Source organism: Pseudomonas sp. GW822-FHT04C11, assembly GCF_058800905.1.
Genome location: NZ_JBXAMS010000019.1, coordinates 54349 through 110889, shown reverse-complemented (window position 1 = coordinate 110889; position 56541 = coordinate 54349). Strand labels below are relative to the sequence as shown.

At 56.7% G+C, this 56541-nt stretch carries 51 protein-coding genes and 3 pseudogenes (2 of these 54 cut by a window edge); 25 read left to right on the top strand and 29 right to left on the bottom strand.

What is annotated here, in order from left to right:
* Window positions 1-194: the 5' portion of an alpha/beta fold hydrolase gene (locus AC1RJ3_RS25480; RefSeq protein ID WP_493081197.1), read on the bottom strand. It extends 61 nt beyond the left edge of the window; the window shows 194 of its 255 coding nt (coding positions 1-194); its start codon is at window positions 192-194; the stop codon falls past the left edge of the window.
* A gap of 127 nt (window positions 195-321) precedes the next feature.
* Between AC1RJ3_RS25480 and AC1RJ3_RS25475 the strand changes: the two are divergent.
* From AC1RJ3_RS25475 to AC1RJ3_RS25460, 4 genes and pseudogenes are all read left to right on the top strand, one after another.
* A pseudogene (locus AC1RJ3_RS25475) lies at window positions 322-785 on the top strand (GNAT family N-acetyltransferase).
* A gap of 190 nt (window positions 786-975) precedes the next feature.
* Window positions 976-5745: a DUF3320 domain-containing protein gene (locus tag AC1RJ3_RS25470; protein WP_493081195.1), complete on the top strand. Its 4770-nt coding sequence runs from the start codon at window positions 976-978 to the stop codon at window positions 5743-5745.
* 130 nt (window positions 5746-5875) lie between these two features.
* Window positions 5876-6274, top strand: coding sequence for a GIY-YIG nuclease family protein (locus tag AC1RJ3_RS25465; RefSeq protein ID WP_102667228.1), 399 nt, complete (start codon window positions 5876-5878; stop codon window positions 6272-6274).
* 449 nt (window positions 6275-6723) lie between these two features.
* Window positions 6724-7185 (top strand): hypothetical protein, encoded by a 462-nt coding sequence (locus AC1RJ3_RS25460; RefSeq protein WP_493081193.1) that lies wholly within the window; start codon window positions 6724-6726, stop codon window positions 7183-7185.
* An 84-nt stretch (window positions 7186-7269) separates the two neighbouring features.
* On the opposite strand, the pseudogene AC1RJ3_RS25455 reads toward AC1RJ3_RS25460, so the two are convergent.
* Window positions 7270-7443, bottom strand: a pseudogene (locus AC1RJ3_RS25455) (transposase domain-containing protein); the annotation flags it as partial.
* A gap of 185 nt (window positions 7444-7628) precedes the next feature.
* Window positions 7629-8837, bottom strand: a complete 1209-nt coding sequence (locus AC1RJ3_RS25450; RefSeq protein ID WP_103316057.1) for an MFS transporter — start codon at window positions 8835-8837, stop codon at window positions 7629-7631.
* Between the two features lie 134 nt (window positions 8838-8971).
* On the opposite strand from AC1RJ3_RS25450, the gene AC1RJ3_RS25445 reads away from it, so the two are divergent.
* A complete protein-coding gene (locus AC1RJ3_RS25445) occupies window positions 8972-9553 on the top strand; it encodes a TetR/AcrR family transcriptional regulator (RefSeq protein ID WP_103316056.1) in 582 nt (193 codons plus the stop codon).
* Window positions 9554-9719: 166 nt separating this feature from the next.
* Here AC1RJ3_RS25445 and AC1RJ3_RS25440 read toward each other — a convergent pair whose 3' ends face one another.
* On the bottom strand, window positions 9720-10628 hold the full coding sequence (locus tag AC1RJ3_RS25440) for an alpha/beta fold hydrolase (protein WP_493081190.1): 909 nt from the start codon (window positions 10626-10628) through the stop codon (window positions 9720-9722).
* A gap of 194 nt (window positions 10629-10822) precedes the next feature.
* On the opposite strand from AC1RJ3_RS25440, the pseudogene AC1RJ3_RS25435 reads away from it, so the two are divergent.
* The 3 genes and pseudogenes from AC1RJ3_RS25435 (at window position 10823) to AC1RJ3_RS25425 (ending at window position 13940) form a co-directional block, all read left to right on the top strand.
* A pseudogene (locus AC1RJ3_RS25435) lies at window positions 10823-11313 on the top strand (cupin domain-containing protein).
* Window positions 11314-11529: 216 nt separating this feature from the next.
* Window positions 11530-12303 carry a hypothetical protein gene (locus AC1RJ3_RS25430; protein ID WP_493081188.1) on the top strand — a complete coding sequence of 258 codons (774 nt, stop codon included), beginning with the start codon at window positions 11530-11532 and terminating at the stop codon, window positions 12301-12303.
* A gap of 422 nt (window positions 12304-12725) precedes the next feature.
* Window positions 12726-13940 (top strand): hypothetical protein, encoded by a 1215-nt coding sequence (locus tag AC1RJ3_RS25425; RefSeq protein WP_493081186.1) that lies wholly within the window; start codon window positions 12726-12728, stop codon window positions 13938-13940.
* 275 nt (window positions 13941-14215) lie between these two features.
* On the opposite strand, the gene AC1RJ3_RS25420 is transcribed toward AC1RJ3_RS25425, so the two are convergent.
* Together AC1RJ3_RS25420 and AC1RJ3_RS25415 are read right to left on the bottom strand one after the other, a co-directional pair.
* Window positions 14216-16030, bottom strand: a complete 1815-nt coding sequence (locus tag AC1RJ3_RS25420) for an ATP-dependent nuclease (protein WP_493081184.1) — start codon at window positions 16028-16030, stop codon at window positions 14216-14218.
* 329 nt (window positions 16031-16359) lie between these two features.
* A complete protein-coding gene (locus tag AC1RJ3_RS25415; RefSeq protein WP_493081182.1) occupies window positions 16360-16653 on the bottom strand; it encodes a fructose-bisphosphate aldolase in 294 nt (97 codons plus the stop codon).
* Window positions 16654-17251: 598 nt separating this feature from the next.
* On the opposite strand from AC1RJ3_RS25415, the gene AC1RJ3_RS25410 reads away from it, so the two are divergent.
* Window positions 17252-17674: an HD domain-containing protein gene (locus AC1RJ3_RS25410; protein WP_493081180.1), complete on the top strand. Its 423-nt coding sequence runs from the start codon at window positions 17252-17254 to the stop codon at window positions 17672-17674.
* Window positions 17675-17708: 34 nt separating this feature from the next.
* On the opposite strand, the gene AC1RJ3_RS25405 is transcribed toward AC1RJ3_RS25410, so the two are convergent.
* From AC1RJ3_RS25405 to AC1RJ3_RS25395, 3 genes are all read right to left on the bottom strand, one after another.
* Window positions 17709-18101 (bottom strand): VOC family protein, encoded by a 393-nt coding sequence (locus tag AC1RJ3_RS25405; RefSeq protein WP_493081178.1) that lies wholly within the window; start codon window positions 18099-18101, stop codon window positions 17709-17711.
* A 93-nt stretch (window positions 18102-18194) separates the two neighbouring features.
* Window positions 18195-19901: an amidase gene (locus AC1RJ3_RS25400; RefSeq protein WP_493081176.1), complete on the bottom strand. Its 1707-nt coding sequence runs from the start codon at window positions 19899-19901 to the stop codon at window positions 18195-18197.
* Window positions 19902-20083: 182 nt separating this feature from the next.
* The gene (locus tag AC1RJ3_RS25395; protein WP_054598387.1) at window positions 20084-20542 is read right to left on the bottom strand and encodes a winged helix-turn-helix transcriptional regulator; all 459 of its coding nucleotides are present in this window, start codon (window positions 20540-20542) and stop codon (window positions 20084-20086) included.
* A 137-nt stretch (window positions 20543-20679) separates the two neighbouring features.
* On the opposite strand from AC1RJ3_RS25395, the gene AC1RJ3_RS25390 reads away from it, so the two are divergent.
* The 3 genes from AC1RJ3_RS25390 to AC1RJ3_RS25380 all read left to right on the top strand — a co-directional run bounded on the left by AC1RJ3_RS25390 (window position 20680) and on the right by AC1RJ3_RS25380 (window position 24302).
* Window positions 20680-21963, top strand: a complete 1284-nt coding sequence (locus AC1RJ3_RS25390; RefSeq protein WP_493081230.1) for an MFS transporter — start codon at window positions 20680-20682, stop codon at window positions 21961-21963.
* The gene (locus AC1RJ3_RS25385; RefSeq protein ID WP_427543702.1) at window positions 21960-22856 is read left to right on the top strand and encodes an EamA family transporter; all 897 of its coding nucleotides are present in this window, start codon (window positions 21960-21962) and stop codon (window positions 22854-22856) included. Before AC1RJ3_RS25390 ends, AC1RJ3_RS25385 begins: the two co-directional genes overlap by 4 nt.
* 534 nt (window positions 22857-23390) lie before the next feature.
* The gene (locus tag AC1RJ3_RS25380) at window positions 23391-24302 is read left to right on the top strand and encodes a LysR family transcriptional regulator (RefSeq protein ID WP_493081173.1); all 912 of its coding nucleotides are present in this window, start codon (window positions 23391-23393) and stop codon (window positions 24300-24302) included.
* Window positions 24303-24324: 22 nt separating this feature from the next.
* Here AC1RJ3_RS25380 and argE read toward each other — a convergent pair whose 3' ends face one another.
* The 4 genes from argE to AC1RJ3_RS25360 all read right to left on the bottom strand — a co-directional run bounded on the left by argE (window position 24325) and on the right by AC1RJ3_RS25360 (window position 28095).
* Window positions 24325-25473 carry an acetylornithine deacetylase gene (gene argE / locus AC1RJ3_RS25375; protein WP_103316041.1) on the bottom strand — a complete coding sequence of 383 codons (1149 nt, stop codon included), beginning with the start codon at window positions 25471-25473 and terminating at the stop codon, window positions 24325-24327.
* Window positions 25470-26147, bottom strand: a complete 678-nt coding sequence (locus AC1RJ3_RS25370) for a DUF1028 domain-containing protein (RefSeq protein WP_493081170.1) — start codon at window positions 26145-26147, stop codon at window positions 25470-25472. Before AC1RJ3_RS25370 ends, argE begins: the two co-directional genes overlap by 4 nt.
* 165 nt (window positions 26148-26312) lie before the next feature.
* On the bottom strand, window positions 26313-26729 hold the full coding sequence (locus AC1RJ3_RS25365; protein ID WP_046027689.1) for a RidA family protein: 417 nt from the start codon (window positions 26727-26729) through the stop codon (window positions 26313-26315).
* A 55-nt stretch (window positions 26730-26784) separates the two neighbouring features.
* Entirely contained in the window at window positions 26785-28095 is a 1311-nt protein-coding gene (locus AC1RJ3_RS25360) for a flavin-containing monooxygenase (RefSeq protein ID WP_493081168.1), read from the bottom strand.
* A 515-nt stretch (window positions 28096-28610) separates the two neighbouring features.
* Between AC1RJ3_RS25360 and AC1RJ3_RS25355 the strand changes: the two genes are divergently transcribed.
* Window positions 28611-29138 (top strand): DUF3087 family protein, encoded by a 528-nt coding sequence (locus tag AC1RJ3_RS25355; RefSeq protein ID WP_493081166.1) that lies wholly within the window; start codon window positions 28611-28613, stop codon window positions 29136-29138.
* A gap of 5 nt (window positions 29139-29143) precedes the next feature.
* Complete coding sequence (locus tag AC1RJ3_RS25350; RefSeq protein WP_493081164.1) at window positions 29144-29824, top strand: GNAT family N-acetyltransferase; 681 nt, start codon at window positions 29144-29146, stop codon at window positions 29822-29824.
* A gap of 92 nt (window positions 29825-29916) precedes the next feature.
* Here AC1RJ3_RS25350 and AC1RJ3_RS25345 read toward each other — a convergent pair whose 3' ends face one another.
* The 3 genes from AC1RJ3_RS25345 to AC1RJ3_RS25335 all read right to left on the bottom strand — a co-directional run bounded on the left by AC1RJ3_RS25345 (window position 29917) and on the right by AC1RJ3_RS25335 (window position 31746).
* Complete coding sequence (locus AC1RJ3_RS25345; RefSeq protein ID WP_427543680.1) at window positions 29917-30231, bottom strand: type II toxin-antitoxin system YafQ family toxin; 315 nt, start codon at window positions 30229-30231, stop codon at window positions 29917-29919.
* Complete coding sequence (locus AC1RJ3_RS25340) at window positions 30197-30487, bottom strand: type II toxin-antitoxin system RelB/DinJ family antitoxin (protein WP_054598088.1); 291 nt, start codon at window positions 30485-30487, stop codon at window positions 30197-30199. The genes AC1RJ3_RS25345 and AC1RJ3_RS25340 overlap by 35 nt, the downstream gene beginning before the upstream one ends.
* A 320-nt stretch (window positions 30488-30807) precedes the next feature.
* Window positions 30808-31746 (bottom strand): class I SAM-dependent methyltransferase, encoded by a 939-nt coding sequence (locus tag AC1RJ3_RS25335; protein ID WP_493081161.1) that lies wholly within the window; start codon window positions 31744-31746, stop codon window positions 30808-30810.
* Between the two features lie 198 nt (window positions 31747-31944).
* Here AC1RJ3_RS25335 and AC1RJ3_RS25330 point away from each other — a divergent pair, with 198 nt between their 5' ends.
* The 4 genes from AC1RJ3_RS25330 (at window position 31945) to AC1RJ3_RS25315 (ending at window position 35356) form a co-directional block, all read left to right on the top strand.
* Window positions 31945-32505: a cytochrome b gene (locus AC1RJ3_RS25330; RefSeq protein ID WP_347927289.1), complete on the top strand. Its 561-nt coding sequence runs from the start codon at window positions 31945-31947 to the stop codon at window positions 32503-32505.
* A 25-nt stretch (window positions 32506-32530) separates the two neighbouring features.
* Complete coding sequence (locus tag AC1RJ3_RS25325) at window positions 32531-33103, top strand: YceI family protein (protein ID WP_054598085.1); 573 nt, start codon at window positions 32531-32533, stop codon at window positions 33101-33103.
* 110 nt (window positions 33104-33213) lie between these two features.
* Window positions 33214-34827, top strand: a complete 1614-nt coding sequence (locus AC1RJ3_RS25320; protein WP_493081159.1) for a sensor domain-containing diguanylate cyclase — start codon at window positions 33214-33216, stop codon at window positions 34825-34827.
* A 148-nt stretch (window positions 34828-34975) separates the two neighbouring features.
* Window positions 34976-35356 carry a RidA family protein gene (locus tag AC1RJ3_RS25315; protein ID WP_054598083.1) on the top strand — a complete coding sequence of 127 codons (381 nt, stop codon included), beginning with the start codon at window positions 34976-34978 and terminating at the stop codon, window positions 35354-35356.
* 41 nt (window positions 35357-35397) lie between these two features.
* Here AC1RJ3_RS25315 and AC1RJ3_RS25310 read toward each other — a convergent pair whose 3' ends face one another.
* The 7 genes from AC1RJ3_RS25310 to AC1RJ3_RS25280 form a co-directional block, all read right to left on the bottom strand.
* Entirely contained in the window at window positions 35398-36111 is a 714-nt protein-coding gene (locus AC1RJ3_RS25310) for a phosphocholine cytidylyltransferase family protein (RefSeq protein ID WP_493081156.1), read from the bottom strand.
* An 85-nt stretch (window positions 36112-36196) separates the two neighbouring features.
* Complete coding sequence (locus tag AC1RJ3_RS25305; RefSeq protein ID WP_347927285.1) at window positions 36197-36814, bottom strand: gamma-glutamyl-gamma-aminobutyrate hydrolase family protein; 618 nt, start codon at window positions 36812-36814, stop codon at window positions 36197-36199.
* A complete protein-coding gene (locus tag AC1RJ3_RS25300; protein WP_493081154.1) occupies window positions 36811-39126 on the bottom strand; it encodes a PEP-utilizing enzyme in 2316 nt (771 codons plus the stop codon). The genes AC1RJ3_RS25305 and AC1RJ3_RS25300 overlap by 4 nt, the downstream gene beginning before the upstream one ends.
* A 5-nt stretch (window positions 39127-39131) precedes the next feature.
* Entirely contained in the window at window positions 39132-39881 is a 750-nt protein-coding gene (locus AC1RJ3_RS25295; protein WP_347927283.1) for a class I SAM-dependent methyltransferase, read from the bottom strand.
* The gene (locus tag AC1RJ3_RS25290) at window positions 39878-40567 is read right to left on the bottom strand and encodes an adenylyl-sulfate kinase (RefSeq protein WP_493081152.1); all 690 of its coding nucleotides are present in this window, start codon (window positions 40565-40567) and stop codon (window positions 39878-39880) included. Before AC1RJ3_RS25290 ends, AC1RJ3_RS25295 begins: the two co-directional genes overlap by 4 nt.
* A complete protein-coding gene (locus AC1RJ3_RS25285; RefSeq protein ID WP_493081150.1) occupies window positions 40473-41669 on the bottom strand; it encodes a hypothetical protein in 1197 nt (398 codons plus the stop codon). The genes AC1RJ3_RS25290 and AC1RJ3_RS25285 overlap by 95 nt, the downstream gene beginning before the upstream one ends.
* Before the next feature lie 368 nt (window positions 41670-42037).
* Window positions 42038-42751, bottom strand: coding sequence for a murein L,D-transpeptidase catalytic domain family protein (locus tag AC1RJ3_RS25280; RefSeq protein WP_493081148.1), 714 nt, complete (start codon window positions 42749-42751; stop codon window positions 42038-42040).
* 144 nt (window positions 42752-42895) lie between these two features.
* Between AC1RJ3_RS25280 and AC1RJ3_RS25275 the strand changes: the two genes are divergently transcribed.
* Both AC1RJ3_RS25275 and thpR read left to right on the top strand, forming a co-directional pair.
* Window positions 42896-44467 (top strand): L,D-transpeptidase family protein, encoded by a 1572-nt coding sequence (locus tag AC1RJ3_RS25275; RefSeq protein WP_493081228.1) that lies wholly within the window; start codon window positions 42896-42898, stop codon window positions 44465-44467.
* A gap of 34 nt (window positions 44468-44501) precedes the next feature.
* Entirely contained in the window at window positions 44502-45047 is a 546-nt protein-coding gene (gene thpR, locus AC1RJ3_RS25270; RefSeq protein ID WP_493081146.1) for an RNA 2',3'-cyclic phosphodiesterase, read from the top strand.
* Window positions 45048-45668: 621 nt separating this feature from the next.
* Here the strand turns inward: thpR and AC1RJ3_RS25265 are convergent.
* From AC1RJ3_RS25265 to AC1RJ3_RS25255, 3 genes are all read right to left on the bottom strand, one after another.
* Window positions 45669-46523, bottom strand: coding sequence for a glycosyltransferase (locus AC1RJ3_RS25265; RefSeq protein ID WP_493081144.1), 855 nt, complete (start codon window positions 46521-46523; stop codon window positions 45669-45671).
* Between the two features lie 231 nt (window positions 46524-46754).
* Window positions 46755-48104 carry a glucarate dehydratase gene (gene gudD, locus AC1RJ3_RS25260; protein ID WP_493081142.1) on the bottom strand — a complete coding sequence of 450 codons (1350 nt, stop codon included), beginning with the start codon at window positions 48102-48104 and terminating at the stop codon, window positions 46755-46757.
* A 44-nt stretch (window positions 48105-48148) separates the two neighbouring features.
* The gene (locus AC1RJ3_RS25255) at window positions 48149-49501 is read right to left on the bottom strand and encodes an MFS transporter (protein WP_054598078.1); all 1353 of its coding nucleotides are present in this window, start codon (window positions 49499-49501) and stop codon (window positions 48149-48151) included.
* Window positions 49502-50052: 551 nt separating this feature from the next.
* On the opposite strand from AC1RJ3_RS25255, the gene AC1RJ3_RS25250 reads away from it, so the two are divergent.
* Complete coding sequence (locus AC1RJ3_RS25250; protein WP_347927275.1) at window positions 50053-50763, top strand: FadR/GntR family transcriptional regulator; 711 nt, start codon at window positions 50053-50055, stop codon at window positions 50761-50763.
* A gap of 17 nt (window positions 50764-50780) precedes the next feature.
* On the opposite strand, the gene AC1RJ3_RS25245 is transcribed toward AC1RJ3_RS25250, so the two are convergent.
* Window positions 50781-51770 (bottom strand): LysR substrate-binding domain-containing protein, encoded by a 990-nt coding sequence (locus AC1RJ3_RS25245; protein WP_493081139.1) that lies wholly within the window; start codon window positions 51768-51770, stop codon window positions 50781-50783.
* Window positions 51771-51875: 105 nt separating this feature from the next.
* Here AC1RJ3_RS25245 and AC1RJ3_RS25240 point away from each other — a divergent pair, with 105 nt between their 5' ends.
* Together AC1RJ3_RS25240 and AC1RJ3_RS25235 are read left to right on the top strand one after the other, a co-directional pair.
* A complete protein-coding gene (locus AC1RJ3_RS25240; RefSeq protein ID WP_493081137.1) occupies window positions 51876-53045 on the top strand; it encodes a M20 aminoacylase family protein in 1170 nt (389 codons plus the stop codon).
* A gap of 81 nt (window positions 53046-53126) precedes the next feature.
* Window positions 53127-53915 (top strand): ABC transporter substrate-binding protein, encoded by a 789-nt coding sequence (locus tag AC1RJ3_RS25235; RefSeq protein WP_347927272.1) that lies wholly within the window; start codon window positions 53127-53129, stop codon window positions 53913-53915.
* A gap of 308 nt (window positions 53916-54223) precedes the next feature.
* Here the strand turns inward: AC1RJ3_RS25235 and AC1RJ3_RS25230 are convergent, their stop codons facing one another.
* A complete protein-coding gene (locus AC1RJ3_RS25230) occupies window positions 54224-54502 on the bottom strand; it encodes a DUF3303 domain-containing protein (protein WP_493081135.1) in 279 nt (92 codons plus the stop codon).
* A 262-nt stretch (window positions 54503-54764) separates the two neighbouring features.
* On the opposite strand from AC1RJ3_RS25230, the gene AC1RJ3_RS25225 reads away from it, so the two are divergent.
* Complete coding sequence (locus tag AC1RJ3_RS25225) at window positions 54765-55106, top strand: DUF190 domain-containing protein (protein ID WP_054598074.1); 342 nt, start codon at window positions 54765-54767, stop codon at window positions 55104-55106.
* A gap of 138 nt (window positions 55107-55244) precedes the next feature.
* Window positions 55245-56156, top strand: a complete 912-nt coding sequence (locus AC1RJ3_RS25220) for a pyridoxal-phosphate dependent enzyme (RefSeq protein WP_347927271.1) — start codon at window positions 55245-55247, stop codon at window positions 56154-56156.
* A 10-nt stretch (window positions 56157-56166) separates the two neighbouring features.
* Here the strand turns inward: AC1RJ3_RS25220 and AC1RJ3_RS25215 are convergent, their stop codons facing one another.
* Window positions 56167-56541, bottom strand: partial view of a histidine phosphatase family protein gene (locus tag AC1RJ3_RS25215; RefSeq protein ID WP_493081133.1) — the 3' portion only. The gene runs 186 nt beyond the window's last position; only the last 375 of its 561 coding nucleotides appear in the window; the start codon falls outside the window, past its right edge; it ends in the stop codon at window positions 56167-56169.

Sequence of the window (56541 nt, the reverse complement as noted above, 5' to 3'; positions counted from 1 at the left end):
CAATGTCCTGCCCCCGGCACCACCACTTCCGTGACCTTGTCCGCTGCGTTGCGCATCACGATCGCCTCATTACTTCCAAAAGATTTTTCACCACCAATGGCCAGCACCGGCATCGTCAGTCGCGTCGCCATCGACGCTTTGTTGTCCACCTCATCCTGACGAATGCTGCGGAACTGGGCGAAGGCTGCGTGCATGGCGCCGGGGCGGGCGTAGAGTTTGGCGTAATGCTGACGGGTTGCTTCATCCTCCTTGGTGGGGTTGCCCGCGAACTCGGACGGGGCTTTTTAGTTCTCCGTCCATCTATGGCTAAAGGAGAATGAAATGTTCGAAATCAGACGCGCCAAGCCAAGCGATTCCCAAGCAGCATTCTATATTCGCCTTCAAGCGATACGGCATCAATGCATCGGCGCCTTCACCGCGGAGTAAGTGTTGGCCTGGACGGCAGGATCAGCCACGGACGGTACAGCAACCTGATGGAAAAACACTTTTATCTGGGGTGTATTTAAGGAGAACCGGTGGCGACGGGAATGCTTGATTTGGAGAACAGCGAAATCGGCGCGATCTCTGTGCTCCTGGGTTTTATGCAACAAGGCATCGGCTTGAGAGTCCTGAGCCACCTGGAATGCTTGGCACGGGATCTGGGGCTGAAAGAAGTCAATCTGGACGCTACGTTGAACGCTGCCTAATTTTACCGGCGATGCGGTTTGGGGGATGAACCTGCTATTTACCATTCGCCCTCTGGGCTTCAGTTGGCTTGTGTTCCTATGGTGACGGGGGTTTTGTGAAGTTGGCATGGGTTGATTGCGTCAAGGCTTACTTTTCAGTACCTGCGGACCTAACGAAAAATAATTCTACAGGCGACGTTAGTTCGTTGTGATAGCGATGATCGTCGTCCATGATCATGCATCTGCCGTTAACCGACGGTAATCTGTTTCCCATCGTTTCCAGCCTCGGCCACGTTTCAAGAGAGTCTTCATGAGTTCAGGGATTAGTCAAAAGCTGCAGGGTAGCCGCAAGGAACTACTCGATATCGGCCTTCGCAACACCATGCTGAACTTCCGCGCGTCAGCGAAGACGTTGGCGGTGGTGGATGAACTGTCTGAGTCGGTGTTCCACCTGCTTTATCGGCAGGAGAAAACCATGAGTTTTTCTCCGATGGCCCGCCAGAAGTCGGCTGCGTTGGCGAAGATCGCGCTGCCCGAAGGAGAGGACGCTCAGGACATAGCGACTGATGAGTTGCTGTTGCTTGAACTCGACGGCTTGGGCGAATTGAGTGCTGTCGACGATGAGGTGGATGAGTCGGGTCGAGCGCGGCGGCATACGGATACGCGCTTGCAGACGGCACTGGATGAGGAGCGCCTTTTCCTGCAGCTGTTGAGGATTCACAGTGAGGCGCGAGCCTTTGTCGAGGAGCAAGGGGTAAACACGCTGTTTCTGGCGCTGGGCTTCCTTCATTGGTACGAAGCGGACAGCTCAGAGACCCTTCGCAAGGCTCCTTTGATGTTGTTGCCGGTAACCCTTGAACGCAGCGGCGCAAAGGACGCCTTCAAACTGAAGTATTCCGGCGACGAGTTGATGCCTAACTTGTCGTTGATCGCCAAGCTCAAGACCGATTTTGGTCTCGACCTCGCGGCTTGTGAGTTCAGTGAGGATCGCTTCGATGCTGCAGAGGGTAGCCTCGACAGCTTTTATGCTGAAGTGACGGACCTGGTAAGCAAACAACCCCGCTGGAAGGTTTCAACAAACGAGGCTGCGCTCGGGTTCTTCTCTTTTGGCAAGTTCCTGATGTTCAAGGATCTGGACCCGAAAAGTTGGCCGCAAGACCATCAACCCGATGCCCACCCGGTAATCAACCGGCTTCTGGGGGCTGGCTTCGGTGACCAGCGGCCGTCTTATGCCGAGGATGTGAACATCGACTCGGTGCTCAAGCCTGGGGAAGTCCGATTCGTCAAAGATGCGGACAGCAGCCAGACCGAAGCTATCCTCGAAGTGCGCGAGGGCGCCAACCTGGTTATCCAGGGGCCTCCGGGCACTGGTAAGTCGCAGACCATCACTAACATCATCGCGGAATTGATTGCCCAGAAAAAAACCGTGTTATTCGTGGCCGAAAAAATGGCTGCTCTCGAAGTGGTTAAACGTCGGCTCGACGAGTGTCACTTGGGTGATGCGGTGCTGGAGCTGCACAGCCACAAGTCGACCAAACAATCGGTGATCAAAGAGCTGGGTCGCACGCTTGAACAGGGTCGCCCACTGACCAAGGTGGGTGAAGATGATTTGGCCAACCTGGCGGAATTGCAAGGCAACTTAAACCGTTACTGCGAAGCGGTGAGTGCGCCTGTAGGTGCCAGCGGCATGGATTTTGTCGAGGTGTTGGGCCGTTACCTCAAGCTCAAGCGCAGTTACGGCGTGTTGCCGACAATTGCTTTCGCGCCAATGGTGTCATGGACCCAGACCGACCAGCTAAAACGCCGCCAGTTGATTGAAGAATTGACACTTCATATTAAGGAAATGGGCCGTCCAGACCAAAACCCGTTCTGGGGAAGTAAGCGAACTTATTTCTCTCCCATTGAACAGAACAATGCGAACGATGCGTTGCAACAAGCAAGTGCGCATTTAGCCGCTCTGGACGCTGCAGCCAAGGCGCTATCGATTCGACTAATGCTGACCCAGCCCGCCACACTCGCGGACGTTGCTGTCATATGCCGCGCTGCAAGGCGGGCGGCCGAAGCGCCTCGTTTGCAAGGTGTAGAGCTAAGTACAGGGGACTGGCAGCTGCGCCGCGATGCAATTCATGAGTTGCTCGATGCCGGTCAGCGCATGAGCACATGTAAGGCCAACCACGGGACCCAGCTGATCGAGGCCGCATGGGAGCAGGACCTGTTGGAAGTTCGGCAGAATCTGCTGGCTTACGGAGACAAGTGGTGGAAAGTATTTTCGGGGCGCTATCGTGCGGCCAAGGCTCGCTTGCAAGGGCTTGTGCAGGGCACTCTGCCTGGCAGCAACACCGAGCAACTCACTCTGGTCGATTCGGTCCTTGCCTATCAACAAAGTCTGAAGGTTTACCACCAACATGAGGGGCTGGGCAGCGCTCTCTTCGGTGCTCAATGGCAACGTCAGAAGTCTGATTGGGCGGTGCTTGAGCGCGTAAGCGCCTGGGTTGTGCAACTCTACGAAGACCTCGGCAACGGCAATGTGCCGCAGGGGATCATTGCGTTCCTCGCCGGGCACACGGACGCCAGCGGGCTTGGGGAGACGGTCAGTGACATCGAGGAGCATCTTGCGGGCCTCGATCAGGCATTGCTAGCTGGTCTGGAAGTCATCGGCATGCAGGATGACACCGCACAAACGCTGCGTAGTCTAGATCTACCGGCTTTGGGCGCGCGCTTGCAACTGTGGCAGGCCAGCCTGGGCGCGCTCTACCAAATGGCCCGCTTCAACGTACTGTCGGGCGAAGTTCATCAGGCCCAACTGGACGAGTTGTTGAACATTGCCCTGCGCAGCGACGCGCCTGATCAGCTACCGGCCATCCTCGATTTTTCCTGGTATTCAGGGCTGGTGCAGAAGGCGTACGCTGAAAAACCAGCACTACAGCAATTTGACCGCATCAAACACGAGCATCAGATCGCCAAGTTCAAAACCCTCGATGCCGCATCGTTGAACCATGCGCAAACGTTTCTAGCGCGGCAGGTTTGGGAACATATGCCTAATGTGAACCAGCCGGGTGAAATGGCAATTTTGCGCGCAGAACTGAACAAGAAGCGCCGGCACATTCCGATCCGTCAACTGATCGACAAGGCCGGGCGGGCGATTCAGCAAATCAAGCCGGTGTTCATGATGAGCCCCATGTCCATCGCCAACTTCCTGCCCCCAGGCAAGTTAGCGTTCGACGTGGTGGTGTTCGACGAAGCTTCTCAGGTCAAGGCCGTTGATGCGTTTGGCGCGATTTTACGTGGCAAGCAAGTGGTGGTGGTTGGTGACACCCGGCAGATGCCGCCTAGCGATTTGTTCAGCCGCGACATTGCAGCTGATGACGACAACGAAGCCACCGCCGACATCGAAAGCATCCTCAGTCTATTCAAGGCGGCGGGCAGCCAGGAACGCTACCTGCGCTGGCACTACCGCAGCCGACACGAATCACTCATCGCCGTCTCCAACGTGGAGTTCTATGACAGCAAGCTGGTGGTATTCCCTTCCGCAGGCCAGCATCCGCACGCGAAGGGCGTGAGCTTCGATTACCTACCGCAGGCACTGTATGACCGTGGCCGCACACGGACCAACAAGGATGAGGCCAAAGCAGTCGCCCAAGCGGTGATGAAACACGCGCTGGAGACGCCGGAACTGTCCTTGGCGGTTGCCGCATTCAGCGTTCCGCAGCGTGATCTGATCAACATTGAGGTTGAGCTGCTACGGCGCAAGACACCTCAGGCCGAAGCGTTTTTCACCGCACAGGGCAGCGAGCGGTTCTTCGTCAAAAACCTTGAAAACATTCAGGGTGATGAGCGCGACGTGATCTTCATCAGCATTGGATATGGCCGCAATGAGTCCGGTCGAATCGCCCGTGAATTTGGCCCTCTCAATAAAGATGGCGGGCATCGCCGACTCAACGTTTTGATCACACGGGCCAAATTGGCTATGCGCGTGTTCTGTAACTTCCGTGGCGATGAACTGGATATCGATGCCACTGCCAAGCATGGCGTACGGGCTTTGAAAAACTTCCTCAAGTACGCGGAAACGGGGGAACTGGAAGTCGCCAAGGAAACCGGCAAGGCTACAGATTCGCCCTTTGAGGATGAGGTTATCCGGGCCTTGCGTGATCTTGACTACCAGGTAGAGCCGCAAGTCGGTACTGCCGGTTACTTCATTGACCTCGCCGTGAGAGACCCCGAGTTTCCAGGCCGATACGTGCTGGCTGTTGAATGCGATGGCGCGGCCTATCACAGCTCGCGCTCTGCACGTGATCGCGATCGCTTGCGCCAAGGTGTGCTTGAGGGCTTGGGCTGGAACTTCCATCGTATCTGGAGTACCGATTGGTTCCGCAATCCTAAGCAAGAAATCACACGCACAGTAGCGGCAATCGAGGCTGCCCGCGAACATATAGCCAACCGTCGTAGCGTCTCGGTCACAGAAACTCTGATCGAGCCCCAGCATGAAATTATCCGTGACGAAACCATTGCCGAAGTCGAACCGATCGCCAGCCAACCTTATGAAAAGGCGCGGCTCTCTGCAGTCAGCACCCAAGTGGAACTACATCAACACCAGCCGGAACACCTGCTGCGCCTGATCCGTTCAGTGGTCGATGTCGAATCACCGGTGCATTCAGTAGAGGTCACTCGGCGGCTAATGGAGGCTTTCGGGGTGACACGGCAAGGCTCAAGAATCACTGCCGCCGTGGAGAACGCCATTGGCATGGGCATTAAGCAGCGGCACTTCTTGCGCCGTGGCGAATTTCTTCACCACGTCGAGAATCGTCCCGTTGTCATTCGCAGCCGAGCGCATTGGGAGTCTGCCGAGCGCAAACTGGAGTGGGTCGCGCCGGAAGAACTCGACCAGGCCCTGATAGAAATCATCATTTCGGGGTTTTCCATGAGTCATGACGACGCGATCTCTGGCGCCTTGAGACTGCTCGGTTTTGGCCGCGCCACGGCCAAGGTGACAGCGCCATTGAAGGAAAGAATCGAGCAGTTGACGCGTGATAGACGGTTGGAGCTGAGAGAGGGCCGGTTGGTGGTGTCTACTTCTGGCTGATGGGGGAGGCCGTTGTACCGGTAATTAAAAGGTGGTGGATTTATTTGAAAAATAGATCCGTCATCTCTTATCCGTCTTCTAATAATATACGTACTGATTTTCCGCTTCCAACACCAGTCAGGTCGATTTCATGCCAATGTTCGCTAGTTTACGCCAGTCGATTGAGAGGGCATCAACTGATGCTAAAGATCTCTTCTTATCAGCCACGGCCCCGAACAATCGCGAAACCTATTTCGCAAAGGGAAAGCTAGGTGATAACGGAACAGGTGCGGTCTACGCTTATTTTGATAAAGAAGGGCAAGCGCTGTACGTTGGAGTGACAGGTCGCACAATTAAGATGCGACAGCACGATCAGACTTCGCCTCACAAAAAAACCACATGGTGGGATCGCTGGGAGACTGTCCGCTTCATTCAGATCAGCAGTGAAACTGATAGGCTGACGCTAGAACTACTTTTGATCCTTGCATTAAAACCCCCACACAACTCTAAGCCTGGTCCTCGCGACTTCGCAGCAATGTTCTCCTCATAAGATAAAGGGTGGCAGATATATTTTAATAAATAGATCTGTCACCTTTTATTGTAGATGCATACCTTAGACGACGGCATCAAAGGGTGAGTTGCCCGGACGGTTAGAGCGCCCGTTAAAGCTGGCGCACTAAGCGTCCGGCCAATTCACCTTTCGAACTCCAGCATTAAGAGCGATAGTGGGCCAGTGACCACCCTGAGCGCTGAACTGCAACATACTGGGCAACTGAAGGTTGGCTAGAGATTTTTCCCGGCTTCTCGATTTGGAGCCGCGGCGCGTCGAAGTCAGTTCAGGCCTGGGCAGTCAGCTCACGCAGTGCTCGCCCTGATAACAACCCCGGATTGGCCGAGTGCTCCCCCGGGGGTATTGTGTCAGGCTATGCCGTTTTCACCCGTAGCTCCTAGTTTCGCTAGGGGCTTTTTCATGCTCAGGACGAGTCATTCAAGATGTTGATGAAGCTGGCGCCGAAGAAGCGGCGCAACCCGCGTAATTTCTATCTAGGTATCGCTGCGGTGTTACTGATTGTCGGGATTGGACGCTATTTCGCGCTCAAGGCCGAGCAGGAGAAGGTGGCCCAACAGGCGCTGCTGGTCGAGCGCCTCGCCCAGTTGGACGCGACCCTGCCAAAGCAACTGGATGCAATTACCACCCTTGAGTACGTCGGTTTGACGTACGGTGACACGATCTTCTACCGCTACAGGATCGACTTAGCAGCGAGCAGCCTCTCCGAGGAACACAAGGTCAGCATGGAGGCGAGAATACGCCGTGATCTGGAGCAACTGGCCTGCAAGGAACCGCAGTTGCTGGCGATGATGCGCAGGTTCAAGTTTCACCAGGAGCATTACTACCTGGCCAGGAACAGCACACTCTTTTCCATTGAGCTTCACCCTGAACAGTTGAGCTGCCCAGGATGATGCCGATAAGGTGGGCGCCGTCGCTCGTTCATCGCCTCAGGCCATTCCCTAGACCGCAGCGTCCAGTCAATCCGTCTTGCATGACTAGGCCGGCATCCACTTATGCGGCAGCAGTTGATCAATCTCACTTGCCTGCTGTGTCGGCAGACGAGTCAAGACGTCCTTGAGGTAAGCATACGGATCATGCCCATTCATACGCGCCGACTGGATCAAGCTCATGATCGCTGCGGCCCGTTTGCCACTGCGCAGCTCTCCAGCAAGTCGAGTCAGCCGAAGGGAGTTTCACCCCTCGGCTGCTCACAGAACCGTACGTGACAGTCTCCCGTCAGGTCGCGGTAGGGATGGCAGACGCGCTTGAGTGGTCTCTTTTGGTCGGTAGCAGCTGGCGCTATTGACCTTCAGCTTTTAGCCGTCTAGCAAAGCTTTAGCACCAGCTCTTCCTCTTACACTGAGTACGCTGCCGCCAGCGCGTGTTCTCGCATACGTCGGTATCCCCAAATGGCTACGAGGAGCACCGCTGCCCCTGCCGCTAACGCTACGTTGAATCCATAGCGTGCACCTTCCATATCCACCAACTGGCCGGACGCTGCAGCCCCCAGAGCTACTCCAACATTCAAGCCGGCCAGCAACCAGGTCATCCCTTCAGTCAATTGTCTTTCCGGCACGATTCTCTCTACCAGTGACATCGCCACAATCATTGTTGGCGCAAAGAACAGGCCTGCTACCAGGACCGCGCCGGCGAGCCCGGCAATGTTGCCAGCCATTAACAAGGGTAGTGTCGTCGCTGCGGTGGCCAGACCACCCATCAGCAAGAGTTTGTGTAACGGCGTTTTCAGTTTGAGCGCACCAAACAGCAGGCCGGCTGCGCACGAAGCGATGGCGTAACACGACAGCACGATACTGGCCGCCGCAGGACTGCCCATTTGTTCGGCGAACGCGACGCTCACGATATCGACCGTCCCGACGATGACGCCCATCGCGACCATCAACAATGTTAACAACCGGACATCCGACAGGCGAAAGACCGAGGCTGTGCGTGTGCTTATTTCTTCAGCGGATTCCACGGGGGGGGCGGTAGCGACTTGCGCAGCCAAAGCAAGTGCGCCGATCACCAGCAGTGCTACCGCCGCTAACGGCCCAGCCTGTGGGAAGACGGCCACGCTCAAGCCAACGGAAATGGGAGGGCCTGCGATGAAGGTAACTTCGTCTAGCACTGTTTCCAGTGAATAAGCCGTTTGCAGGTGCGGCTTGCCCCTGTAGATAGCCGTCCAGCGGGCGCGGACCATCGCTGACATGCTCGGCATGAAACCCGCCAGCGCGGCTGCCACGAACAGAGTCCAGTCGGGTGTATGCCAGTAGGTGCAAGCTAGTAGCAGAAGAATGCCCAGAGCGCTGATGCCGGTAGACACCGGCAGTACCCGGCGCTGACCGTATCGATCCACCAAGCGCGAAACTTGCGGCGACATCAATGCGTACGTCAGGACAAAGGTAGCTGAGACCGCGCCGGCCAGCGCGTAGCTGCCCCGCAGCTGTGACAGCATTGTAATGATGCCGATACCCGTCATAGGTAGCGGTAAACGGGCGAGGAGGCCGGCCACGGAAAAACCCTTGGTGCCGGGGGCTTGGAACAGTACTCGGTACGGATTGGCCATGCTCGATTCTCCTTATCGAATTAGCGCAGCTTGCTTGGGCGTCGCTGAACTGAAAAAATACATTCATCGCGTATGATTAAAATCCTATAATCATACGAGGTGAATGTAAACGGCTTATCAACCCAGGAGAAATCATGGCTCGACGTACTCGCGCTGACATGGAAGAAACCCGCGCCACACTGCTCAAGACCGCACGCCAGATTTTCAGCGAACGCGGCTATGCAGAGACGTCCATGGATGATTTGACAGCACTGGCTAACCTGACCAGGGGCGCGCTTTATCATCATTTTGGAGACAAGAAAGGCTTGCTCACCGCTGTGGTCGCACAGATCGATGCTGAGATGGATGCGCGGTTACAAGCGATTTCGGACAGCACCGAAAACGCGTGGGAGGCCTTCAGAAACCGCTGCCGTGCTTACCTGGAAATGGCGCAGGAACCTGAAATCCAACGCATCGTGTTGCGTGATGCCCGGGCTGTTCTGGGTAGCTCTCCGCCGGAGGCGCACCGTCATTGTGTTGCCTCTCTACAGAAAATGCTTGAGCAACTGATGCTCCAGGAGGGGGTTGTGCAGTCCGATCCCGAAGCACTGGCGATGCTGATCTATGGAAGCTTGTGCGAAGCAGCCTTCTGGATCGCAGAAGCAGAGCCTGGTTCGAACAGGCTGTCGCAAGCGCTCGGGGCACTGGAGCTTCTGCTCAAGGGCGTCCGTAGCTGAAATCAGGAACATAGGGGGCGGAGTCCAGTGTCGGCAATATCTGCTTACGGGGGAGGGCAAGCATCGTTATTAGTGTGTTGTCGTGCAGTGTCTAGCCTCTTAAATAACTTCAGGGCAGGCCCTGAGTGCAGTGCCCTCCAATAATCCCCTCCGAGACCTCAACCCATCACTGAGCAATAAAGTCGCGAACCGCCCGAATAGTCTGTATCGGCGCCTCTTCCATCAGCCAATGTCCTGCCCCCGGCACCACCACTTCCGTGACCTTGTCCGCCGCGTTGCGCATCACGATCGCTTCATTACTTCCAAAAGACTTTTCACCACCAATGGCCAGCACCGGCATGGTCAGTCGCGCCGCCATCGACGCTTTGTTGTCCACCTCATCCTGACGAATGCTGCGGAACTGGGCGAAGGCTGCGTGCATGGCGCCGGGGCGGGCGTAGAGCTTGGTGTAATGCTGACGGGTTGCTTCATCCACCTTGGTGGGATTGCCCGCGAACTCGTTCCAGAACCGGTCCAGGTAGATGCGCTCACGGCCGGCCACCAGGCGTTCAGCATCCGGCCCGCCGAAGTCGAAGTGCCAAAGCATCGGTGAGCGGACAATCTCGTTCCAGGGCGGAATGCCCGGCACGGGCGCATCCATCACCACCAGGCGATCGGTACGCTGCGGATAACGCGCGGCGTAGGCGTAGGCGACCATGGTGCCGATGTCGTGGCCGATGACCACCGAGTGTTCGATACCCAGCGCGGCCAACACCGCACGGATGTCGCCCGCCTGGGTCTTCTTGTCGTAGCCGCTGTCCGGGATCGACGACAAGCCCATGCCGCGAAGGTCCGGCACCACGACCGTATGATCCCGGGCCAGATCGGCAGCCAGTGGCGCCCACATATCGCCGGTATCGCCAAAACCATGCAACAGCACCACGGCCGGCCCCTTGCCGCCGACGCGCAGATGCAGCGTGACGCCTTCTACAGGGATGTCCTGAATACGAAAGGAGGCAGGAAATGGCGTCACCTGAGCATTTGCTGGGAGGCTTAGAGCTAGCAGCATGAAAGCGGTCAACAGGACGCGGATCATGGTGGTGTCTCCGGACGTACGTGCGGAAGGGGCCCCGAGCCAATGTGCGTGTCGTTTGGCGGTGAGCGTTGACTGCGCAACGTGATGTACATAATTGACATGCCCCATCCCCCGCAAACCGCTACGCCCGAAATGGCGAGCCGTCTGAAGCACGATAAGGTCCGATCGGATGAGCTTAGACCGTTTGGCTGTGAATGCTGGTCGTCATTCTGACCCGGTGTAGCGGCGTTATCGATGCCACCACCTCCCTGATCGAGCAGAATCGGGTCAGTCCTTTCGTTGGTTCCCTGAAGAAACTGCTTGAAGGCATTTCTGTGTCTTTGGCGGACTTTTTTACCTTTGATCAACCGCGCCGCGAGCACCAATACGTGTTCCGCGCCTATGAAGATCCGGATCTCGGGCGTCATGGGCTGCGGTTGTTGCTGATTGGCGCTTCGGTGCCGAGTCGGCAGATGTGGCTGTTGCGCGAGCAATACGCACCGGGTGCCAACTCTGTCGAAGAGCTGATTGTGCACACGGAAGGGGAGGAGTGTGGGCTGGTGACGCGTGGGACGGTTGAGTTGACCGTGGTGTGCTGAATGCCGGGGATGGGAATTACTTTCTGACGACGCTGCCGCATCGGTTTCGGAATAATGGGGCGGATGAGGCGGAGATTATTAGTGCCAACACCCCCGCTAACTTCTGATTGAGAGAGTGAAAGCAGGTCAAAGAAAACCGTAGCTATGCGGGGGGGGGGGGCGCATGAAATTTGGTTGCTGCTCCCTAGTTGTCTGGAAACCACGGTGTAAAAAAAGGATCTGTCACCCTTTTTGTGCAATGCGGGAACTGCGCGTCGTGAAATATGAGTATGGCACTCCGACACTACTGTTTGATATAACGCTTCCTTACTCAGGGAGGCATTATGAAGTGGATGGCAGTCGGAGCTTGCATTGCGTGCTTGATTAGCGCGTTGTTAGGGCTCACAGCTGGAATAAATCTGAACCCTCAATCGACCATGCATTTTGTGCCAAATTGGGGAAGCGTAGGTGATTGGCTGGCTGCTGCTGGAACCTTGGCGGCAGTTTGGGTTGCGCTTTCGCAATCCTCTAAGCAGGCGGAAAAAGAGAGGCCAAGGACGAAGATATACCAAGAGCACCGAAATAAATTCTGGTCGGTACGAGTTCTCTCCGAAGGCTTGGTGCCGGTGACCGTTCTAAGCGCTGAACTGGAGTACGACGGTCGGTCTCGCTCGATAGATTTGTCAACTTGGTTTCCGAAACCCGTAGCTCTACCAAAAAAGCTTGAGAGAGGAGACGTCCTGAATCTCGTCGAACTCAGCCAGAAGGACTTTGTTTTGCTCGCACGAGCGCTAGTAAATCCAGTGGTTGATGAACTCTCAGGTCGAGGAATTACATCAAACGATGGAAAAGCCGGATTAAACGAGAGCTTTTTTGATGAACTAAATTCAGTCACCTCCCGTGAAGCGAAGCTATTGATTCGTAGCGCTCATGAAGATGTCTGTTATCCGTTACCGGAAGCGCTCCTCGACGAATTGTTTAAGCTGGTGGCGGAAGAAGAAAGAAATAGGCGACTCAAAGAGATGCAAAAACACAAAGCTGATCTCGCCGAAATTCGTGAAATGTTTGAGGCCGCGACTAAAAGACACACAAGTGGTTCCGAAAATCAAACTGAATAGTAGCTAAGGCATTCAAATTCGTCGAGATTTGAAAGTGCAAAAGGGGGTGTCCATTAGCTAGTCCAAACTCAAGGTTAATGGGTATCTCCTTTGTTTCTTACTGATGAGGTAGATCCACAGTAAGCTAAATAAATTCCGGTCATCTCCGAGTCGAGTATTCCATAACCTTGCGTGCTTCAATATGTCGTTTGTAATTTCCAAAGTGTTGTGTGGGTTGTAAAAAATAGATGAATTTATTTAAATAAATCATAGGAATAAATTTGTCCACTTTGTTGGTCAGTTCTCACAGTTAACTGTTAAGTGAATTGGAGCAAGGGGCGAGTTTAACTGGTCGCCTGGGGGCGTTCCCTCGGTATGTATCGTAGCGCGATGTTTTTTCGGCGCTATACTAAAGTCCATAAATTTTTAATCAAGGAAGGCGCGTGAAAGACAACAAAACATTCGGTCCAAGCGAAAATTACAATCATAATGCATTGGTTGGAGAGGATACCTATGGAGACAAAGATTTCGCTTATGAGTGGGGGTTTGCTACTTCCGTAGATCTTTTACTAACGCTATCGCTTGCGCATGACTACTTAGAGGATCCCGATACCGGGAGGACTATTAATGTTTTGAAGGATACGTTGATCTATCCAATACTATTTTGTGCAAGGCACCACATTGAATTGCACCTAAAAATGCACATTTCCAGGGTCGCAAAGCTTAGAAATATTCAGGTAGATAATAATGCAAATACGCATAATCTTAAGTGTTTGTACGAGATTTTGATTGGTCTAAGCAACGCTACTGATAACAGGCTCTTAGGCTATGTTGAAAGATTGCATGAGTTCATCGCAGACTATGACTCCATAGATGAGACAGGGCAGACCTTTAGGTATGCGCAGGATAATGAGAAAAAAGCTCATTTGCCTGGCCAACATTTTATCGATTTGAGCAATGTTAAGGCGCGCTGGAATGAAATGCGTGACGCAATGGATGAACTCTCCACCTTCGTGCATGATGTCCTATCTCCCGAATATGCGACTGGCACATTTACGGATAAATTCAACCGGCAAGAGTTATTCGAATTGGCTCAAGCCTTACCTCCTTATACTGGATGGGGGCAGGAGGATAAAGAAAGTTTTTTAGATATAAAGAAGGAGTGGCTCGTTAAAAAAGACATATCTGGTAGGGAGTTTACGAAGGCAATTGACAAAATAAAAAACACTCATTGCTTGTCCGTATTAATAGGTGTTGAACTGGCTCTGGATGAACTCCCGCACAATATCGTAGAGCGTATGCTAAAGGTTAAGCTTGGTGCCCCTGTTGAAATTATTGATAACTTGGAGTGGCATGCTATATCTGCGATATTTGAGTGTTCCAGCCACATCTATTTTCCAGAAGACTATTTTTTGAGCATCAGAGCAGCCAAGGCCAACATTGAGACCTACATCGATCCAACACATGTCCTTCGCAAAATATGTTGGGATCCTCAGCGATTCGTTGAGGGATTACGCAACCAGGGGCAGACTAGTTTAGCGTCATACTTCAGCGAGCATGTTGATGAATTTTTCGTTCCGAAAGATACCCCGCCAAGCAGATCAGCTTCGGCTGAGAGTTTTTTCAGACAGTTCCGCGGAGAGGAAGATGGGAATTAATATCATTGTTTATGTGATGCATCAGACAACAGTTGGATGAATAGCCGCAGCGCTTCTTATTTCACTGCTGTAGACCAAAAAAGGGGTAGATTTGTTTGGTGCTTTGGCCGGGGTCGTGATAACCGCACGGATTTAGATCAAAGATAAATCTGTCCTCTTCATTTATGGTTTTTGGATTGTCTTGGTTTTTTATTTAAGAATTAACAGCCAAGTGACTCTGAAGTCTTGGCAGGATTGGCGGTAAGAAGTCTGCCAATCCTGCCAAGTGAATCGGCTCAAGTACAGAAGGCAAATTCAAGAATTTCTTTTAGCCTACCTTCGCTTGCAGCAGTCAATTTAGTATTCCCATCTAAATAATCCCGCACTCTTTTCCAAGAATTATATGGCTTATCTTTGGAGCTGGATATTTCCTGGGCGGCAGAGTCCCATAAAACATGTTCAAATGTATCCGACACTACAAAGGTATTATTGGCATTTGCAATACTGGCAATTTTTGCATTGGCTTTGAATGGGTGGATCGCTGGTTTTTCATCCAGCTCCGCATCAGTCAACTCATGTCTGTCTTCATCATGAATCACACGATAGTCTATTCCCAAGGTATTAAGAACTTTCCCTATTGCTGGGATAGTCCATTTACCGCCCGCCGAAATTACAGTGGTGTCTTTTGTCAGGTGTGGGTCAAGGTTAAACTTTTCGATCAGCTCTCTTGCCATAGAAAATACTGCTACCTCTGTATCACCCTCGACTAACACTACCCTTTTGGCGAATAAGCTTTCACATACTGTAGGATGGAAATCAAGAGTGGCTCTTAGAAGAGAGCGTTCGTCATAGTCGCCACCTTTTTCGAAAATATTTGACGCTAACTGGTGAATGATTCTCTGATTTTCAGCATTTTTTCTTACCAGTTTCAACGATTCTGGTTTGTCAGCAAGAGAAATTAGAAATGGTGAATGTGTAGAGCAAATTACCTGCCATTTTGGTGATTCAGTTTTGTTAACCAATGCGGATTTTAATCTCCTCATTAGATGAGGGTGTATATATAGCTCTGGCTCCTCATATAATACTACTACGGAGCGTTCACCACCTTCCACCATCGCGGCATGGCCCGCGTTGCTTTCTAACATAGCAAACGCTAATGCTCTTTGAACCCCACTTCCTTGATACTGTAAGCTTGATTCAAACTCTTCATCAATAAGGAATGTGGCTGCTTTCATGAATAGCGGTTCGATATCTATTTCACCTATTGCCAGTCGTACTTTTGAGTCAAAGTCCAATACTTGATTGAGTGTAGAGCTCACTTGTTCTAATGCTTGACTAAGTCCGTCGATAACTGTGCCATCTTCAGCCTGTCCTTTTAGCTTTTTCTGAAGGAAGTCGGCCTTTTTTATGTACTCCTTGTAAGAGGTATCGTCCTTTACAATAGGGAATAGTTTGTTTGAAAATAAAAAGGAAAATGGAGTGTTTGCGGTGGACTTCATATCATCCTCAATCTTGAAACACGCCGGAACGTACATAACATGAGGAACCGCTTGTTGAAGTGAATTTGGGAATTTTTTAATGTGCCAGTCTGTACTTGTGGTCACTGATTTAGGGTATTTATCTTTAAACATTGCTTCGAGTTCTGCTTGTCGACTTTTAAAGTCTTCAGCGTTGGTTATACCAAGTAAATCGATACACTCCTTAGACTCAGGGTTTTTCCTGGCTTCAGAAATATTGCTCCAAGGTAATTCGTCAACAGTACAGAAAACGCTATAGTCAGAGGATAGTGTATCTAATCCGTCGTTCCAACTGGCGCTTAGCTTGATGATAAGGTTGTCTTGACTCAGTAGTCTCGAAATTGCCGGCTTCTTCTTTTCCCACTCTTCAAGATCCCTGAATTCGCAGATTATCTCCATGGTTTCTGGGGATGGGGTTTTGTTTGGCCAGTCATCGACAGTAGGCTTTTTGTTGTCAAGAAGTATGTTTAGCGCGTGAAGAATAGTAGACTTTCCGATATTGTTTGGGCCGATGAAGCTGGTGAAGTCTTCAATATCTATCTCTGCATATCCGATGCCGCGAAAATTTTTTATTATTAACTTCCTGATTTTCATGTTTAACGCTCCGTGTGATTGAGGCTATGTGCCACTATCGCTTATCTCAAAGTTTTCCGGAAAGCGCAACTGAGAGCGGACAGACCGTGCTTCATCGAGAATCGTATTGCCGCGGGGAAACCACGAATGAACTGAAATTGACCTATTGCTGAATTGGAATTTATTGATAATTACCAAATGGTTACGAGTTCATGAGTGCATTTTTATGGATTTCATAAAACATAGGGAATGGGGCAGTACTGTGAGCTTCCATCACTTTTTTGAAAAAAGCCTGAACAGAGATCATTAAAAAACCGCAGCAATGCGGTTTTTTTGCGACTAAATGCAGGTCACTGCCCCTTGGGCATATCAAACCCACGCTGCTCAATCACCCCAAACACATCAGCAACATCCTGGACCATAATCCGAGCAATATTGGTGACGGTGTTGATGTCGTTCTCGGCGTAGTCGGGGAGGCTGGTACAGGCCATCAGGTTCAGGTATTTGAGGACGGCGTTGAGGCGTTCGCTGACGCAGTTGTGGAGTTCGCGTAGCGGGACGTCGCTGTCGATGTGCAGGACTGGGCTGTCGGTGGCGAATTGGGACATGGGGGTGAAGCGGTGGGGCGGGTGTTGAGTCGTCATGGTGTTAATCCTCACAAAAGAAGAATTGCCACCTTGTCTGCTGCGAAACAAATTGGGTGGCAGCTGTACGCGGGTTCGCAGACCGGAGGATTAACACCATGACCCGGCAGACCCGAAGGTCTCCCACGCACAACCGCCATAAAACGATACGCAGCCGGGAACCGGCCGAGCCTGACGGAGCAAGGTGTCAATCTTAAGGGCTGCGAAACCCTATCGCCAACGAATGTCTGCGACAGATCAACTTTAGGTGGCGATTTTGGTGACTGCAACCGAGGTGTAGGACGCTGCGCGGCCATTGTGGCGATGTGGTTTGTCCATGTTCGGCGGCGTATTTGCCGTAACCCGGGCGTTGCGGAGTGTCTGAGGAAATTGGGAGGTAGGGCTTGGGGCTGCTTCGCAGCCCAGCGGGAGCAAGCTCCCTCGCCACGGTGGGTGGATTCCTACGAGAGTTTCGGAGCTGAAAATCAAAAGATCGTCCGAACGCGGCCCGAGCCTTCGGCAGCGCCGAGCGTGGGGGAGTGGAAGTCCGTCGCGGGTTGGCTCAAGCTCGGCATCAATGTGAGTAACCGCTACGGCTTTGAGGCCAAGGAAAATCGAGATGACTCAAACACTGGAACGTGCCATCGCCATTGCTGCTGCCGCTCACGAAGGGCAGGTCGACAAGGGCGGTTCGCCGTACATCCTGCACCCGCTGAAAGTGATGCTGAAGGTCAGCACCCTGGAAGAGCGGATCGTGGCGGTTCTGCATGACGTGGTTGAGGACTCTGGCATCAGCCTTGATGATCTGCGTAAAGAAGGCTTCAGTGAAACGGTGCTGGCGGCCATTGAGTCTGTCACCAAGCTGCCGGGAGAGTCCTACGAGCTGTTCGTCGAACGAGCGGCGCAGAACCCGATAGGCCGTGTGGTCAAGCTGGCTGACCTTGAAGAGAACAGCGACGTGTCCCGAATCGCACAGCCGTCTTGGGAAGATCTGGAGCGAATTGAAAAGTATCGGCGGGCGATTGGCAGACTGCGTTCGTAGCGAGCCAACTCGGTACTTACGCCTCAGCTATCGCTCACACCCGCACAGGCGTGCAAAGCTCCACCAATGTCCCGTCCGGGCAGCGAACGTAGGAGACGGTTTGCCCCCAGGGTTTGATGAGTGGGGCGGCTATTTCAGTGGCGCCGGCGTGTAGTGCTTTGGCATGGGCGGCGGGGACGTCGTCGGTCACCAGGCCGACTTCGATGCCCAGTGGTTTGGGGGAGGCGTGGGCCGAGAGGTGGCCGGTGCTGAAGTTCATCGCCGCGAGTTCGTCGGCGGCGAATGCCAGGGTGGTTTCGCCGGTTTCGAGTTCGCCGTAGGTAGCGGATTCGTGGAGGAAGCGGGTGGCAATCCCGAAGGCGGATGAGAAGAACTGGAGTGAGGCTGCAACGTCCGGGACGTAGATGATCATGTAGCCGAATTTCATGTGCAAACATTCCTTGTTGTGACATTGGGGTGGCAAATCCAGCAGAAGGCGGACGCAACATCGCATCCGCCTGTCATTCCACTACATAGCCATTTACTTGCGCAACACCGGAGTCCTTGGCGGAATCAGCCGCTTCGTCCCCGTCGCCTCGAACGCCGAAGCCAACCGCAGCAACGTCGAATCGTCATACGCACGACCGGCAAAGGTCAGCCCGACCGGCATGCCGATGTCCGGCATGACGCCCATCGGTACGGTGACCGTGGGCACGCCGAGGTGGCGGATGGCGAGGTTGCCGTTGGCGACCCAGATGCCGTTGCTCCAGGCGATGTCCGCCGACGTCGGGTCGACATCGGCATTCGCCGGGCCGACGTCGGCGACGGTCGGGAACAGCACGGCATCGAGGCCGAGTTTGTCCATCCAGTCTTCGAGGTCGATTTTACGGGTCTGTTCAAGGCCTCGCAGGCCGTCGGGTACGGTGGTGATCTGGTCCCACGGCGTCAGGCCGCGCTCGGCCATTCGCACGTATTCGTCCATGCCGGCGGCGAGGTCGCCTTCGCGGTTGGGCAGGGTGCCGGGGTCGTGGGGGAAGATCAGCGGTCCGTTGACGTCGACCAGGCGATTCAATGTCGGATCGCCGTTGGCCTGCAGGAAGTCATCGAACGCCCACGCGGTCAGGTCCCACAGTTCATGGTGGAGGAACTCTTTGGAGACGATGCCGCGATTGAACACGGTCGGCGCGCCGGGGCGATCGCCTTCGCAATTGGAGACCAGTGGGAAGTCGACGTCGATCACTTCGGCACCAGCGGCTTCGAGTGCCTGGCGAGCCTGTTCCCAGAGCCCGATCACCGAGGCGCGGGTGTTGATTCGTTGCCCGGTCGGGCCACCGATTCCCGGCGTTTCAGAGGTGCCGGCTTCGGGATCGGCGTTGATGTACATCCGCGGAATGCCGAAGCGTTTTCCGGCGAGGGCATCGGGATTGGCGGCAAGCGCCACGTAGGAGGCGGGGCGCACCGAGGTGACGCTCGGGATCGGCACCCAGGGTTGCATCCGCCACAGGTCGCCGCGTGTGTCGGGGTCTTCGGCCACGACCACGTCGAGCACTTCGAGCAGGTCGGCCATGGTTCTGGCAAACGGCACGACCACGTCCATGGTCGGCGTCAACGGCCAGTTACCGCGCACCGAGATCACCCCGCGTGACGGCGTGTAGGCGCACAGGCCATTGTTCGAGGCGGGGCCGCGTCCGCTCGACCAGGTTTCTTCCGCGAGGCCGAAGGCTGCGAAGCTGGCGGCGGTGGCGGTACCGGCACCGTTCGATGAGCCGGAGGCGAAGGGGGCGGTGAGGTAGTCAGCGTTGTACGGGCTTTCTGCCCGGCCATAGACCCCGCGCTGCATGCCGCCGTTGGCCATGGGCGGCATGTTGGTCTTGCCCAGGCAGATGGCGCCGGCGGCGCGCAACCGTTCGATGGTGAACGCATCGCGATAGGCAATCAGGTTGGCGAAGGCCGGGCTTCCGGAAGCGGCGGTCAGCCCCTTCACCAGATAACTGTCCTTGGCCGTGTAGGGAATGCCATCGAGCGGGCCCAGTGTTTCGCCTTTGGCGCGGCGGGCGTCGGATGCCCGCGCCTCGTTCAGCGCCTCGGGGTTGCGCACCACCACCGCGTTAAGGGCGGTGGGCGTGTCGGGGCCGTCGTAGGCATCGATTCGGGCGAGGTAGGCCTGCACCAGTTCAACCGCCGTGGTCTGGCCCGATTCGAGCGCCGCCCGCAGTTGGGCAATGGGAACCTCGGTGACCTCGATCATGCTGCTCTCTCAAAATGGGTGTTCATAGGGTTTCTCGTGGCACTGTAGTACGCGACAGTGTCTTGGCGTTCAATCTGAGCATTCTATTAAACGCCCGGCAAAAAAGAGCAGAAAAAAAACCGCAACACCGTGTAAGGCCAGTCAGTCAGGAGATTCCGGGGCGAGGCAAGTCTGCTGTCGATTCACGACTCGCCGCCAACAAATCTCACTCTGTGGCAGTCAGACGGTCCAAGTTTTTGACCGCGTGATGAGCGAACTTCAATCGGCATCAGAGGCTCGCCGGACTCGTTGTCGATCAGCACAGAACGCGTCTCCTGCGGCTTGAACAGGAAACGTTCGCCCCACTGCCTCATGCTGACCACAACTGGGAAGATCTCCCGTCCTTTTTCCGTAAGGACGTACTCCTTGTAGGCGCTGCCATCTGACGCCGGTCGAACGTCGAAAACCCCGACCTCAACCAGCGTCTTCAGTCGCGATGCGAGAATATTCTTGGCCACGCCCAAGCTCTTTTGAAATTCGCTGAATCGGCGAATGTCGTCAAACGCGTCGCGGATGATCATGAGCGACCAACGATCCCCGATGGCCTCCAGTGTTCTTGCGACCGGGCATTCGCTGCTGTGTGGTGAGGCATCTTCGAGCATTTTTTTGACCTTGCGGAATGTGGAGTGGCCAAGCCTGTCCACCAGCCTGGCGCAATGTGGTTGCAATTTAAAACCTGATACAGCAACAATGGAATCTAGTTCTGAATTGAAACCAGTTTAACGCCATGGAGGTGTACATGACAGCAGATGCCGACTCAGCCACCAAACGGTTCTCCAGACAGCCTTCGGGATTACTGCATTCGGATACCGGAGAACGCACCAGGACCGACCGGTCTCCAGGGCTTTCCCCGTCGCTCACCTTATTGTTTTCCGTCACCTGCGCACTTGCAGTCGCCAACGTTTACTTCGCCCAACCTTTGCTCGCCTCAATGGCTGAGAGCCTGGGCGTCACCTCAGGATTGATCGGGGTCGTGGTGACGGCCACTCAGGTGGGTTACGCGTTGGGGTTGCTGTTCATCGTCCCACTGGGCGACAGGGTCAACCGAAAGCGGTTGATTCTGACTCAGGTCCTGCTGTCTGCGGTTGCACTCGCGGCGGTCGGCGCAGCACAGCAATGGCTGGCCCTGTTGGGCGCCATGATCGTGATGGGCTTACTGGCAGTGGTTGTTCAAGTACTGGTGGCATACGCCGCCGTGTTGGCAACGCCATCACAACGCGGGCAGGCAGTGGGGACGGTAACCAGTGGAATTGTCCTGGGCATTCTTCTGGCGCGGTTTACCTCTGGCCTGATTGCGGACATCGCCGGCTGGCGCGCCGTTTACTTCGTGTCTTCAGGATTGATGCTGACCATCGCGGCGGTGCTGTGGAAAGTGGTTCCTGTCACGGCGCCGCCAAGGCACCAAGACTCCTACCTGGCGCTCATAAGTTCACTCTTCAAACTGTTCATGACCGAACGCACTTTACGCGCCAGGGGCCTTCTGGCCTTACTGATCTTTGCCGCTTTTTCCGTGCTGTGGACATCCATGGTGCTGCCGTTGAGCGCTCCGCCGCTGTCGCTTTCACACACTGCCATCGGCCTGTTTGGCTTGGCCGGCGTCGCCGGTGCCCTTGCTGCCAGTAGAGCCGGTCGCTGGGCCGATCAAGGCCTGGGGCAACGAGTGACCGGCATTTCGCTGGGGCTCCTGACGCTGTCCTGGTTACCCATCACGTTTGCCGAGACGTCCCTGATCGCGCTGGTCTGCGGCGTAGTCCTGCTCGACTTCGCGGTGCAAGCGGTACACGTCACCAACCAGAGCCTCATTTTTGCTGCACGACCCGACGCCCACAGTCGCATGGTCGGCGCATACATGTGCTTCTACTCGGTCGGTAGCGCGCTGGGAGCCGTAGCCGCGACCCAGGTTTATGCGCTCTGGGGCTGGAGGGCAGTAAGCCTGCTGGGCGCCTTGATCAGCGCTGCTGCCTTGCTGCTGTGGATTCTCACGTTTAATTCTTCAACGACCCATCAAGGACGATCAGCATGAAAGCCAGGCACCTGCTACTCGCCATTTCGATTACTGCCATATGGGGCGTGAACTTCTCGGTTATCAAACTGGGCCTCACCACCGTTGACCCGCTGATCCTTGCTGGCATTCGCTTCACGCTTTGCGCACTTCCAGCGATCTTTTTCATTCCGAAACCTGATGTGCAGTGGCGCTACATCATGGGTTACGGTCTGGTCTTCGGTATCGGACTTTGGGGCGTCGTTAACCTTGGCATCCAGTCTGGTCTTTCAGCAGGCATCGCTTCGCTGGTGCTTCAGTTCAGCGCGTTTTTCACCCTCCTGTTGGGTTCATGGATATTCAAGGAAGCGATTTCCCGTTACCAACTGGCGGGTATAGGTATCGCCTGCTGTGGCTTGTTGAGCATCATCTCGATTGTTGATGGGACAGTCACGACGGCCGGGCTGCTGTTGGTGCTGCTGGGAGCGGTCGCCTGGAGTGTCGCCAACGTGATCAACAAAAAAGCGAAGACCACCCAGGTCTTCGCTTTTCTGGTGTGGTCCAGCGCGTTTTCGCCCATCCCTCTTTTCGCGCTGGATTACGCTGTCAACGGCTCAACGGGTTACAGCGCATTGGTGAATCAACTCGACTACCGCGCCGTCCTGTCGATCCTGTTCCAGGTCTACCCCAATACACTATTCGGCTACTGGGTGTGGAATTCACTTCTGAAACGATATCCCGTGTCTACAGTCGCGCCATTGTCGTTATTGGTGCCGGTATTCGGACTGCTCGGTTCAGTCACAATTTTCAATGAGAGCCTGTCAGTCAACAAAATCGTTGCAGTCGTTCTCATCGTGTCGGGTCTTGGCGTCGGCTTATACGGACAGCGCGTCCTCAGTGCGGTGCTCAAGCGTTCTGACCGATGCCCATCGTGATGTAACTGCTTCGCGAAAGCCTCGACGACTACGTCTTCGTCGACGAACTCGACCTGGTCAAACGAAGTTGAAGTGCACACCGGGCAGGGAACGGCGAGTCCGGTGCTGGGGGGGGCAGGTGAAATAGTTGCACACCCAGGGTGCCGGTGACCATGACGGATTCCAAGGCAAAGTGAGTACGTGGACGTACTTCAGTGAGCGCCGCGCAAGCGACGCTTTTCTTGTTGGAGTGATCATGTGCAATGCATCGGGATAGATAAATGATTAAGTTTGTTGCTTCAAACCTTAAAAAATAGTGCCCGCGGTTTTTCCGCCTCCGGTATGTTCAAGCGTGATCGTGCACCCAAAGAATCACCAGATCGAACGCTGCTGTGGCGAGGGAGCTTGCTCCCGCTGGGCTGCGTAGCGGCCCCAAAACTTCGGCAAAAAACTGCTGATTTGCGAGTGCTGCGCCCTGGTGCGCCAGCCCGGTCGGGCGGGAGCAAGCTCCCTCGCCACAAAAGCGCTACGCATTGCTATTTTCTGGAGGTCCGCATGGCTGCTTACAACCTGCGCCAGCTCAGGTATTTCGTCACCACCGCCGATTGCGGCAGCGTGGCTGAAGCCTCTCGCAAGCTCTATATCGCCCAACCGTCGGTGTCGACCGCCATCAAGCACCTGGAAGACAGCTTTGGTGTTCAGCTGTTTATCCGGCATCACGCGCAGGGTGTTTCGCTGACGCCGAGTGGCTCGCGTTTTTACCGCAAAGCGGTTGAGCTGCTGCGGGTGGCTCACGAGTTCGAACAGAACGCGCTGGCGGACAATGACATGGTGGCGGGGCAGATCGATATTGGCTGTTTTGAAACGGTGGCGCCGCTGTACCTGCCACGCTTGATCGCCGGCTTCAAAGAGCGCTGGCCGGGTGTGGAGATCCGTATTCGCGATGGCGAGCAGCAGGAGTTGGTGCAGGCACTGACCGCCGGCAGCATTGATCTGGCGATGCTCTTCGAACACGATCTGGACAGCACGATTGAGACCGTGCCGCTGATGCCGCCGCAGCAACCCTATGCCTTGCTGCCGGCCGATCACCGGTTTGCGCAACAGGCGAAAGTCTCGCTGCATGAGCTGGTACTGGAGCCGATGATTTTGCTCGACGTGGTGCCGAGCCGGACCTACTTCGTGAGCGTTTTTGAAGAGCTCGGGTTGAGGCCGCACATTGTCTTCAGCTCGCCGTCGATCGAGATGGTGCGCGGAATGGTGGGGCGCGGTTTCGGCTTTTCGATTCTGGTGACCAAGCCGTTTTCGGACTACACCTATGACGGGCAAAAAGTCGTGTGTGTCCCGCTGGCTGAAACGGTCACCGGCTCGGGTTTATCGGCGGCGTGGTTGCGTCGCACGCAACTGACCAAACCGGTGCAGCTGTTCGTGGATTATTGCCAGGAAGAACTGGCCCAACTTTGTAGCTGAGCGTCGGGCCAATCATTGCGACTCAGCAGATCGATGACAGCATCCGTTGCAGCATGGCGTCGCAGCCCTTCAATTGATCGAGGCTGACAAACTCGTCCGGTTTGTGGCCCTGATCCATGCTGCCAGGACCGCAGACCACCGTTGGAATCCCCGCCGCGTCAAACAGCCCGCCCTCGGTGCCGAACGCTACCGTCCCGAACTCCCGCGAGCCGGAGAATTCGGCGATCAACTCAGCCGCTTCGCTGTGTGCATCGGTGGCCAACCCGGGATACGCCGACAACTCACTGAAGCGGATGTCGCTCTGATCGCTCACCGCGCGCATGCGCGGTAATACCTGTTGTTCAGCGTAGGTCTGCAGTTCCTGCGCCACCACGCTGGGGTCTTGTGAGGGCAGGGCGCGGATTTCAAAGTCGAAGCGGCAATCCGCCGGGACGATGTTCAAGGCTTTGCCGCCGGAAATCACGCCGGTTTGCACCGTGCTGAACGGCGGGTCGAAACGGGTATCGTGATGCTCTGGCGCTTTGAGCCGGTGGCCGATCCGCCCCAGTTCACCGATCAGTTCGGCGGCGTATTCAATCGCGTTGACCCCGAGCGGGGCGTACGCCGAATGGCAGGCCTCACCATGAATGTCGCAACGCATCGCCAGTTTGCCCTTGTGACCCAGCACCGGTTTGAGTTCGGTCGGCTCGCCAATGATGCAGAGCATCGGTTTGACCGGGCGCTGTTCGAGGGCTTTGAGCAGCGAGCGGACCCCAAGGCAGCCGACTTCTTCATCGTACGACAGCGCGATATGCACCGGCCGCCGTAGCGGGGCGTTCACCAAGGACGGGACCAGGGCGAGAATACAGGCGATGTAGCCTTTCATGTCGGCGGTGCCGCGACCGTACAACTTGCCGTCGCGCTCGCTGAGCTGGAACGGCGCAACGGTCCATGGCTGGCCGTCGACGGGCACCACATCGGTGTGCCCCGACAGCACGATGCCCGGCCGATCCGCCGGGCCGATGGTCGCGAACAGATTGGCCTTGCTGCGCTGCTCGTTGTAGACCAGTTCGCATGGCACGTCGAAGCGTTCGAGGTAGTCGCGGACAAAGTCGATGAGGTGCAGGTTTGATTCGCGGCTCGTGGTGTCGAAGGCCACCAGTTGCTTGAGCAAATCGACACTGTTGCTCATCGGTCGTCTCCCGCCACGCCGTAGCCAGGCGATTTGTCGGGAGCCAGGGCGCGGTCGATGTAATCCTGAACCTGTGGGCGATAGGCGTCCCACAATTTCTCCAGTTCGCCTATCGGATCGTGATCAGCCCAATCAACCCGCAGGTTGATAATCGGCCAGGTCAGTTCGCCGACCACGACGACCGCCGCAGAATGCACGGGCCCGGCTTCGCCTCCTGCCGTCACAGCGGCTTTCAGCGCCGCCAGCAAGCGGTCGGCCAGTTGACCTTCGCCGTGCTCGAACGCCTTGACCATGGCCTCGATCACCCCACGGTCCGCCAGCATGTTGCCGGCAGCCACGCATTGTTCGCCCGACACGGCGTTGTGGGTGCCCAGGGTTTGCGCACCGCTGAAGTGAGCGGTCTGGCCGAGGTGGTCAATCGCGGTGATCTGCCGGTATTGGCTGTAGCCGTTGCGAGTCAATACCTTGTCGAATGCAGCCGAGGGCGCAAGGCCTTGTTCCATGAGGGCGAGGACTTCCGGGCCGAGTGACGGCAAGGTGATGTTTTGCGTTGAGACCGCACCCACACCTGGCAGCAGCCAAGGGCAGCGTGCGCCGACAGCGATGCTCGAGGAACTGATCGCGATGCCCAATTGACCGGTTTCGGGGCAACGTGCGGCGATGGAAAAGGTCATGGTTTGCTCCTTGGTTAGCCTTGGCGAAAGTGTCGTCTGTGCGGGCCTCATCGCGAGCAAGCTTTGCTCCTGCAGGGGATGGTCGTCGTGCACAAATGTGTGGCAACTGAAGATCCACTGTAGGAGCAAAGCTTGCTCGCGAAGGCCGCGCCTCGGTAAACCTGCTTACTCAGGAATCACCGCAATCACATCAATCTCCATCAGCCACTGCGGCTGCCCCAGTGCCGAAACCACCAACCCGGTCGAAATCGGAAACACCCCTTTGAGCCACTTGCCAACTTCCTGATAGACCGGCTCGCGGTAACGCGGATCGATCAGGTAGGTGGTGGTTTTGACGATGTGGCTGAGGTCGCTGCCGGCTTCTTCCAGCAATTGCTTGACGTTGCGCATGGCTTGTTCGGCTTGCGCACGCGGGTCACCAAGACCGACGAGGTTGCCTTCAAAATCGGTACCGACCTGGCCGCGAACATAAACGGTGTTGCCGGCCCGGACCGCCTGGCACAGGTCATTGTCCAGGCTCTGGTTCGGGTAGGTTTCTTTGGTGTTGAACATGCGAATGCGGGTATGGGTTGGCGTGGACATCGGAAGCTCCTCAAGAAAAATTCGGCCCTACGCTGTGCAAGCGCCGGCGCGGATATCAAGCACTGACAGGTGTTTTATGGACGGCCGGGGCGGCTTCAGCCTGACGCTGCCCGGCATCGCGGTAGTCGAGGTACGAACGCTGAATGGCGATGTGATCCGCCACGTACTTGGCGTCGTGCCAAACACCCCAGATAAACGACGAGCCGCGACGCGACTGCCACGGCAGCCCCAGGAAATACACACCCGGCTCGCTCGATACACCGCGCTGATGCTGCGGTTTGCCGTTGTCGTCGAAGGCGTCGACTTTGAGCCAGCTGTAGTCCGTGGCAAACCCGGTGGCCCAGATGATCGAGGTCACGCCGGCCTTGGCCAGGTCGAGCTCGAGAATCGGATGGGTCACGCACGCAGGATCCGCAAAGGTATGGCGCGCTTCAGGTTCTTCCGGCAGGTCCAGGCCATTGCGCTCGATGTAGGCGTCAGCGGCATTGAGCAGGGCCAGATAGTTCTCGTCGCCGCGGGCCAGGTTGTCGGCAAGATTGGGCTGGAAGGTCGCCACGGCGCCATTGAACGATTGGGTCAGGCCAACGAGCGTCATGCCGCGATGGGCCAGTCCGCGGAAGTCCACCGTACGACCGCCATGTGCACCGCTTACGGCGATGGTGACGTGTTCGCGACCGGGCTTCATGGCCGCTTGATCCCATTCGCCGAGCACGCCCAGCCACCAGCAGAAATCCCGGTTGCGATAGGCGCGAGGAGGGCGGTCGTGCGCGCCGACCGAGAGGTACACCTGCTTGCCGGCGCGCTGTAATTCATCGGCGATCTGCACCCCCGACGACCCGGCACCGACAACCAGAACAGCGCCCTCGGGTAGTTGCGCTGGATTGCGGTAGTCGGCCGAGTGGATCTGCAGGAACGGCTGATCTTGCGGTGCGATCGGCGGAATGACCGGACGCTGGAACGGTCCGGTGGCGGCCACCACACGGTTGGCCTCGATCACCCCTTCAGAGGTTTCAATGGTGAAGCCCGGGCGACCGACATTGCGTTCAACCTTCTTCACCTCGACACCGGTGCGGATGGGCGCGTTGAATTTCCTGGCATAGGCTTCGAAGTAATCGGCTACCCGCTCTTTCGGGGCAAAGCCATCCGGGCTGAGATCGTCGAATTCAAGTCCGGGAAAACGGTCGTGCCAGACCGGACCATTGGCCACCAGCGAATCCCAGCGCCCGGTGCGCCAGCGCTCGGCGATACGATCGCGCTCCAGCACCAGGTGCGGCACGCCGAGTTTGCTCAGGTGCTCACTCATGGCCACACCCGCCTGACCCGCGCCGACAATCAGCGTGTCTGTTTTTATTATTTCAATGGTCATCTCTATGCCCTTCGAAGTTGGATTAGGGTCGGTTGCGACCTGCCATTTCTTGGGCTCAAGACTAGGGATCACCCCGGTATCGGTAAAATATTATTAAGCTGGCATTTGAATACAAATATCTGATGCAGAGCCTTTAAACCCGTCTACGTTGCGGCTCACTCATTGTTTTATAGATCGTCGGTTTTTCGAACCCATGTACTTTCCTGAATAGATCTGTCGCCTTTATCCCGTTAACAGAATTCTGCCGCGACGCATGCTTTTCGTAGCAGCTGGCGCAGCCTGCGTTCGGCTGCGCAGCAGTCGTAGAGTCAGGCGGCGCGGTGTTTCAGGAAGACCGTGCTCGCAGGTTTTACGACTGCTTCGCAGCCGAACGCAGCCTCGCAGGCTCGGCAGCTGCTACGGGGGTGCGTTACGGCTGATGTTGTGTTTCTGGTGATTAAGCGTGTCTGTATCGGGCTCTACGGGCGATAATGCCGCGCATCCTGTCTTCAACTTAGCAAAAGAGCCCTGTCGTGATGTTCGAGATCAAGCCGTGGACCCCCGAAACCTATCGACAGCAGACGCGCCGCAGCACCGTGATCATCGCCGTGACCTTCATTCTGCTGGCGATGGCGCTGTCCGGCCTGGCCGTCATGCTGTTCGGCGAGCCCGGTGGCGATAACTTTCGCTTCAACCTGGGGGGCGTCATTGCCGCTGTCGTCGTTAGTGCCGTGCTGATGAAGACCAAAGGCTGGTCGCAGCCGTGGATGGCGGCGGCGGTGTACGGCTGGCAACTCAAGCGTAGCCTGATGAGCGTCACCAATGTCATGCATAAGGTCACCGATGCGGTGCAGGCCGGTAACCCGAGCGCAATCAAGCTGCTGCGCTTTTATCACCTGGGGCTGACGCAAATGCACCAACTGGACGGCAACACCAGCAGCCTCAGCCAAATGACTCGTGAGATCGACCAGCACAAGGCGAGCATGGAAGCGCTGGGGATCGAGACTGAGCAGAATCAGTTGAACCCTGAGTGGCTGGCGGCCGTAAAGGCGAAGGAGGCATGAGTTCGATGTTCACGATCACCCACTTTGAAACCCCGTGCTCCGAGCCCATCAACGACCAGATTCTGCAGATGGTCGTCGACTACCTGACCGATATCAGCACGGTGGCGATTGCGCCGAGCAACCTCCTGTTCAACGTCTATCAATATGCGATCGGCTACGAGGTTCATCTCTATCTGCAAGCGCTCGACGGGTCTAAAGGGATCGCTGTCGAATTGATCGTCGCGATGGATGATGAAGATCCTTCGAAGGTCATCGGCTTTTTGCTGTATCTGCCGGTCAAGGATGATCCCGAGGCGTGCGGCGTGGCCTATATGGCGGTGCAAGCCAGTCATCGACACCAGGGCGTCGCACGGGCGATGGTCCAGGAAATGCTCAGCCGCTACCCGCATGCCGAGCTGGCGTGTGCGGTCGGCAAGGTTGCCTGTTTCGAAGCGATGGGCTTTCAGGTGCTGGGCGCGCGCGGGCCGCAGGTGCTGATGAATACGCGTAATCACAGCACGGGCGGTTTGATGGGGGTGCTGGATACTGCGCCGATCTACCGCTCGACAGAAGTGCGGCAGATCCATACGTATCTGCTGCAACGACACGGGAAGCGGGCGATGCTCGATGCCGAAAAACAGCGCGACCGGCATCTCGACCAGATGACGGCCAAAGCCAAGGCTTTTGTGCAGGAGCGGCTTGGGTAGGCGGCAGTTCACGCTACTTCGAGTTCTTACGGGTACTGTCGTATACAGTCGGATGTAAGAGGCTCGGACGCTGGAATTTAGCGTTCGGAACCCTACTTGAAGAGTTCAGAATGACTTCCGAGATCGACAAATGTAATCAAGTCAGAATGTGAGTGCTCGTAGATCATCAAGAAGTCCCCCCCAATATGACACTCCCGAAAACCACTCCAATCACCCGTCAAAGCATGATCCAGGTACTCGACCGGCAGTTGCTCCCCCAGAAATAACATGACCATCACCTGCCGGACTTCATTCATATCACGGCGTCCGGCTCGCTTGTAACGCTCCCAGGACTTCTTGAATTCCGATGTTTGAGCACACTGCTTTGGCAGTTCAGCGCGCTTTTGCTTTTTCTCCGGTTTCGCCATCAGTGTCCCTCAGCATGTCGTCTATCGAGTCGAACTGTTGGCGAATGCCTCGCGCTTCCATCATGGCGCGGGCAGTTTTTTCCGACGGGACGCGCACCTCAAACGGAAGCCCCTGAGTTGCAACGACCTGACGGAGAAAAAGACGCATGGCGTCACTGATGCTCAGCCCGCAAGCGTTTAAGACTTCAGTGGCACGCACCTTCAGATCCTCATCAATGCGGCAACGCACGTCGGTAGTTTTCAGCAATGCACCCATGGTAATGACCTCATCGTTTATTTGTAGCTACATTGGCGCTACCTCGGGCATTGTGGTTGAGCGGGGTCCTTTCGGTCAACGTCGCCTTGATGAGTGGTTTCAAAGCCTATGGCGCGGTCTGAACACCGATAGGAGTTTTCGCTCGGTATTTCAATCGTTTAAGCACACGATGAATATCAGCCTGGTCCACTTTGTGTTTGAGAACCGTCCGAGCCCAATGCAGGAAGTTACTGAAGGTGTTGCGCTCCGGTGTTTGCTTCCTACCTGAATCTGGTTGTTCAGGAGGCTGACTGCTGAGCAAACCATTCTAATATGGCTAATCAGCCTGCCCTGAACACCAGCGCCTTCAGACCGCTTTGCGCATCGACATCGGGAAATTCCGGTGGGTTTTCCAGGCGCTGTTCGAAGCGCAGGCTCGGGGCTTCTCGGGTCACGCCGTCGATGAGAAAGTCCGGGCCGAAGGCCGGGTCGTTCATGCAGGCCAGTACCACGCCATCGCTGGTGAGCAGTTCCGGCAGGCGGCGTAGTACGCGCTGGTAGTCCTTGGTCAGCAGGAAGCTGCCTTTCTGGAACGACGGTGGGTCGATGATCACCAGGTCGTAAGGGCCACTGTTGATGACCTTGCCCCAGGATTTGAACAGGTCATGGCCGAGAAAGCTGACCTTGCTCAAGTCGTGCCCATTCAGCCGGTGATTGTCGCGTCCGCGGCTCAGGGCGCCGCGGGACATGTCCAGGTTGACCACATGCTCCGCGCCGCCCTCGATGGCGGCCACCGAAAACCCGCAGGTGTAGGCGAACAGGTTCAAAACGCGTTTGCCCTGGGCATTGGCGCGCACCCAATTGCGGCCGTAGCGCATGTCGAGAAACAGGCCGCTGTTCTGTTTTTTACCCAGGTCGATGCGATAACGCAGACCGCCCTCGGTGATCGTCCATTCCTCGACCATTTCCCCCAGCAACCATTCGGTGGTGCTTTGGGGCAGGTAGCGGTGTTGCAGCAGCAACGTATGCGCGCCGGATTTCTCCCACTCAGGCGACTGCGCGATCCCCATCAGCAACTGCTTCAATGCCTCCAGCTGCGCCGGGTCAGGCTCCTTGAACAGCGAGACCAGCACCACACCTTGCATCCAGTCGACGGTCAGTTGTTCCAGCCCCGGCCAGCATCGGCCCCGGCCATGGAACACGCGGCGGGTTTCTTCGGGGACAGCGGTCAGAGCCGTCAGTAAATGCTGGCGGAGGATGGCGAGGGCGTCAGGGTTCATCGGGCAGGGCCGGCAATATGAAAGGGGCGGCATTTTAACCACAATTGTGGCGCCAGGGGTTCTGCGAGGCAAAAGGCGATTGCGCAGGCAAGCTTGCCGTCAAAGCATTTGCGCAAGTACCGGTCCGGATCAACAATGTACCGGCAGTCAGGCAGTGAGGTTTTACCCGGTCACGTCGTCAGTCGACACGGAGCGCTCATGAACGATCGTTACACCCGCACGGCGATTTGCCTGCACTGGCTGATAGCCCTCGGGCTGATCGGCACCTTCGCGCTCGGCTACTACATGCCTGAACTTGCGTTCTCGCCGACCAAACTGAAGCTGTATTCATGGCACAAGTGGGCCGGGGTGACTTTGTTTTTTCTGGTGCTGCTACGGCTCGGCTGGCGCCTGGGCCATCCTGTTCCGCCCTTGCCGACGACCGTGTCGCCCGTGATGCGGTTCGCGTCCCACATTTCGCATGGGGTGATGTACGCACTGATGCTCGCGATTCCGCTCAGCGGCTGGCTGATGAGTTCGGCAAAAGGCTTCCAGACGTCATGGTTTGGTGTCTTGCCGCTGCCGGATCTGCTGCCCAAGGACGACGCGCTCGGCGATCGTCTCATCGATGTGCACAAAGTCCTCAACTACACATTGCTGGTGCTGGTGATCGTTCATACATGCGCGGCGCTCAAGCACCACTTCGTTGATCGCGACAACGTGCTGACGCGCATACTGCCGTCAAAGCGCCAGCCTGACCCTCGGCATCTCAAGCCATGAAGCAGGCCACTGACCGGATAATCCCATGACCCACCGATTTCCACGTTCTGTCATCCTGGCTGCAGCCCTTGTATTCGGTACCACGGCGGGCGCCCAGGCGGTCGAATACAAGAAAGTAAATGCACGCGCGAGCCAGATCAGCTTCACCTATAACCAGATGGGGGCGAGGGTGTATGGCACGTTCGGCAAATTCGAGGCCACCCTCGATTTCAACTCGGCGAACCCCTCGGCGGCCCACGCCACACTGACCATCCAGCTCGACAGCATCGATGCCGGGAACAGCGATGCCAACAGCGAATTGAAAAAGCCCGCCTGGTTCAACACGGCGGCTTATCCAGAGGCGAAGTTTGTATCGAGCAGCGTGAAGGCGCTCGGCAACAATCGCTACGAGGTCTCTGGCCAGCTCACGCTCAAGGGCATTACCCGCGAGGTCGGTGCACAAATCACCTTGAAGCCTGAGAGCGCCATCGGCGTATTCGATGGCGAGTTCATTCTCAAACGCGGAGACTTCAAGATCGGTGAGGGCGAATGGGCCGATTACGGGGTTGTCTCCAACGAGATCAACATCAAGTTTCGGGTGGTCGCGCCCGAGCAGTAGCCTGTGCTCGAACCTGGATACCTGACGATGGATTGGCCGCGCCGTGAAGGGAAAACACCCAAAAGCGCTACGCCCTCGGCTACACTCCGGCCATGCCGAATAACTCTCATATGCCCTTGAATTTCACCCGAATCTTCAACAGTGTCGTCACTCGGCTGTTGGGATTGGCGCTGTGCATTGTCGTGTTTGGGGCGGTCGTGCGTTATTACGTGCTCACCGACTTTCTGCGTGAGGATTTGAGCGCGGTCGTGGAAGGCCAGCAATTAGCGTTGGCGACCTATGTCGCTCGCGACATCGACGACAAAATCATTCAGCGTCAGCGTTTGCTTGAGCTCCTTGCCAGCTCCATTCCTGTTGATTTCCTCAAGCAACCCGAGCGACTGCGCGCCTGGCTGAAAGAGCATTACGCCTACCAGACGTTGTTCTCGACAGATGTGTACATCGTGAACGCCAATGGGGATTTACTCGCAAGCTATCCCGACCTGACACCGCCACTCAATACCCCTTACGCAGAGCGTGATGACATTCAAGCCGGATGGGCAGGACGTTCATTTGTCGGGCGTCCTGCGGTGGATCAAACAACCCAAAAACCGCTGCTGCCGATGTCCGCGCCCATCAGGGATGAACACGGTAGGGTTCAAGCCGTTCTCGTGGGCGTCACGGCACTCGCAGCGCCAGGGTTTCTGGATTCCCTGCTCCAGAGCCGCATGGGGGAGACAACCGGCGGCTTCCAGCTGGTTTTCCCGGACAGTCGATTGTTTGTCGAATCCTCGGCGCAGGATATGACGCTCAAGCCAACGCCGCCTCCCGGCGCCAATGCGCTGCATGATCGGGCCATGGCCGGATTTCGCGGTGCGGAGGTAGCGCTCAACATCGATGGGGTTGAGGAAGTCTCTGCAATGGTCTCGGTCCCAAGTACCGGCTGGTTCGTCGTTGCCCGATTGCCCAGCAGTGAAGCTTTTGCAACCGTCGATCGAACACAGCATTTTTTGATCAGGGGGGCGTTTATATCCATTTTGATTTTCGCCGTGTTCTCGTCCATTGGTCTGTACTTTGTCTTTCGTCATCTGTTTCATGCCGCTGCGCAGGCTGACCGCATGACGCGTGATGAACGACCACTGGCTCCCTTGCCAGTCACTCGCAATGATGAAGTCGGTCACTTGATCTCGGCCTTCAATCGTTTGTTGATCAAGCTGGATGACAAACAGGCCCAGCTTAAAAAAATTGCTCATCACGATATGTTGACGGGTTTGCCCAATAGGCATCATCTCTCGGGCCAGCTTCGTCACGTGTTGGCTCTGGCACAACGCAAAGAGACGAGTGTGGGCCTGTTGTTCATGGACCTCGATGGCTTCAAGCATATCAATGACACCCTTGGCCACGAGGCGGGTGACGAGGTGCTGCGGCAAGTGGCGAGGCGCTTTCGCCGGGTTGTCCGGGAGACCGATACCTTGGCGCGCATCGGGGGTGATGAGTTTGTTGTTCTGCTGAGTGACCTTGGGGACGATGCCGAAGAGATCGTGAGCACCGTCGCGACTAAATGTATTGAAGCACTGGGAGCGCCGTTTTTTATTTCCGGTACGGTCTGCATCGTGGGTGTTTCGATTGGCATTGCACTGGGGAACGGGGAAAGCTCTGCGGATATGCTTCTGCTGGCCGCAGACCGCGTCATGTATCAAGCCAAAAAAACCGGGCGAGGTCGGTATGTGACCTACAAGCTTTAGGCAACAGTGCCCGAGAGCCCGCCTGGGCGTCGAAGTCGTCGCCGAGAAGACAGGGGGGCGTCCATTGATTGCTCCCACACGATGGGGTTGTAAACTGGCCGCGGCTTACACGATCACCCCTTTAGCACTTCAAGCAAGAGATCCTCTCATGGCAAACCAAGACCTGACCTTTATCCCCGACCCGGACCCGGAATCCATCTCCTCCGATGTTGCCGGTTTCGGCGGCCTGCTGGTCTCGACCCAGATCCCCACCCGCGCTGACGGTAGCCTGGAGTTGGGTGGCATCACCGAGCAAAGCGAGTGCACGCTGCAGGCACTCAAGGTCGCGTTGGAACGGGCTGGCAGTTCCATGGACCGGGTCATGCATTTGACCATCTACCTCACCGACATGGCCGACCGCGCCGCCTTCAACGAGGTCTATCAACGCTTTTTCGCCAAGCCCTGGCCGGTGCGCGCCGCCGTTGGCGTAGCCGCCCTGGCAGTTGAAGGCATGCGCGTGGAAGTCACCGCGATGGCGGCCAAGGGCTGAGTCTGCGGGTCATCGCGACAGATCAAGCATTGCGGCTCATTCTATTGATACAAGGAGAGGTCTTCAGAGGAGTCGACCTCTCCCCATTCTCCTGTGTAAGGAATGGCGTGTATCGGGACCCGACCCGCATCAATGACTTGCTGAAGGGTGTTCGTCATATGCACTTTGTCACACTGCTCCGGGGTTAATGCTGAGCGAAGCCGAACGACTTCTGCCCAACCCTCAGGCGTGAAGCGCAAAAGCCCCATGTATTGGCCCTGAATATCGTCTGCTGATTCTGGTTTGTTGCCGATTTCCGCCAAGGTGTCAGCAGGTGTCAGGCGGAATGTTTCGGCATCCAGTAATGGATTGCCAAAACGCTGCGTCCACAGCGCCAGCCAATTCGGGTCATAGGTGACAGCCAGGGAAGCCTTGCATGTCATCAACGACTGGACCGCTGCCGGGCTGTAGAAAATATCGGAATAACTCACGATGCACGGCTCTGCCTGCAGCCAGGCTTCAGCACACGCCAATGACGACACCATATTGGTTTGCGCCCAGCGTGAATTATGGAACTCGATCAGCTCTTGGTCTGCCAACAGCTCGCGTTTGTAGCCGGTAACGATGGCTATCTCGCTAACGCCAGCAGCGCGCAGCGCCACAAGCTGCCACTCCAGCAGTGTCTTGCCACGCAACTCGACCATGCACTTCGGACGTTCATCCGTGAGGCTTTTCATGCGGCTGCCACGTCCGGCAGCCAAAATAATGGCTTTCACAACAGTTCTACCTCATGAGTTTTCGAATGGAATTCGTCTCGGCGAGTGGGGTGCCAAGTACCAGCTCTCAGGCCGGGTACAGGTTTTATTCACCGAACAACTTCTTCAATCGTTGAATGTCGTGCGATGCAAAAAACGCCTCTCGTTCCGGGTGCCACATCCAGCCTTCCCAAGGCAGGTTGAGGTGTCGAATGGCTTCGATTTCCCCATCTTCACTTCGCGCCAAGACCTCAAACCCTTTCGGGCAGTCGGCAAGGGCAAAACTGTGATAACTGTTCACCTCGGCAACAATCTGTCCCGACAACTTATGCCGGGTTCGCACATGACCTGTAACCGGTTTTAGTTCGCTGCCTTCCGAGTGCGCGATCATCTGCATTCCCCGGCAAATTCCGAGTACTGGCAAGTTGTGGGATCGTGCATGGTCAAGCAGTCTGCCTTCGGTCAGGTCGCGTGCCGAACACTGACCGATGTCATTTCCGCCCGAAAGAACGATGGCCTGTGGTGATACCGCGTTCAGCCAGTCATCCAAGGCACCGTGAATCACTTCTCCATCGGGTGTTTGCAGGTACAACCCGTTGGGTACCGGCACCGGTATAAATCCGGCAACCAGAAGCAAGGTGACCAGACGCTGATCCAGTGCATCACGGTTTTCGCCGCGCTCAGGAATTACGTCCACGCGCTGGCTGACGGCAACGACCTTCATGCCATCATCTCCACCCAGCGCCCGGGACAGTCCAGATGTAAGCGCTGAGCCGACGACCAGCGGCGGTAGAGCACTTCACCGGCACCGATGACCGCTGGCAGGCCGAGCTCACCGGCACGAATCGCCATGTGCGAGTTGGCGCCGCCCCACGCCGTTATCAACCCGGCAATCGGGTAGGCAAATAACCAATCAAAACCTGGGTCCGCATTGGGAATGCAGACAATCGCCCCGGCGAGCTTTTCCCGGTCATCGCTGAGCACCACGGGGGCTGTTACCTGCTTCTGGGTGATGAAGTTGGGTGCTGTTTCCGGCCACTCAAAGGACCAGACATCCTCAGGTCGGGTAATCACTGGTGGCAGCGATATCTTGAGGGTCTTTTCGTAGCGGGCCTTGCCCTGTTCAATGCTGCGCAAAAGCACATCTTTCGGGTCTGCTGCAGCAACGTGCAGCTCCTTTAAGGCACCGATGTCGCAATAGGCCATGTCTTCGCGTCCAATGCCATGCTGGGCGCCTACTTCAGCAATCAATGCCAGGGCATCCGAGAGATTGCGGGTGAAGTGGAACTTGGCCAGCTCGCGCAGTTCGATACCGGCTTGCATGAAATCCAGCAAGCCAACTGGATCAGGCTCCAAGCCATGTGCCTCCTGCTGCTTCACGATTTCGCGCATTTGTGGAAGGGTCAGCGAAAAGGGTTGTACTGGCTCTGGGGTGGATGGACGCTGGGTCCAGTCAAAGTAGAGTTCCGGTGCTTCATCGTAACGAGGCGAAAGGATGTCGTAGGTGCCCGGGCGCAAGTGTCCGTAGCGCGCGAGGAACGTCGCCTTGTCCAGTGTCGCCCGGTCACGTGCCAACTGGCCGCTGACGGTTGAGACCCCCCCCATGAAGCAATCGTAGTCAGCCTGCGAGAACACGCCCACCGTCACCAGCGATCTAAGCATCTGCACCGCGACGAAGCCTGCGCGGGCCAGGCCGGCGAATGGCAGGGTCCCGTAGCGTTTTGCATCCTCCAGCAACCAGTAAATCCGCTCCAACGGGTCGGCGTTGGAGGCCAGCAATTCTTCGCGTCGCGCATTTAGCACGTCGAGCTTATTGGCATCGGCGCGCCATAAGCCGTCCTTGGGATGAACGATGCGGTTGGTCAGCTTGCGCAAACTGGTGCTGATGGCCTCTAGCTCGTGCTCCAGGAAACCGGCACTGGCCAAGCGCTCCAGTCGCTGCGACAAATCCAACGTGTAGCACGAGAAAACAATCTCGAACTCCACCTTGTCGTGCAGCGTCGGTTCGGCCAGCAGTCGATCGATATAGTGATCGACCAGCCGCCCGGCCAGTCCCTCATCGAGGTCTGCAGGAATGAAGGAGTTGAACGACAAGCGCACATCGATGTACGGCAGCCCGAAGAAATGCGGCATCAGCGGGAAACTGCGTAAGTTGCGATAGCCGTAATTGTGGCGCTGGTAAGCCCAGATTGAGTCGGTCACCAAATCCCGGTACAGCGAGAGCGCCAGCGGTTTGGGACGGATTCCGATAATCTCGGCCGGATTCCAGTCCGGCATTACGCCATAGACGGTACGCTGGCCAATCAGGAAGGGGTGCGGCTGCATGCCTCGCGCCACCTTGCGCTGAATACTTTCCAGCCGGGCGGCCTGCGTTGTTTCGGATTCCGGGCGTGATGGCAAAATCAATGGTCGGGCCTGTAACAGCCACAATACCTCGCCTTCTGCTTCGCGTGTGACAGCGAACTCGCAATCGATCGGCGTGCCATCGAACAACGCCAGCAATTCTTCGAGCAAGGCGATCAAGGGTGCGAATTTCGGTGGCGGCGGCACTTTGCTAAGTGCCGCCTGCTGCCAAAGTCGACCGCCCATGCCGCCGGTGACTGATGCCGTGTCACTGCCTTCCGACCAGTTCACAACCCGGTACGGCGCGCAGGTATTCGGGTCGTGGGAAAAGGCAACGCCGGAACGAACCACGTTACCCAGCATCGGTTGAATCAGTACCTCGTCTGCCAGGTGTACTTCGCCATAACTTGCGATCACCTGTTCAACGGCCGATACCAATCCTGTTTCATTGACACCAGGGATCGAGAGAAAGGCCCCTGCACAGGAAGCTTGCGCGCCATCTTCGCGCAGACAACTGGAGCGCACGATCCAGGGACCGGCTCCCAGCTGTCCCTGGATATCACGAAAACAGGCTTGCCCACCGATTTGCCAGTCCCTCACGGTGAACGACAACAGCGGAGCAATGCGAGCCGACTTGAGCCGCTCTTGTAGGCTGGCCAATGTGCCAGCCTTGGTAGAGAAATGCAGCGCCATCGGCATTATCTCAACTGAGCAACCCAGATATTGGTCGAGTACGGAATCTGGATCGAGGACGTCTGAAGGCTTTTCAGATAGTCATCGATTGCGCTGATCACCTCATGGAAATTCGCACCGGCTTGGCGCTCCAGCGTCGCGTGCGAACGCCAGGCCTCCAGACACTCTTCAATGCTTTGCTCGTGAATGACACGCGCATCAAGATGAACAACAGGGCCGAAAAGCGCACTGGCATCGATCACGGCAGTTTGATCTTCACGACGAGTACCGTAGCCATAACCCTGTACCCGTTCTTTAATGATGGCTTCGATGCGGGCCTGGATCGGATCATCAAGATGACGATGATTCCACATGCAGGCGAACCAGCCTCGAGGCTTGAGAATGCGCGCGGTTTCCTTGAGTGCCTGCTGGCGGTCGCAGACATTGAAGGAACTGCCAAAGGTGACCATGTCGAAAGCGTGCGACGTTTGTCCTGTGACTTCGCCCGTCCCTTCATGCCAGCTTACGTTGGCCAGGTCTGCGGTACGCTTGATGCCATTCGCGCGCATCGCATCATTAGGTTCCACCGCAACAACATCCAGACCACGCGCAGCCAGCATCATGGTCAGGTGTGCGACGCCTGCTCCGACATCGCAGAACTTGTCGCCTTTCTCGGCACCTGCAATCGAGAGCATCGCATCGATCGCGGCGTCAGCGTAGTCAGGACGTTTCAAATAAGCATCAGCCAGCGCGGTGTAATCCCATTCGGTTTTCATACCAACTTCCTTTTATAAAATCGATGTAGTAAATCATCTGTCAATGTTTGCAGGGGACGGTCAGGTTCGAACTCAACCACCCAGTCTGCCGCTGTCGGTTCATCAATCGATACATCGAGCCCCGCGACATTCTGCAACTCGCCCGCATAAAACCGGCGATATATATCCTTGGGGTCCCGGCGGCGGAGTTCCTCCACCGGCACCTTCAAGTAAACCTCGAAATAACCAGGCAGGTGGGTACGGTTCCAGGCATGAACTTCGCGGAACAGCGAAATCGTTGCAATCACCACCGTGAGCCCCTGCGCGGCAATCACTTTGCACAGGTGGGCGTATTGCATTGCCAACGCCAATCGCCCCTCGCGTCCATGGTTTTGTGAGTTAGCAACTGTAACGCCAAATACGTCGCGCAATTCATCGCCATCTAACATGACAACCGACTGGCCACGGCTTCGCAGTTCGGCAACGAACTCATGGGCCAAGGTTGATTTGCCAGCACCCGAAAGACCTGTAATCCATACTACCCGCCCGGTGCAATCATCTGTCATATCGACCTGGCTTGTTTTCAGTTTAGAAGTGTTAATCAGCAGAGACTCATGATGGTTGCAGGATGCTTTCTTGATGGCTGATTTCGTTCTTGTCGATTTCTCCAAAAGAATCGATCGAACAGTAGCGGAAATCAGACTCATGCTGTTTCTGAACCAGGTCTTGAAAAACTTCATTCGGGTGATGCAGGTCGCTGTATTCTTCTTCATGGAATTTCTGATACCTGAGAAAATGTTCATCAGGTGTAAGCGATTCGATTTCAATGGCTATTTCTTTAAGGCGGTCGCCACTATTGGCTATTGGCAGCAAACCACTCATTTGTTTCAGCCAGGCCTTGACGATAGGGTTGCTCTCGCTGGCTGCCGGAACATAATAGATTGGCAGTCTGCAGGTGTTCAGCATAAAGGAAACACCACCGCTTGAGGCGTCGGTAATGAGGGTGTCACAGCGTTGGTAGAATTCTTTACTGCTTTCTTTGGATTCATCAATTGAGATCCATTGGTACTGAGAAAGCAGTCCACACAACTCTTTTACATACGGCGCTTCAACGTCAGTCATGTACGGGCGTAAAATAAATGTCGCATGAGGAATAGTGGACTTGACCGAGTTGATAATGGTCTCCATATTTTCATATAGAGTAGCACCGCTCGGGCATATTCCTTTTTGGGTCGGCAGAAGACCTACGACATACTCATCGGCTGTTCGCAGATAGTCAGGGGGAAACCTGAAAGGCTCGGGGATTTTGACTGGCAGTGTAGATATTGCACTTGTTTTTCGAAGGTCCGAGCGCAATGATCTTCCTTCAAACACTTTACGCAGCGCGTGCCTGTCATGCCTGTAAAGCTGTAGACCTGCTTTAATCAGGTCAAAAAGCGATCGGGATGAAGAAACAATCGCGTCCCAATGTGATGTCCAATCGGAGCAATAGTATTTGTCGTCGATGGGCATGCCGACATTGCCATGCGCAATAAAAATGCCAAAATTTGACTCGTCCAGCAGTCGCCCAATCGAGGCGTCATTTGAGATGACTGTTTGCGATCTAAGCATTGCGATAAACGTCAGTTCCACCTCCTCAACCGGACTGTTGAGGATCTGTTCTGCTTCGTGCTTGCTGATACCGACAGTATTGGTCTGGAGTACTATGCAGTTGTACTTGTCGCGAAGAGCATTTAGCGCTGGCAGCAAGTATTCAAGGTATGTTTTTCCGCCATTATTGACGTTGCTGATCAAGTAAACGGTTTTCATGATAAAAGATGCACCTTCAATACTTCCCTAGGTAAAACCAGATTTAGACCATGTAAATGCACGAAAGCGGAGAAGCTTTTCGGTCTAACCCTGGCGCTTCTCCTTCAGCGCGTGTACACCCTTGTCGTGATGCAAATCAAACTAAAATCGTATCGGATTTTCTTGGAAAATTAACAACAGAACTTGATCTGTAAATGCGAAGGATTCTCCAATATACCACGCGATTGGCGGATTGCCATCATTTCGAGCGAGCATGATATGGCGCAGGACAGTAAGCTTATCGGCAGTGATCAAGCGGGCTTTACATCGGTAGTCGTTAATTTTGGTGATGCTTGACCACAACAACACCAACCTTCTCTCCGGACACGTCAGTTGCCATTCGCGGTGAGGATGTCGGTCCCCAGATGTGGTCGACAGTTGAGGTAGGCCGAGGCTTTCAGCCAGTGCTGGTCGGGATACCAGGAAAACATGAACTGGCCGTCCTTGAGTTTATCGATCACCTGGCGCGCCACTTGCGGGCGCACTGCCGGGCAACCCTGGCTGCGACCGATACGTCCCTGGCGTTCACTCCATAAGGGATTCACGTAGTCGGCCGCGTGAATCACGATGTCGCGATCACGTGCGCGGTCATTGAAGCCCGGTTCCAGACCGTCCATGCGCAGCGAGTAGCCGTGGCTGCCCTGATAGCTTTCCTGGGTGCGAAACAGGCCCAGACTGGACTGATAGCTGCCGACGCGATTGGAGAATTGCGTGGCGAAATTTTCCCCGGATTTTTGCCCATGGGCGACCAGGTCGCGCAGCACCAGGGACTTTTCGCGCAAATCGAAGATCCAAAGACGACGAGCCGTGGACGGTTGCGAATAGTCGATCACGGCCAGGCGCTCGGCCTGCTTCGCGCCACTGTTGACGGCGCATTGCATGGCGTTCAGGGCACTTTGCAGTGCTTGGGGATTGAGTTCCGGAGCGGCGTGCGCGAGGCTGTTATATAACGTTTGATTGTGGGTGTCGGCGGCGAATGCCGAACTGCACATTGCGCCCAGTGTCATAGCTGCCAGACAGTGTCGGCGTAAAAAGGTCAGCATGCGCAGAGAGTCCTGTTGTTATTGTTGGCTCCCGACCTCCTGTCGTTCCCTCGGCAGGCCTGTGCATACGCTGGCCTTGGTGCTTGCCGCACCTGCTGCAGAGGTTGACCGTCTACTTGACGGTCATGGAGTGGAGTGAAGCAGTTGATCAAAAAGCACGCATGTTACTTGAGCCTTTTCCTGCTCGCTGCGCCATTGGTCGCGACTGCCCAGAACGAGCTGGCTGATCACGACAGCCCATTGAAACTGGCGCTCACTCAATTGCCGGTCGATTGCCCGCGCCTGGCCGCGCACCTGAGTGCGTCGGCGCAAACGCTGTTGCAGGCTTTTTATCAGCAGCAGGACTATGTCCTGATCTGGACGGCCAACGGACGCTTGTCGGCCTTGCAGGCACAGGTGCAGCAGTTGGCCGATGACGGACTGGACCCGAAGCGCTACAGCCTGCCCACGGGTGCTGCCGAAGGGGATGCAGTGTGTGCCGATATCGGCATCAGTCAGCGTTATCTTCAAGCCCTGCAGGACCTGCGTTACGGCCGCTTGCGGCAATCGCGTTTCGAGCCGTTGTGGCATGCACAGGCATTGCCGTACGACCGACCCGCCGAGGTGCTGGCCATCGCCGGGCCGGGTCTGCAAGACATGGCAACGGCTTTTCAACTGGCGCGTCCAAGCCTTGAGCAATACCAGAGCTTGCGCCGTGTTTATGCCCGACAGCGTCAGCAGCCGTTGCCCCATTGGCAGGTGCTCGCCAGTGGGCCCTTGTTGCAACCCGGCGCACAGGATGCGCGAGTACCTGAACTGGCGAAGCGACTCTTCAGCGAAGGCTATCTGGCCAACGTTTCCGCGGGTGTCGGCACGGTCTACAACAAGGAGCTGGTGAGCGCGCTGAAAAGCTTCCAGCTGAGCCATTCGCTGCAAGCGGATGGCGTGCTGGGGGAGGGCACCTTGACCGAGCTGAACGTCAGCCCGGCGCTGCGGCGCGAGCAGTTGCGGATCAACCTCGAACGTTTTCGCTGGCTGGCGCAGGATCTGGAACCCAATGGTCTGCTGGTCAATGTGGCCGCAGCGACGTTGACCGTCTATCAGGGCGGTACGCCGGTCTGGCAGACGCGCACTCAGGTGGGGCGTGCCGAGCGGCAGACCCCGCTGCTGAAGTCGTCGGTTACGCGCCTGACCCTGAACCCGACCTGGACCGTGCCACCGACCATCATGCGTGAAGACAAGCTGCCGGAAATTCGCCGGGATCAGGCGTTCCTCGGTAAACAGAACCTGCAGGTACTGGACAGTGACGGCCATCCGTTGGCGGTGGACGAGATCGATTGGGATAACCCCGGCAACATCCTCCTGCGCCAGGACGCGGGGCCGAAGAATCCGCTGGGGCAAATGGCGATCCGCTTCCCCAATCCGTTCGCCGTGTACCTGCACGACACCCCCAGCCAGGCGCTTTTCCAAAAGGCGCCGCGGGCGTTCAGTTCAGGCTGTGTGCGGGTCGAGCAGGCAATGCAGTTGCGCGATCTGTTGTTGAGTCCGGCTGAGCGTCAGCGGACCAATGAGTTGCTGGCGACGGGGCTAACCCACGAATTCAGGCTGGCTACGCCGGTGCCGATCCTGCTCAGTTACTGGACCGTGCAAGCCGACCGGCAAGGCCAGTTGCTGTATGCCCCGGATATTTATGGGCGGGATGCCGCATTGTCGGCCGCGCTCGGCGGCAAGTCCTGAGCGTTACTCGCACTCCAGTCGGGAGGTACAAGGCATGAACAATGGACCGCGTGAGCAGGGCGAACCGTTCAAGCGATTGTTTTTCGCGCTGCCCTGCGCCACGGCACAACGTCGAGCGATCGCCCAATGGCGAAGCGCTCTGCGGCTTACTAGCGGACGTCCGGTGCCAGCGGAAAATTTTCATCTGACGCTGATGTTTCTGGGGGCTGTGGCGGTGACGCAGATTCCGGATATCTGCGCGGCTGCCGCGCAAGTCAGAACGCCGGGCGAGCGCTTGACGGTCTCTCTCGACCAGTTGGATGCCTGGCGTCGTGCCGGTGTTTTGTTACTCGCGCCAACGCAGACGTCGTTGCCGTTGCGTCAGCTGGTGTATGCCTTGCAGCAGGCGATGCTGCCGCTTGGGTTTGCCGATGCGCCTCGGGAATATCGTCCTCATTTGACCTTGATGCGTGACTTTCGAGAGCCTGTTCCGGAGTCTGAAACACCCCCGGACTTTCATTTGAGTGCTGGGCATTTTGCGTTGTTCGAGTCGCATAAAGGCCGCTATCGGGCGCTGGCTGAATGGCCTCTGGTGTCGTAGGCTGCGATCTCTTGACCTTGGCGGCCTGGTAGCCGGCCAATCTCTTTCAGATGTACACCAATCAAAACTGTAGGAGACGAGCTTGCTCGCGAAGGCGGCCTGGTAGCCGACCTATCTCTTGCGGATGTACACCAATCTACTGTGGGAGCCGGGCTTGCCCGCGATGGCGGCCTGACAGCCGACCAATCTCCCGCTGGTGTACATATCCATTCCTGCGGTAACGGCCACTTAGGGTTTCGCCTGACGGCGACTCACTTTTTTTACAAGCGCCTAAAAAAAGTAAGCAAAAAAACGCTCGCCCCAAGCGTACGGCACCTCGCCTAGGCTCGGCGTTCCCTCACTCCGGTATTCATCAGGGGGCATCGCCTACGGTCTGCTGCGCGACGACCTCCTCTCGATGTGTCCGGCTGCGCCGTACGGCGCTGCGCGCCCACCCCCTGATGAACACCTGCGCTCGGCCTCCCGATAGGGGCGGGTGGATCAAGATCAACAGCGGCAGGCGAGCTAACGCTCGGCCTGTTGAGTGGTGACGGCGAGCCGCTTCATTGTGGGCGGTTGATATTGATATCCGTAGCTGCCGAAGGTTCGGGCCGCGTTCGGACGATCTTTTGGAAGCAGGCATCAAACAATAGCGGGAGCGCGCGCTTGCTTGAACGATCCCACGTAGCCATTTGTCTGTAATGCATCAGCCTTGAATGCTCGTTGTCCGGTCAATTGGTTGTACACCTTGACCCTGCGGTGGCTATTCGCATAACCGCCCATCGCTGACACCGTCCCGCTTTGAATGTGGTCCAGATAACGGAATATCGTGCGTGGCGAAATGAAGCTGATCTTGTAGTTCAGCGCCGCCATTCGATCTTGCAGTTCGTAACCGGGATTGCGCCCATCCATTTGAAAGTGCAGGCCGTGTTGTTTAACCAGGCGCACGTTCCACAGGGTGCAGAAGCTTTTCAAGTGAACTTCCCTGAACGGTTTCGGTGCCCGAGCATTCAATCCCAGGGCCAGCAAGCTGCGCCGGGTGTAGTGCTTGAAAAACCGCGATGTCAGGCGCCAGGCTGTTCGGGCCACACCTCGGTTTAGCTGTTCCAGGCAGCCGACCGCCGCCACTTCCTGCGGGCCAGCGCACAGGCTGAGCATCAGGCTGAACACGGCCGGGTCGTAAATGAACGTGTCGGTGTGCAACAAAAACAGGTACTCGGTTTCAACCTGCTCCAGGGCAAGATCCAGGGCCCGGCCATGAGCAAAACTCCCGGCTTCAGGGCCATTGCTTTTGCGTTCGATCAGGTTGATCCAGTCGAGCGTGCGCAGGTATTCGCTGCTCGCATCGTTCGAATAGTTGTCCACCACAAATACCGGCACGCCAGCTGCTTGCACATGCTCGCGCAGCAGTTCCAGGCAGGTCCTGGTCAGTTCAAGCGATTTGTAGTTGACCAACACGATGCTGTAGTTGGCCTTGGTCGAAAGTGGGCGCGTCATAGGTTATTTAGCCTCGAATGCTGCCTGAACTTCAGGCGTGCGCTCATCCTAGAGAGGTCAATCTTTCGGCCTGTTCTCGGCGGGATAAATTTTTTGACAGGGTTGTTTCTGATCCGATAAACGCGGAGGCGGGGGAGCGGAGGGGATAGATCTATTCGCGAGAAGGCGAGGACAGGGCAATGAACCTGTCCTCGCTTGTTTCAAGGCATCACGTTGCGTAGCCGCCGAAGCTCAGCGCACCAGGCAGGGCTTTTTGTTATCGAACTTCCAGCCCGGAATCATGAACTGCATCGCCACGCTGTCGTCGCGCGCACCGAGGCCCATGCCTTTGTAGAGTTCGTGAGCCTTGGCGACCGCGTCCATGTCGATGTCGACGCCCAGGCCGGGCCTGGCTGGAACCTTGATGTGACCGTCGACAATTTGCAGTGGCTCCTGGGTCAGGCGTTGCCCGTCCTGCCAGATCCAGTGGGTGTCGATTGCGGTGATATCGCCGGGTGCAGCCGCCGCGACCTGGGTGAACATCGCCAGTGAAATGTCGAAGTGGTTGTTGGAGTGAGAACCCCAGGTCAACCCCCACTCATGGCACATCTGCGCCACGCGTACCGAGCCTTGCATGGTCCAGAAGTGCGGATCGGCCAATGGAATGTCTACCGATTGCAACTGGATGGCATGGCCCATTTCGCGCCAGTCGGTGGCGATCATGTTGGTCGCGGTTTTCAAACCTGTGGCGCGGCGGAATTCAGCCATGACTTCACGGCCCGAGTAACCGTTTTCTGCGCCGCATGGGTCTTCGGCGTAAGCGAGAACGTGATGCTGATCGCGGCACAAACGGATGGCTTCTTTAAGCGACCATGCGCCATTCGGGTCGAGGGTGATGCGCGCATCCGGGAAGCGCTCGGCCAAAGCAGTAACAGCTTCAATTTCTTCATCGCCGCGCAGCACACCGCCTTTGAGCTTGAAGTCGTTGAAGCCGTATTTGGCCTTGGCTGCTTCGGCCAGGCGCACGATGGCTTCAGGCGTCATCGCCTGTTCGTGGCGCAAGCGGAACCAGTCATCCGCGTCGGGTTCGCTGCGGTACGCCAGATCGGTCTGGTGACGGTCGCCAATGTAGAACAGATAACCGAGCATCTTCACCGCATCGCGTTGCTGGCCTTCACCGAGCAAGGCCGCCACCGGGACTTCGAGGAACTGACCGAGCAAATCCAGCAGGGCCGCCTCCATGGCGGTCACCGCATGGATGGTGATGCGCAAGTCAAAAGTTTGCTGGCCACGGCCGGCCGAATCGCGGGCAGCGAACGCACTGCGCATGGCGTTGAGGATGCTTTGGTAGTTGCCGATCGGTTGCCCGACCACCAGGCTGCGGGCGTCTTCCAGCGTTTCACGAATGCGCTCGCCACCGGGGACTTCACCGACGCCGACGTTGCCGGCGCTGTCCTTGAGAATGACGATGTTGCGGGTGAAGAACGGGCCGTGGGCGCCGCTGAGGTTCATCAGCATGCTGTCATGGCCGGCAACCGGGATGACCTGGAGGCTGGTGATCAGCGGGGCTTTGCCGGTGTGGTGCAGGTGTTCAGTGTTCATGTTCAATTCCTGTCTTGTCAGTTCGAGCCAAGCGCCGATCAGTGCTATTTACCGAGCACGGGCTGGTGAATGTCCGTGTTGGCTGTGTCCGTTACCGTGGGTTTGGTCTTGGCGAAAAACACCAGCAGCGCAGCAATGATCGAGGTGCCCGCCAGGCCATACAGCCCGCCCTGAATGGAGCCGGTGGTTTGCTCAAGAAAGCCGAAGGTGGTGGGGGCGACGAAGCCGCCGAGGTTGCCGATGGAGTTGATCAGGGCGATGACTGCGGCAGCGATCCGGGCATCGAGGTAGCCCTGGGGAATCGGCCAGAACAGCGATGAGGCTGACTTGAAACCGATCGCCGCAAAGCAGATGGCGATAAACGCAAAGATCGGCCCGCCTGTGGTCGACAGGAACATGCCCGCGGCGGCGATCAATAGCGCAGCCGCAACCCAGGCCTGCTGGAACTTGAACTTGCCCGACAGTGCAGCGAAGGCATACATGGCGACAATCGAAATCAGCCAGGGAATCGAGTTGTAGAAACCCACCTGAATGTCGCTGAGGTCGCCCATCTTCTTGATGATGCTGGGCAGCCAGAAGGTCGCGGCGTAGATCGTCAGCTGAATGCAGAAGTACAGCGCGCAAAACAGCATGATCTGACGGTCCTTGAGCAACTTGCCCAAGGTCGGCTTGACCGTGTGGGCGGCGTCGCGCTCACGTTGTTCGCGATCGATTTCGCCCACCAGAGCATCTTGCTCTTCGCGGCTCAGCCACTTGGCGTCATGCGGTTTGGAGTCCAGCCAGAACCAGACAAAGAAGCACAGGAACACCGACGCCATGCCTTCGATGATGTACATCCATTGCCAGCCATGCATGCCCAGACCGTTGATTTGCAGCAGCATGCCGGACAGCGGACCGGAGATCAGCGAGGCGAATGCCGAGCCGCTGAGGAAGATCGCGATGGCTTTACCGCGCTCGACGCCGGGCAACCAGCGAGTGAAGTAGTAGATGACGCCCGGGAAGAAACCGGCTTCGGCCACACCCAGCAGAAATCGCAAGATGTAGAAGTGGGTTTCGTTCTGGATGAAGGCCATCAACGTTGCGGTAATGCCCCAGGTGAACATGATCCGGGTCAGCCAGAAACGCGCCCCGACTTTTTGCAGCAGTATGTTGGAGGGCACTTCGAACAGCGCATAACCAATGAAGAACAAACCGGCACCGAGCCCGTAAGCCGCGGCACCGATGCCAAGGTCATGTTCCATGTGGGTGCGGACGAAACCGATGTTGACGCGGTCGATGTAATTGACGATGAACATGATGACGAAGAGCGGGAGCACATGGCTCTTCACTTTCGAAATGGCGCGCGCCAGGACAGGATTGTCCGGCGAGACGGCAGGTGCAGCGCTTGAGTTGCTCACGGTTCATGACTCCCACTGATTATTGTTATGCGGGTGTGGTGCTGCAGCGTTGTTTTGCGACTTAAGTTGCCAGTCATCATACAAGTGAGATTTTTGAGTCGCAATACGAGCCTTGCGACCAAATGGCTATAAAAAATTGGTTTGTAAGATTTAAATGGATGAAATTGAGGTGTTTTAGGCGGTTAAGGCTCGATTTTGACTCGGGGATTCAGTTTCCAAGATAAGCATTTCGCTCGCTATGCAAACGAGATAGTCGAATAAAACCACTGAAACAGCTATGTTGTCTGATATGTTGAAGCGCAAAATCAGCACCAGGGCGAATACCGCTAACCTAAGCCGTCACACATCCCCTGTAGCAGCTGGCGAAGCCGGCGTTCGGCCGCGCAGCGGTCGTAAAATCAGACACCGCGTTTTTTCAGGTTAACCGTGGATGCAGGATTTACGACTGCTGCGCCCGAACGCGGACCGAGCCGAACGCAGGCTTCGCCAGCTGCTACGGATTGTGTAATGACGGTAGTATTCTGAAGCCTCCTTTGAACGGGTCGGACCACATGCAAAACCAATCCAGCGGTTCAGGCCGCAAGCGTGCGCCAGGCCTGGCGCACGACATTGTTGCCGAGCTGACTCAACGCATCCTGCTTGGGCAGATCGCACCGGGTGAAAAACTGCCTTCCGAATCGACGATTGTTCGGGAGCACGGCGTCAGTCGCACCGTGGTTCGAGAGGCCATTTCCAAGTTGCAGGCGTCCGGTCTGGTTGAAACCCGGCATGGCGTGGGAACGTTCGCCCTGGAGCGTGACGCGCATCAGGGTTTTCGCCTGAGCAGCGACACCGCCATCAGCGTGCGGGGGATTCTCGAGCTTCGCCTGGGGCTGGAGACGCAAGCCGCGGCCCTGGCGGCGAAACGCCGAACCGACGATCAGCTTGTCCGGATGCGCCAGGCGCTGGACGACTACCAGAACTCGTTGGCCAATAACGACAGCAGCGTTGAGCCCGACATGCGTTTTCACCGGTTGATTGCCGAAGCTACCGGGAATACGTACTTCACTGACATCATCTATCACCTCGGTAACTCGGTCATACCGCGCACGCGGATCAACGCGCAGGAGCGGGGTGACACCGACCTGATGAAGCTGGGTCAATCCGCCAATCTGGAGCACGAAGCGATCTTCAATGCGATTCGCCGACAGGACCCTGATGCGGCCAGAGCGGCCATGCTGCTGCATTTGAGCAACAGCCTGGAACGTATGGCGGTTGAATGACGCGGCGTTGCGTTACCTCATACCAACAACTGCAGCGTTTCAAACAGCTGCCGGTCTTCCTTCTTCGCCGAACGCGCATGGCGTCGAATTACCTGTAGCAGGCAATCGGTAAAACACAGCGCCGGATTGCTCAGCGAGCCGTTGCGGCGAGTGACGATGCTCAGCTGTCTAGGTTCGAACTGCTCGATCAGGTTCACGGACACCAACCGGCCGAGGAAAGGCGAGGCGGTGCTGAGGACGGTCGGGCCCCAGGTACACATGTCGGCCCGTTCCAGCATCATTTGCAGGATTGCCAGTGAATGGGCGCGCACGATGCGTTGCTCATCGATCTGCGCGTTGTGCCTCCAGAACAGCTCCTGCATCAGCGCATCGTGACCATCTGGCGCGTAGTTCAGGGTCCAGTCCTGGTCCAGCAGCTCGTGAATCGACCGGGCGTTCTGTCGCGGATGACCCTGGCGAACCAGCACCGAGGTCTGGTATTCGAGCAGGGTTTCGCAGGCAAATTCCGCGGTTGCTTGTGCCGGGTGAAGCTGGCCGATGGCGAAATCCATGCTGCCGTCACGCAGCAGCGGCTGGGCCACCGCCATCAGGCTTTCGAACAATTCCAGATGAATCTCCGGCATGCGTGCCCGAAAAGCCAGGACCACTTCGGGCAGGAAGGTTAACGCGACCCAGGGCGTGACCCCGACGCAGAGCCGCCCCTGGGCCTTGCCGCGCAGGTGATCGAGTTCGGTCTGCGCATGCTCCAGTTGCTTGAGCACCAGCCGCGCGTGCATCAGCAGCACCTTGCCGAACTCGGTGAAATTCAGGCCGCTGGGGGTTCTGACGAACAGCGGCAACTGTTGTTCGGTTTCCAGCTCGCGCAGGGCTTTGGTCACCGCGGCCTGGGAGATGTCCAGCGAACGCGCGGCGGCGCGGATGCTGCCGGTCTCGGCGCTGGCAATCAGGGCTTGTAATTGATGCAGTTTCATCTGCTCACCGTGGTGACAACTGTTGGTTGTCATCATAACCAAACTGCGCCTCCCCAGCCTACGGCCCATTCCCTAAGATCGACCCGACAGCGCCCAGGTTGAATCGCCGGCAGCTGAATATTCTTATCGAGGAGCACACCCATGAATGCTGGCCACGTCCTGCCAGGAGTCGCTGCGCTGCAGGATGAAATGATCACCCTGCGTCAGCGTATTCACGCCCACCCCGAGCTTGGCTTTGAAGAGTTCAGCACCAGTGAGCTGGTGGCGCAGTGTTTGACGCAGTGGGGATATGAAGTCAGTAAAGGCGTGGGCAAGACCGGTGTGGTCGGGACATTGAAAAATGGCGAGGGCCGCTCCCTCGGGCTGCGCGCAGACATGGATGCGCTGCCGATTCAGGAAGCCACCGGGTTGCCTTATGCCAGCCGGATCGACGGCATGATGCACGCCTGCGGCCACGACGGGCATACGGCAACCTTGCTCGCGGCGGCCAAATACCTGGCGCAAACACGGGATTTCAACGGTACGCTGAACCTGGTGTTCCAGCCGGCTGAAGAAGGGCTGGGTGGTGCAAAGAAAATGCTCGAGGACGGGCTGTTCGAACGCTTCCCGTGTGATGCGATTTTTGCCATGCACAACATTCCGGGCTATCCCGCCGGGCAGTTGGGATTTTACAGCGGGCCGTTCATGGCCTCTGCCGATACCGTCACGATCAAAGTCATCGGCACCGGTGGCCATGGCGCGGTGCCGCATAAGGCCGTCGACCCGGTGGTGGTCTGCGCATCGATTGTGATCGCCCTGCAAAGCATCGTCTCGCGCAACGTCAATCCGCAGGAAACGGCGATCATCACGGTCGGTTCGATTCATGCCGGGAACGTTTCAAATGTGATTCCTGCGTCCGCCGAAATGATCCTGAGCGTACGCGCCTTGACACCTGAGGTCCGCCAGTTGCTCGAACGCAGGATTACCGATCTGGTCAACGGCCAGGCGGCGAGTTTCGGCGCGCAGGCCGAGATCGATTATTACCGTTGCCACCCGGTGTTGATCAACGATCCGGAGCAGACCGAGTTCGCCCGGCAGGTCGCACGGGAGTGGCTGGGAGAAGGGCAACTGATCGAAGACCTGCGGCCCTTCACCGCCAGCGAGGATTTCGCGTTCATCCTGGAACAATGCCCCGGCAGCTATCTGGTGATCGGCAATGGCCAGGGCGAGGGCAGCTGTTTGCTGCACAATCCCGGTTACGACTTCAATGATGCCTGCCTGCCAATCGGCGCGAGCTATTGGGTGAAGTTGGCCGAGGGTTTTCTGCGTTGAGGCGCACGGTTTTTTAACATCACGGTTATACAAAAAACGGTCGGTAATCCGACTCGGCGAACCCCCTGGAGGACAATAACAATGAATAAGATGATCGCGGCGGTTTCACTGGTTTTCTTGACCGCATCCGGCCTGGCCGGTGCGGCCGACTGGTCCGGCAAAGTGTTGAGACTGGGGATTGACCCGACGTATCCACCGCTGGAATACAAAAACCAGGATGGCACGCTGACCGGTTTTGGCGTCGACATCGCCGATGCGTTGTGTGCAGAGTTGCACGCCAAATGCGTCTGGGTTGAAAGCAGCTGGGACGGGATGATTCCGGGGCTGCTGGCGCGCAAGTTCGATGCTATCGCGTCATCGATGACCGTCACCCCCAAGCGTCAGGAGCAGATTGCGTTTAGCGACAAGGTCTCCAACGCGCCGGCACGTTTGGTGATCAAGCGCGGATCGGACCTGCAGCCGACCGTCGAGTCGCTCAAAGGCAAACGCATCGGCGTGGAGCAGGGCTCGACCCAGGAGGCTTTTGCGAAAGCCGTTTGGGGCAAGCAGGGGGTAGAGATCCTTTCCTATCAGAATCAGGATCAGGTCTACGCCGACCTGGTGGTCGGGCGCCTCGATGCGTCGTTGCAGGGCTCGATTCAGGCCAGCTACGGGTTTCTGAATAAACCGGTGGGCAAGGACTACGCGTTTGCCGGCGGCACTCTGGACAACCCGGAGTTCTTCGGCGTCGGTGACGGCATCGGCGTGCGCAAGAGTGACGTTGAACTGCGCGAAGACCTGAACAAGGCCCTGGCGACCATTCTCGCTAACGGCACGTACACGAAGATCAACAAAAAGTACTTCGACTTCGACATCTACGGCGCGAAGTAAACCCCGCTCGATACGTTGAATAGAACAGTCGCCTGGACTAACGCCGGCCATTTAAGAAAAAGGTGCGCCGAACGCAATACCTGTGGCGAGGGGGCTTGCCCCCGTTGGGTCGCGAAGCGGCCCTGAAATCGATGATCGTACTGTGTCAATGAGAACGCATCTGCCGGTTTTACGACGGCTTCGCCGCCGAGCGGGGGCAAGTCCCCTCGCCACAAGTTGTCGGTTTGTTCCGGGGCAGACCAACAGCTTATTGATCGTTCCCATGCGTGGGAACGATCAATGATGTGCGTCTTTGCAGGCGCCGACGGTTACTTGCCAAGCGCCGCTGCCAGCAACGGAGCCGCCTGTTCATCCGTCAATGCAGGATGAATCTCCATGGCCAGCAGATCGCTCCATTCGAGCACCCATTTCTGTATCAGTGTGACATCACTGGCTTCTGCCACACCAAAACCGGTCATGCGTCCTACGGCATGCCAGCGTCCCAGCATGGTGACGCCTGTGGGTGGGGCTCCGCCTGTTTTGAGAAAACGTTCGATCGCGCTATTACGACGTTCCGGAGTGATTGACCAACTGACGATGTAGAGCATCTGCCACCTCCTGTCAGGGGCTGGCACCGGTTTTTCTCTGCGCGCACAAGGTAGGTGCCGCGACCCTGGCCACGCATGTGTTTTCAGCGCCTCCCTCGGCTGACTTGATCGACAGCTCCCATGAGAAGGCATAGCAGCCTGCTGAATGTGGCGTATGACCGCTGATCTTCTTTACCGCCTCTGCAACAAATCCCGGGCACTTCAATATTCGGCAAGGCAGGTTTATGTTGAGTCATTGAGGCCATTGAAGAGGAGATCCGTCATGCAAGGTTTTCTGGTGATTTTCTTTACTCAGCAAAACCGCCGTCATCACGGAAAAATGCTCGGTGACTGGCTCATCGATCTGGCAAAGGAAATGGGCCTGCACGGGGCCACTCTGGCAACCGGTATCGAAGGCTTCGGGCATTCCGGGAAACTGCATTCTGCGCATTTTTTCGAGATGGGCGATCAGCCCGCCGAGATCCGCCTGGCGATTACCGAGGAGGAGTGCACTCGCCTGTTCGAGCGGCTCGAGGCCGAAGACATTGCCTTGTTTTACATCAAGGCACCGGTTGAATTTGGAATCGTGGGCAAAAGGGCCGAGCCGTCTGGCCACCAGATTTGATAGTGTGGCCGAGCCAGGAAGGTGCCGACGTCTAAACTCAGCGGTATAGACCGGTCCTGGAGGCATTCGTCGAATGTGCCTTTGCCAGCACCGGTACCCGCTTTCTATTTATCCGTTTTTTTGATCAGGATGCCCACGATGCTGCATATCAGAACACCGTTGATACTCCATCCGGGGCTCTCGACGCCCAGCCGGCGCATCTGGCTCAAGCTGGAAAACCTGCAACCCAGCGGCTCATTCAAGCTGCGCGGCATGGGCTTGCTCTGTACCCGCGCGGCCGAGCAGGGCATGAAGAAAGTGGTCTGCCCGTCCGGCGGCAATGCCGGTTATGCGACGGCAGTGGCCGCTGCGGCGTTGGGGCTGGAAGCGAGCATCATCGTGCCGCACACCACCCCGGAAAGTACCCGGGCGCGAATCGCCAAAACCGGGGCACAAGTGATCGTGCACGGTCAGGTGTGGGACGAGGCTAACCAGTTGGCGCTGGAACTCGCCAAGGCGCCCGATACCGAATACGTGCCGGCGTTCGACCACCCGACGCTGTGGGAAGGGCACAGCACGATGATCGATGAAATTCTGCAGGACTGCCCTCAGGTCGACACGATCGTGGCGTCGGTGGGCGGCGGTGGTTTGCTGGCCGGGATCCTCACCGGACTGGAACGCCACGCCCGGCTGGATTGCCGGATTATCGCCTGTGAAACCGAAGGCGCAGCGTCATTCGACGCCGCGGTCAAGGCCGGGCATCCGGTCAAACTCTCTGAAATCAGCAGCATTGCCAGCTCACTCGGGGCGCTGCAAGTTGCGCAATGGCCGGTTGAGCACATCCAGCACTTCCCGCACACCTGTGTCGTGCTGACGGATGCCGAGGCGATCATGGGCGTCGTCCGTTATGCCGATGACCTGCGTCAACTGGTGGAGCCAGCGTGCGGTGTCTCGCTGGCTGTCGCGTATCTGGATCACCCGGCGATTGCCGAAGCCCATGATGTGGTAATCATCGTGTGTGGTGGGATCAGTATCAGTGCGCAGAAGGTTGCCGGCTGGCAGAACCTTTGACGTCACGGGTTCAGGCTGGCGTCAGGCGCAGTCGCCAACGGCCGTTGTAGCGTAGTTCGACGGCGGCCAGCGGTTCGACGTCAATCGCATTGAATAGCGCGGGCGGGCATTGCATCACGTGCATCAGTGCGGCACGAATCACGAACGGGTGAGTGACCGCAAGGAGGTGCCCGGGTTGGTTGACCAGGGTCTCCAGCCAGGCAGCGGTCCGCTCGCAGAGTTGAGTCACTGATTCACCGCCATGTGCAGCACTGGTGCTGTCGCTCAACCAGGCATGCAGCAGCTCGGGTTCGTCTCGTTGCAGGTCATTGATCCGCAGCCCCTTCCAGCGACCCAAATCACAATCGCGCAGGGCCGGGACAATTTCCATGTCTGCGCCAAACAG

Coding starts and splice junctions, on each gene's coding strand:
- AC1RJ3_RS25470 (WP_493081195.1), top strand. CDS start 976: ATGAGTTCAGGGATTAGTCAAAAGCTGCAGGGTAGCCGCAAGGAACTA.
- AC1RJ3_RS25465 (WP_102667228.1), top strand. CDS start 5,876: ATGCCAATGTTCGCTAGTTTACGCCAGTCGATTGAGAGGGCATCAACT.
- AC1RJ3_RS25460 (WP_493081193.1), top strand. CDS start 6,724: ATGAAGCTGGCGCCGAAGAAGCGGCGCAACCCGCGTAATTTCTATCTA.
- AC1RJ3_RS25450 (WP_103316057.1), bottom strand. CDS start 8,837: ATGGCCAATCCGTACCGAGTACTGTTCCAAGCCCCCGGCACCAAGGGT.
- AC1RJ3_RS25445 (WP_103316056.1), top strand. CDS start 8,972: ATGGCTCGACGTACTCGCGCTGACATGGAAGAAACCCGCGCCACACTG.
- AC1RJ3_RS25440 (WP_493081190.1), bottom strand. CDS start 10,628: ATGATCCGCGTCCTGTTGACCGCTTTCATGCTGCTAGCTCTAAGCCTC.
- AC1RJ3_RS25430 (WP_493081188.1), top strand. CDS start 11,530: ATGAAGTGGATGGCAGTCGGAGCTTGCATTGCGTGCTTGATTAGCGCG.
- AC1RJ3_RS25420 (WP_493081184.1), bottom strand. CDS start 16,030: ATGAAAATCAGGAAGTTAATAATAAAAAATTTTCGCGGCATCGGATAT.
- AC1RJ3_RS25415 (WP_493081182.1), bottom strand. CDS start 16,653: ATGACGACTCAACACCCGCCCCACCGCTTCACCCCCATGTCCCAATTC.
- AC1RJ3_RS25410 (WP_493081180.1), top strand. CDS start 17,252: ATGACTCAAACACTGGAACGTGCCATCGCCATTGCTGCTGCCGCTCAC.
- AC1RJ3_RS25405 (WP_493081178.1), bottom strand. CDS start 18,101: ATGAAATTCGGCTACATGATCATCTACGTCCCGGACGTTGCAGCCTCA.
- AC1RJ3_RS25400 (WP_493081176.1), bottom strand. CDS start 19,901: ATGATCGAGGTCACCGAGGTTCCCATTGCCCAACTGCGGGCGGCGCTC.
- AC1RJ3_RS25395 (WP_054598387.1), bottom strand. CDS start 20,542: ATGCTCGAAGATGCCTCACCACACAGCAGCGAATGCCCGGTCGCAAGA.
- AC1RJ3_RS25390 (WP_493081230.1), top strand. CDS start 20,680: ATGACAGCAGATGCCGACTCAGCCACCAAACGGTTCTCCAGACAGCCT.
- AC1RJ3_RS25385 (WP_427543702.1), top strand. CDS start 21,960: ATGAAAGCCAGGCACCTGCTACTCGCCATTTCGATTACTGCCATATGG.
- AC1RJ3_RS25380 (WP_493081173.1), top strand. CDS start 23,391: ATGGCTGCTTACAACCTGCGCCAGCTCAGGTATTTCGTCACCACCGCC.
- argE (WP_103316041.1), bottom strand. CDS start 25,473: ATGAGCAACAGTGTCGATTTGCTCAAGCAACTGGTGGCCTTCGACACC.
- AC1RJ3_RS25370 (WP_493081170.1), bottom strand. CDS start 26,147: ATGACCTTTTCCATCGCCGCACGTTGCCCCGAAACCGGTCAATTGGGC.
- AC1RJ3_RS25365 (WP_046027689.1), bottom strand. CDS start 26,729: ATGTCCACGCCAACCCATACCCGCATTCGCATGTTCAACACCAAAGAA.
- AC1RJ3_RS25360 (WP_493081168.1), bottom strand. CDS start 28,095: ATGACCATTGAAATAATAAAAACAGACACGCTGATTGTCGGCGCGGGT.
- AC1RJ3_RS25355 (WP_493081166.1), top strand. CDS start 28,611: ATGTTCGAGATCAAGCCGTGGACCCCCGAAACCTATCGACAGCAGACG.
- AC1RJ3_RS25350 (WP_493081164.1), top strand. CDS start 29,144: ATGTTCACGATCACCCACTTTGAAACCCCGTGCTCCGAGCCCATCAAC.
- AC1RJ3_RS25345 (WP_427543680.1), bottom strand. CDS start 30,231: ATGGCGAAACCGGAGAAAAAGCAAAAGCGCGCTGAACTGCCAAAGCAG.
- AC1RJ3_RS25340 (WP_054598088.1), bottom strand. CDS start 30,487: ATGGGTGCATTGCTGAAAACTACCGACGTGCGTTGCCGCATTGATGAG.
- AC1RJ3_RS25335 (WP_493081161.1), bottom strand. CDS start 31,746: ATGAACCCTGACGCCCTCGCCATCCTCCGCCAGCATTTACTGACGGCT.
- AC1RJ3_RS25330 (WP_347927289.1), top strand. CDS start 31,945: ATGAACGATCGTTACACCCGCACGGCGATTTGCCTGCACTGGCTGATA.
- AC1RJ3_RS25325 (WP_054598085.1), top strand. CDS start 32,531: ATGACCCACCGATTTCCACGTTCTGTCATCCTGGCTGCAGCCCTTGTA.
- AC1RJ3_RS25320 (WP_493081159.1), top strand. CDS start 33,214: ATGCCCTTGAATTTCACCCGAATCTTCAACAGTGTCGTCACTCGGCTG.
- AC1RJ3_RS25315 (WP_054598083.1), top strand. CDS start 34,976: ATGGCAAACCAAGACCTGACCTTTATCCCCGACCCGGACCCGGAATCC.
- AC1RJ3_RS25305 (WP_347927285.1), bottom strand. CDS start 36,814: ATGAAGGTCGTTGCCGTCAGCCAGCGCGTGGACGTAATTCCTGAGCGC.
- AC1RJ3_RS25300 (WP_493081154.1), bottom strand. CDS start 39,126: ATGGCGCTGCATTTCTCTACCAAGGCTGGCACATTGGCCAGCCTACAA.
- AC1RJ3_RS25295 (WP_347927283.1), bottom strand. CDS start 39,881: ATGAAAACCGAATGGGATTACACCGCGCTGGCTGATGCTTATTTGAAA.
- AC1RJ3_RS25290 (WP_493081152.1), bottom strand. CDS start 40,567: ATGAGTCTGATTTCCGCTACTGTTCGATCGATTCTTTTGGAGAAATCG.
- AC1RJ3_RS25285 (WP_493081150.1), bottom strand. CDS start 41,669: ATGAAAACCGTTTACTTGATCAGCAACGTCAATAATGGCGGAAAAACA.
- AC1RJ3_RS25280 (WP_493081148.1), bottom strand. CDS start 42,751: ATGCTGACCTTTTTACGCCGACACTGTCTGGCAGCTATGACACTGGGC.
- thpR (WP_493081146.1), top strand. CDS start 44,502: ATGAACAATGGACCGCGTGAGCAGGGCGAACCGTTCAAGCGATTGTTT.
- AC1RJ3_RS25265 (WP_493081144.1), bottom strand. CDS start 46,523: ATGACGCGCCCACTTTCGACCAAGGCCAACTACAGCATCGTGTTGGTC.
- gudD (WP_493081142.1), bottom strand. CDS start 48,104: ATGAACACTGAACACCTGCACCACACCGGCAAAGCCCCGCTGATCACC.
- AC1RJ3_RS25250 (WP_347927275.1), top strand. CDS start 50,053: ATGCAAAACCAATCCAGCGGTTCAGGCCGCAAGCGTGCGCCAGGCCTG.
- AC1RJ3_RS25245 (WP_493081139.1), bottom strand. CDS start 51,770: ATGATGACAACCAACAGTTGTCACCACGGTGAGCAGATGAAACTGCAT.
- AC1RJ3_RS25240 (WP_493081137.1), top strand. CDS start 51,876: ATGAATGCTGGCCACGTCCTGCCAGGAGTCGCTGCGCTGCAGGATGAA.
- AC1RJ3_RS25235 (WP_347927272.1), top strand. CDS start 53,127: ATGAATAAGATGATCGCGGCGGTTTCACTGGTTTTCTTGACCGCATCC.
- AC1RJ3_RS25230 (WP_493081135.1), bottom strand. CDS start 54,502: ATGCTCTACATCGTCAGTTGGTCAATCACTCCGGAACGTCGTAATAGC.
- AC1RJ3_RS25225 (WP_054598074.1), top strand. CDS start 54,765: ATGCAAGGTTTTCTGGTGATTTTCTTTACTCAGCAAAACCGCCGTCAT.
- AC1RJ3_RS25220 (WP_347927271.1), top strand. CDS start 55,245: ATGCTGCATATCAGAACACCGTTGATACTCCATCCGGGGCTCTCGACG.